Source organism: Spiroplasma endosymbiont of Seladonia tumulorum (assembly GCF_964020235.1).
In the GTDB taxonomy this organism is placed as follows: domain Bacteria; phylum Bacillota_I; class Bacilli_A; order Mycoplasmatales; family Mycoplasmataceae; genus Spiroplasma.
Window position 1 is genome coordinate 1,787,815 of the sequence record NZ_OZ026545.1, and the last position, 57,671, is coordinate 1,845,485.

Here is a 57,671-nt window from a genome sequence, read left to right on the forward strand (position 1 = left end):
TGTATTTCATTTTATAACATCTTGTATATATTCTTCATGTGAATTATATATTTTATTATGGATTGTAGCTTTCTTAAGTAATGAATGAAAACTTTCTATAACAATATTATCTACACAGTGGTAATTTTTTCCCATTGAAATTGTAATACCGTTAGATAAACATTTATCGTGATAAATAGTGGATGTATATTGATATCCGTGATCTGAGTGAATTATTATTCCATTCAGATCTTTTTTTATTAATTTTATTTTATTAATTGCATCATTTAAATTATCCAGGCGTCCTGTACGATGAACCGGCAAAAAACAACTCTTGTGAGATTGTTTTTTTTTATTTTTATATTAAAAAACATAAATTTATTTGCATTATTCATCGGATAGTATCTTTAAATTTAGAACTTTTATCATAAAAAAACAGATTAAATTCTGTTTTCCCTACACAAAATAAACAATATTTTTATAAATCCTTTCAATAAAGGTATTATCCGATGAATAATGCGGCACTTAAAATTTAATATTTTGATGCTTAAAGATGAATAACTCATCTATGGCACGAAGCCTTAAAGAAAGTGTGAAAGCGATTGGATTTACTACTCCTATTTATTTCTTTAATTCTCGGCAAGATTAATCACTTGCGAAATGTCAGAGCGCGTGTTTTTTGCTTGTTTTCATAAAAAGAGTGCTGTTAAACCGAAAAAACAATATCGGACACTAAAAAAACAAGAGGGTTGGAACTCCAAAAGGTTATTTTCTTTATATAAAGTTGTCTAGGGATGGATGAAGCGTAATTAATAACTGGGTAAACTGTTTCTTTGTTTATTTCCGTATGGGGGTAAACTCTATCAAAATATCTTATCCCGCCCCCGCTCACCTTCAAAGTGAAGCGGGGGCGAAGTAATTAAATACTAAAATAAATTATTTACTAAATATCAAAATATTAACCAATAAAGGAATATTATGTTTTTTTACAGAAAGGAAAATATTTGATGAAAAAATGAAATAAAAAAATTAAAAATAAATTACAAGAATTAATGATACGAGCTTATCTAGTAACGGTAAATGATATTAATGATGAAATTTGAGCAACAAATAAAAATAATTAAGGAGTATAGATAAATGACAGAATATAAAAGTTTGTATATTAATAAAACTTGAAATGAAATAACAACGTCATTTGATTGAGTTAATTGTCAGCCTGTTAATTGTCGTATTTCACATCATAAAAAGCATTATGATTTGCAATGTTTAGAATGAGCCAAAATGTACTTAATTTTATTTAAAGACAAGTGAGATGTTATTGTTTCATATATGCAATATTATAAAATTAACGATATTTTAGATTTAGCATCCGATGGATGAAAAATATTACAAATTGACAAAAAAAATAAAACAAATAAATTAAAATATATTATTGTAATTGACCCTGCTGGAATTGGACAAACTGGTATGATTATTTATAATGTTTTGCAAAAGAAAATAATTAATAATATTACTTTTAATTCTAAAAATGAAGAAGAAGCAATAAATAATATGTATTTAATATTAAATGAGTTTAAAAATAAAATTTGTTCTTATTTAAATAAAGTTATTGTAATAATTGAAGATTATCAACTTAATAAAGGTTTAAAAATAAAAAATCCATTAGCTACTCCTAAATTTATTGGTGGTTTAAAAGTTTTATGTAAATATCTATTTAATTTAAATTATGTTTTACAATCGCCAGTTGTTAAGAAAAATTATATTTATAAAGGAAATATTAAAATGACAGAGCACGAACACGATGCTTGAAAACATTTACAATATTTTATAACAGAAGGAGTTGATAAAAATGGCACAAACAAAAAGTAATTTACTTAAAAAATCAATAACTAATAAATCTAAAATAAAAAAGTTAATAAATTAGAATTAACTGTTAGATTACATGAAAACCCAATTAAAACTAAAATTAAGGCACTGGTTGCTGCTGGTGTTGAAGTTGATGCTTGTTCTGCGAAATGTCAGTGAGAAGGATTAAATTACTCAACATTATCAATTTATAATCCGTCAGTTGTATCTGCTTTTTTGAAATTAAAAAAAGATGATGAGATAAAAATTAAAGGCTCAGTATTTAATCAGTTAAATATAAAAACTAAACGCTATTTTTTATCTTTTCGAGTCGATAGTTTCGAAATTATACAAAAAGCGATTAGAAAAAGAACAAATACAAGTATTAAAAAATAGGAGGAAAAACAATGGCATTAAAAAATGTAAAATTTGTTCTTATTGATAAAAATAATGAACCTATTAAAAATGAAGATGATAGTTTAGATATTAAAACTGCTGAAATTATTTTAGAAAATACTGTTGAAGTTGAAGAATTAAATGCAAGTAATTTAGAAAATAGTAATCAACAAATCAACGAACTACAAACAAAAAATACTGAATTAACTTCACAAATTGAAGAACAAACAATTCAATTAAAACAAATTGAAGTAATTGATTTTATTAATTCTTTAACTGATAATGAAGATTTTAAAAATGTTTTATTAAAATCTTATGATATTACTGATGATATTGAAATCATTAAAGTACAATTGCAGAGTGTTTATGATGAATTAATTAAGGTACAAACAGTTAATACTGGTGGCGTACCAAAATCAGAAAATAAAGAAAACAATATTTTAGATACAGACAATGTATTTAATAAATAAGAAAGAAGGTATAAAATTATGGCACAAAATCCACAAAGAATATTCGGCGATATTGTTAATCAAGCAACACAAAAAGATTGTGAATCATTTGACCAATGATATTTACAAACTTATCAACAAAAATTTAGCTGAGAGGCATTATTTGCGTGAAAAGAAGCAAATAAGTTTGGTTTAACATATAAAAGAAAGAAAAATATTAAATATAATGAAGGTATAGGAAAAGATAAAAAAGTATTTAATACTGATGACAGTCTTTTAAACTATACTGAAGTAAAGTTTGAAGATGGAACAGTTGAATTAGATACAATTTTAACTTTTGCTCGTAAATTAGACCCTGTAGAAAATGATTTTAATCCTAATCTTTGGGCGGCTGATATTGAGCAAGCAATGGATACTGAAGTTGCTTATAAACGCAATAAAATTTTAGAAATTATTAATAAAGGAACTGTTACAACTATTCAAGGACAAAAATCAGATGATACAAATGCTTTACAAATCCACGATGAAATTATGGATAAAATATATGAAAATGGCTTTACCCCATCAGAAACAGTTGTCTTGGATTCGGCAGATTTTATTCGTGGAATTCGTAATAAATTACAGTTACAACTTGGCGCAAATGACCAAATAAATAGCGTAATTGAAACAAGTGGAGCAATGAAAACTGTTGAAGGAACAACATATTATATGGTTCCTAAAAAATTACCAATTATTAATAAAGATGGTTCAGAAGGAACAATTGAATTATTACCAAACGGAGTTAATGCAATTGCCTTTAAATTTAGTAAAAAATATGATCCTCTTATTTTACGCAAAAAAGACCATACTCCGCTAAGGGTTGGTGCTGCTGCGTTAGGTACTGGAATGGGTAATACTTTAATTATGGAAAGAGTTTTATATTTAGGTGGAGCAGTAGTTGAACCTAAAGGAATTATTAAACATATTGTTACAAAAATTGATATTAGTAAAATTAATAAATTAGATAAACCAACTATTCATGTTGTAAATCCAACACAAACAACAGCAGAACAGTTAAAACCACAATTTAAAGATGTTGTTTTAAAAGCAGTTAAAGCCGTAAATAGTTCTTTAACTGAAAGTGATTTTGATTACTTTATTGAAAGTAAAGGTGAAGATTGACCAATTAATATTACAAATGATAAAACTGTTTCTGTTCAAATTGAAGGTAAAAACAACGCTACTGGTCAAACATCTCCGATTGATGTTAAAATTAAAAATTCTTAATAGTACTAAAAAATAGTACTTTTTCGTTTGATAGATATGCCAATTAGAACATCTAAAACAGCTCTTATTTATGCTGTTAAAAAAATCCAACTAGATTGTCAATCCAACAACAAGAAAAAAATTTTGGTTTACAGTTATTAGAATTTTTAGGAATTCAAGTTTTAGCTCTTGGTTTATCAGTTTTAACTGGTGGTATTGCTTCGGCTGTTGGTCTTGGTACGGGATTATCTAATTTTGCCGCAGCATTTATTTCGTTTGGAGTAGAAACAGCAACCGATTTTGCCGTAAATCAAATATATGATAAATTAACATCAGAAGTAACAGCAAAAAGTACCGCCTTAAATTTGTTTCCAGCAATTGGCGGTGTTGGTAAATTAACGCGTGCTGCTCGAACAACTAGAATTTTAAAATTAGCAAAAGAAACTAAATTACTTGAAAAATTAGGTGTAATAACTGCTAATAATTTAGAAGATGTTGTAAAACAAGTTACAGGCAAAAAGATTTTATCTGATAAATTAATATTTGATTTTTAAAAGCAGGCTAATAATGAAACTTTATTATATACATTTGGTAAATTGGCCCGAAATGATTTTTATAAAGGTTTTAAAGTTTCTAATTTAGAAACAATTAATAATTTATTAAAAATTGAGAAAAATATTCAAAAAATAAGCCCTACATTAGTTCAAAAAATACCGCGCGTAAATGAAAAAAAATGCTAATAAATTGTTATATGAATATGGATTAAATATTGATAAAATAAGCAAAATTAATACTAATGAGTGATATAACATTATGACTAATCTTCATAAAAAAGGTGTTGGTAAAAATCTACTATTAAATGCTAATTTAATGCGGAGCAGTAAAATATATAATAATAAATTATTAAATATTTTTCACCAAACACCAATTAAATTAAATAAAATTTTAAATCATTTAAACCCAAATTTTTATATTCAAAAAGTAACTAAAAAATTATTAGCTCCAATTGAAAAACAAATAATTACAATTAAACAAAAAGTAATTAATAAAATTACTGATAAAACTAAAAAATATTCTCTAAATTTGAAACTAAAGCTATTAAAAAAGGCCAATTATTACCCTTTGCTTATGGTTCTGATGTTTTTTTAGCAGTAAAAATTGTTCCATTATCAGTTGCGGGAGAAGTTGCTTTAACAATATATTATAAAAATCCTAAATATGTCCCTATTGTCGTTATGACAACTTTAATCAAAGCAGAACAGTTTGTTTTGGCTCCTGAACCGTTTAAATTCTATATGAACAGTGAGTGGTTTATTGGTTGGGGATTTAAAAAAACAAGTTTGTTTAATTTAGTTTCTTTTGCCCCACTTGTTTATCAGCAAGTAGTAAAAGATAGTTTTAAAATATATCGGATAATTGCTAAGATATTAAAAATGCAAGAACAATTTAAAAATAACTTTAATAAAGATAAATTGTTAAATACGCTAGAAGATAGTGTGGTTACTAGTTTGTTAGGTAATGGACTAGTATTTCAAGCATATAAACAACTCAGAACAAAACAAGATTTAAACAAAACAATTAAAACAAAAACATTACTAAATAGTAAAAAATTTATATTAAAGAAAATATATTTTAAAAAAAGTAAATGATAAGGAGATGATTAAATGTTAAATGAATTATGACAAAATGTTACTTTGGAAAATTATAATAATTTTATTCCAATGACAGGTAAAATTACACAAGTTCCAGTTCGTTATAATAAGTTCTTTAAAGGTGATGTAGAATTATGATTTAAAACATTTGCTTTAAGAGCCAAAAATATGATTAATTCTTACTTAAACTATTCATTTTCAAAACTAAAGTTTGAAACATTTAAAGATCCATTATTAAAGAAAATTTGTATTAATATGGTGTTTATTACGATTGAGCATTGAACATTTAACCGCATTCCAATTGAATTTTTTACTTCGGCAAATATGAGTGTTGGTGATATTAATTATTCATCGCAAAATGACCCTATGATTACTTAACAAGGTCTATTGCCTACCTATGCAAAATCATTGGCTAATTTAACAACTTTAAAGAAAATGTTTCGTACTTTTCAAGAAGAAGGTATTGATTTAACAATGATTGATTTAGAAGCATATTATACTCAATTAGAAGTTGATGCTTTATTAGATAAACTTGTTATAGAAAAAATTAAAGATGAAAAACTTGCAAAAATAAAAGAAGAAATTTTAGATGAATTAAAAAAATCAATTGTTATACCAAAAGTTCCAGATTGAGAAATTGTTGATACTAGTGATTTTAAAGTTGGACAAAAAGGATATACTATTCCTAATTTTGATAAAGAAAATTATATTTATAGAATTTGAGCCTCAGGAAAAAATATCAAAGGAGATTTAAAAAGTCAAGGGATGTTGCAAACAAGGCATAGTTTTAGACAAACAATAGGTGTTATATATGATCAAATAGGTGTTAATAGTGCATGTTTAGCATTATCTATTAATCCTGATGGATTGATTAATATTGGAGTTAATGGTCCAGCAACATTTAGACCTTTGGGATTTGTGTTTATTGAAAGAAAAAAGGTAAATTAGAAAGGAGATGTTATTATGTCAAAAGTAAATATTAAAGATGTAATTATGTTTTTGAAAATCTTTGGAGTTTCATCATTGTTTTTTATCGCAGGAATTATTATTTGTTTTATAGGAGAAAAAACATTAGGTATTTCTTGACCGGCATATGTTATTGTTTCAGCAATGCTTATCGGAGCTGGAATTATAGTTTTGATTATTGAAACAATTAGATTTATCAAAACACATAACAAAAAACAAAAAGAAGATAGTATTGAAGATGTTATTAAAAAAGAAGAAACAAAATAAAGGGGAAGTTATAAATGGGATTGTTACCAGCAAAAAAGAAAATAAAAAAAGATTATGATATTGATAGTTATTATCTTAATTTAGCATCAACTATTACTAATCGTAAAAATGTTACTGTTCAAAAACATAATGAGATTTTAAAAAAAAGAATTTGTGAAGATAATGCTAATTTTTTAAATCCACGAGATTTAGAAATTAGCATTTATAATCCACTTACTAATCAACAATTAGATACTAAATTAATTAATAACTTTTTAAAGATGCAAGACTTTACTAATAAAAATTGATATAACGAATATAAAATTAATAAGAATGGTAGGGGTACATACTTTATTTTTGTTAATAATTCAAAACTTAATTTTATTACTATTGATTTTTACAATGACCAATATGATGAATTAGGTAATTTAGTATCTTGTACTTTTGATTATGATTCTTATATTAAAAATGACCAGAGTATTTTTATTACTGAAAAATTAGAGATTGATGCTGTAACTAAACAAGTTAAAGTTATTAGAAAGTTAAAAACACGATTATATAGTACTATTACCGACTTATATATTGATGATGCTAAATGAAATAACTATACAACTTTACAAAGAGAAGAAATATTACCACTTAATTTTATTCCAATTCAAATTATTCCTAATAACCCTAATTTTGAGCCTTCTGCTCGTTATGGTAAACAATTTGCTAGTATTTTAGATATTATTGCTGAAAAGATAATGTTAGATCCATTATTAAATAGTGGTAAATTTACTATTAATACTAACGGCGTGACTGGTGTAGTTGACCAAGAAATTAGTAAAATGCTAGCTTCATTTATTGAAAATGACTTGTTATTAGTTGAAGGAGACCCTGATAGTAATTTTCAACCAGTAGATTATATTGCGGGTAATTTTAAAGGTGAACAATTAACCAAAATATATGATTGATTATTAACTAATTACTATAAAATAAATCGCCATCATGTTCCCGCAATCGCCAAGGGAGCCCAACAAACACAAGCAGAAGTTGCGGGAGTAAATATTCAAACAAACGCATCATATGAACAAATGATATATATTAGAGAAATTAAATTAACTGAATTCATTATTAAGTTAATTAAATATGATAATGCGATTTTAAACAGTAGAACATTCAATATTAAAAATATTGATGAGTTAATTGTTGATGTTCGCTTACCAGTAAATGCTACTTTAAACAGACAATTAAAAAACAACGAAACTATTATCAATATGCCTAATGAAGAAGGAGAACAAGAATAATGTTAAAACCATCTGAAAAAATGTTAGCACAATTAGCGGAAAATGATGAACCAATTGACTATTCAATCGATAGTATTCCGTTAGATTTTGCTGCTCAATCGCAGTACAGCAACCCTGACTTAGAACAATTATTTACTGAAGACCGTGCAAGAACCTTATATATTTATAAAATTAATAATATTGTTAAGACAAAGCAAAAACCAATCTTAAATTACTCTCAAAATAGCGTTAAAATAGGTTTTATTGACAAAGATGAATATATTAAAATAACTGGTTATGAAATTAGTGATTTTAACTTTAAATTACAAATTCAACAAAATACCACAGTCCAAGATAATAGCACAAGTTATGTTATGATTGATGAAAAAGATATTTTAATTAATGATATTTCAAAACAAGACAAAGAATTTTTAGAATCCTATGACTTAAAAATAGTATCTATTAATGAGCCAATTAGTGAAGATAACAAAAATGAATGTTATATCATTGAAGAATACAAAGGCCCTTATTCACCCGATGGTGTTAATATTATTAAATCTATGCATTTAGTTAAAATAACTGATTTTAAATGAAAAAACCAAAATAGTATTCATTTAGTATTACAAAAATCATTACCCGAAGACACAGTATTTACTGGGATTGAAATTAAATACCCTAAATCAATGTTATTTGGAAATATTAAGTGTTGAGGCAATGTTAATGGTGTTTATTCTTATCCATCATCAATAGTTGAAAACGCTAGTTTAGTACCTTTACTATCAATGCCAATTGAAACAAACCCTAATGTAAGAATATTTCAGTATTGATTTACTGAAAGTTTTTTACCATGAAGTATAGCCAAAAACTATATTCAAGGAAAAGATATTTTAGATTTGGTAAATAAAAATGGTTTAGAAAAAGTTTTATTAAATTATTTAACATATCGTTATAATTATGACCGTAAATTTCAAGGAGCAAAATACGATGAAAAAGGTAATCCTACCAATAAAGTGGCTGAACTGCGCCAAAAATTTGAAGGACAAAAACCAGAAGATGTAATTGATGGTTTATTTGAAAATTGAAAATTAGATAATTCCACATTTCTTAATGAAAATGTTGTCAAAAGATTTAAACAAATTATTTATATGTTATCAAATTATACATATAGCAAGTATGCAATTAATAAAGGCTATAATGATGATATTAAATTAATTGCTCCTTATTATTTTAAACTAATTTCAAAACCAAATAGATTAGAAGAAGGATATTTTTATTTTTCAGATTGTCAAGTACAAATATATTCATTATATTTTGATTTTATTGGTTCTAATCCACCAATTACAGTAAATTATTGAAAAGAAATTAAAGCACAAGAAAAACCATTTAATCAAGTGGATAATAAATGATATTTTGCTATATGGAAACCTAATAATTCTATTTATTGAAAAATATCAAAATTTAAACACGATACAAATAAAGGAAAAAAAATGAGGATTGAGATCCATTAAAACCATATTATATTGATCTCTTTTTATGGGTTTTTGAAACAAAAGAACAAGATTTATTAATAGATGATCAATCAGAAGGTAAAATAGAACGAATTTTTTGAAATGAAGATAAGGGACGAAATTTTAAAGCAGTTTATCGTTGAAATGGTGGTGGTGAACCTCTTAAACCTTTAATTGATTCAAGTACTGGAAAAATTATTGATTGAAATTTAAAACAACAAATAAATGTTAATAATAACAAAGATAATGAAATTAAAGTAAGTGTTAAAAACAAAGATATTTCAGAAAATCCTATTTATCGATTAGAAGCAAATTTTTTTAATTGATTATCCGTAACAAATGAATTAGAAACAAATAACATTCCTTCTCTTATTCCATCAGAAATTAAATTATCTGATGGTGAATATGGGAAATATTTAACTAATTTAATTGTTTTTAATGACAAAATAGAAAACTATTTAAATTATTTTTCTGAATGATATAAATTACTTTATTCTAAAATAGATTGAATTAGTACAATCGAAGATTTAATTGATTATAGTATTAAAATAACTTTTGATAAAAAACTATTTAATTTAAATCAAATTGAAATATCAGGTATATGAGGTTATGGTAATTATGAAATTACAATTTTTACTGAAAAAGAACAAATTAATATTAATAATTTACAACTATTTAATAAAAATAATGAAAAATTATCATTAATTATATTAGAAATATAAAAAGTCATTTATTAAAATGACTTTTTATTATTCATTAACTTTTACATTACCGGTTTTATCAATAATTAAATTAGGTACATTAGTATCTTCTAAATTTCAACGATAAACTGCTTTAAAATTTCGTCCCTTATCTTCATTTCAAAAAATTCGTTCTATTTTACCTTCTGATTGATCATCTATTAATAAATCTTGTTCTTTTGTTTCAAAAACCCATAAAAAGAGATCAATATAATATGGTTTTAATGGATCTCAATCCTCATTTTTTTTCCTTTATTTGTATCGTGTTTAAATTTTGATATTTTTCAATAAATAGAATTATTAGGTTTCCATATAGCAAAATATCATTTATTATCCACTTGATTAAATGGTTTTTCTTGATATGCTATTCATTCTAAAATACCATTTTTTGTTTTTATATTATTTTTTTCTTTTAGTTTATTTAATTGTTCCTCGATATATTGTGGTGTATTACAGGCAACTAAACTGGCTGTACTTGTTCCTATTAAAGTGATTGTTCCCAAAAGACTTAATTTCTTTTTCATATCGTGTTTATAATTAATTCTTTACTACCACTATATCTGTTTTTTTATTTTTAAATGTTACATTTTTTTCTTCCGAATTTAAGGGAATAGCTTCCCCAATCTCAGTCTGATGCATAATTATTTCTTTTTTACTTTTAATATCATAGTAAAAATTTATACTATTATCATTATTTATTTTTATTTTTGAGGGTAAAATTTCATTTTCAAATAAACTAAGCATAGCATCTTTAATTGAAATATTAACTATTATTTCATTATTATTTTTATCAATTAATTTTGCACTAACCATACCTTCAATTTTTTGATAATAATTTAAAATAAGCTCTATATTATTTTGTAAAGAAGTAACATAAACTGAAATTTTACTATGTGGTGGCACCTTTACTGGTTGAGATGGAACAGTTATTGTTGTAGTGTTTGTGGTTGTTTTAATTTCTGTTTCAGAAGAATTTGAAGTATCTGTTATAGTATAAGTTTTTGACTTCCCTCATGTATAACCACCACCAGCTTCAACTGCAACTTCAAGTTTTGCACCAAAAACAACAGGAACACCAGCATTACTACTAGCTTTTGCTGTAACTTTAGTATTTACATTTGTACTTCAATTATCAGTATTTGATGTTGTTTCTGATTTAGAAAATCCATTCATTTTTTGAAATGTATTTGTTTCTGTTAATTGTTTAGAACAAGAAACTGTATTTTGAATTTGTTCAATACTACTATTATTTATAAATGTTGAGTTAGAATCTTTACAAATATCATTAAGATCTTGTTCTAAATTATATGATTTATTTTTTTTGTGTTTCTTCTAAAACAAGTTCAGATTCTGTTAAATTTTTTAAATTAATATTTAAAATCTGTTTAATTTCAGAATTAGGATTTTGTTTTTTATGATATAAATATAACCCTCTTTTTACTTGATCTCTCATATTAATAATTTTAGATTCAATTAATTGCAATGTATCATATTCATAAACTTTATTATCTTTTGAACCAAAGTATAATTTGTTATTTAAAGCTACTCCAGAAGATAAAATACTTCCATTTGTTGTAATTACAACTTTTTGTTGTTCAGTTTTAGGATTATATTCATAAACATTATGATCAAAAGAACCAAAGTATAATTTATTATTTAAAACTACACCGGAAGAAATAATACTTTTATTTGTTATAATAACAATTTCTGAAATTCCAACAATATTATTTTTTTTATTATCTTGTCTTTTTACTCTATTTAATTTTTCTAAATTATTTTTTTGTGAATAATTAACTTTACTAATTTCTAATTTAGTTTCTTCTTTTTGATAGGGGCTAGCAGCAATTGTTGTTGGTACAGCGGTTCCACCAATAGTTAATAGACTTAATAAACTTAAAAGTTTTTTCATTTTATTATTTCCTTTCTTTTATCTTGAAAATTTTTATCAAGATCTATTGACATTATATATATATATATATATACAAGCACTTTTTAAACATATTTGAGAAAGGAAGTTATTTAAATGATTATTATTGTGATTATATTGTACTAATTTGGGCTCGCGGTGATTTTCATAAGTTTTGCGAAAAATGCCTTAAAGTTTAAAAAAACTTTTGCCGCGCTTTTCAAAATACTTGGGAAAAATTCTAAGCGTTAAGCGAAGAATTTTATAAAGGTTCCCAAATTTGTTTGAAAGAACCTCAAAATCTTTTTTAACTTGTAAGTCATTTTATCACAAAAATTTAAGAAAATCAACCGCTCGCCCAAAACCTAAAAAATCTGCTATTACAGATTTAATAAAAATATAGATAAAAATTAATTGAAATATTCTCTAATTTTATTTCAATAATATTATAATACATTTTATATACCCATTTTAAAGCGATACGGATAAGAACCATAAAACAAAGCATCATATGGATCGTGGTACATTTTACTGTCGGGTGTGTTTGTTTTGGTATCGCTAAATCTTAATTCACTAATACACTTATCTAAAAATGGGAAGTTATATAATATACCATATATTTTGCCTTGAACAAACATTTTTCTTATTCATGTTACACGATTAATTATTCCCGCTTCTTTATTAAGGGATGTCTGATGTTTTTTGGCTTTAAACATCTTAATTTTATAACCTAAATAAGGGTAAATATCTTCTTGTAATTTTTGCATAAAGTCATGAGCATTAATATCATAATGAAATGTAGCATATTCAAAACCATCAAATTTATCAAAACAGTTAATTATTCATTGTCCGTAATGTTCAACTATTTCATTTAAATTCATTGCGTTTTTTGGGGTAACAACATTTTTTTAATTAAATATTTATCATATTCATTATTTTCATTAATTTTATAACCACTAAATAAAAATACTGTATGGTCTTCACTACCATTAGCATAATCAACACCAATTGAATAACTATCAAATTGATATTGTTTTGTATTTGTATTATAAAAATCTTGTAAATTATACTCTTTAATATATTTACGATAATTTCGTAAAACATAAATACTGGGGTCATTATCGTTATATTCAAAACCGTAATATTCAAGTTCAAATAAATCGGGTCGTTCTTCTTTATTTGCTAAAACAATTTTTTTGGTAATATCAGGTATTTTATTTCAAACAGCCCCCATAGTTAAACGCAAATTAAAAATACCCAAACCATTAAATGCTTGTTTGTTTTCTGAATATACCTGATTGTGTTCTTTTAAAATATTTTTAATTCTTTCATTTAAAGGTAAATATGGCGTTACAAATTTTTCATAAAAGATATGGTATTTATCAAAAGGATTAAAGGTAAATTGATTAGAATATGTTTTATAAAAATATGTTGTAACTGTTATATATTGTTTTGCTATGTTGTCTCATTCTTGAAATGTCCAAGATAATTCTTTTACTGGAATAGGATTATCTAAATTATATTGTTCATTATCATTTTCATCCGTGTATTTTTCGTAAGACACTTTTAAACTTTTAGAACGAAACATTGAAACTCTTAAATTATTATATCTTTTATCTAGTTCTTTATCAGTTAAGATTTCTTTTTCTTCAGCATGTATCATTTCGTCAGTTCATGCTGATATAATACCACTACCTTTACCAACTTTCCCCATAATTTTATTACCATTAGCATAACCAGCAAAAGCAATGCGAACACCACTAGGAAAAACAATTTCGCCACCTTCTTTAACATTTTTAGGTCAAACAATACCATTTTCATTGTCATACCCTATATCAATCTCATATTTATCATATAGATAGTTGCAGACATTAATTGTATCGCCAAATGTAGTATCTTCGTGGGTATTGGCATATCTTCGTAAAATGTTAGATGAAGCATCGGTAAAATTACAAGCAAAAAATAATTTTTCTGCTAGGTGATTTCATGTCTTATTAGTACCACGCCCCGCTGAGACAAACTTAAAAAAACATGGCGAAGTAAAATATCGGGCATAACTATCACCAACAAAATCTTTAAATACTTCTCAATCAAAACCAAAATTATAGTCACTAAAATTTAAATTATATTTTTTATTTAAATGTTCATAACTAGTAATTCGTTTTTTATTATTAATTTTACTAAATTCTTGCATATTTATTGACCTCTTTATTTTATATATAATACATTATAAGAAAAAATGAAAGGAATTTGTATAAAAATGAGAAAATTTAAACATTTAACATTTGATGAGCGAGATTTATTTAAAGATTTATTATTATCTGATACTTGTAAAAAGAAAAATGGCACAATTAATTTATCTGAAATATCACGACAAACGGGTCGTGGAGTTAATACTGTTAAAAGAGAAATTAAGCGATTTAAAAATATACAATATTATAATCCATATCAAGCACAAAAAGATTATAAACAAAAACGTAAAAAATGCATTAAAAAACTACCTAAATTTACAAAAGAGCAGTTAGATTTTATTAAAATAAGATTTAATAAATACCACGATACACCCGAACAATTAATTTATCGTTATTTCTTGGAATTTGGTGTTAAATTTCCTGTTTGTGTTAAAACATTGTATAAATGAATTCGCTTAGGTGAATTTGGATTAAAAAAAGAAAATTTACCCCATCGTGGTAAAAAATACAAAACAAAAGGAAAAACTGATAATCGTGGTAAATTAACTAACTTTAAATCAATTTGAGATATTGAAAATAAAGTTTCTAATGTTGGATGATTTGAAATGGATACTGTTGTAGGAAAAGACCATCAATCTAGTAATTTAGTTTTAGTAGAACAATCAAGTAAAAATTATTTTGTAATGAAATTAAAAAATAATACTGCTAATGAAGTTTTAGAAAAATTTAAAGATATTGTTAAAAATAATAATTTAATTGGGAAAATTAAAGGAATAATAACTGATAGAGGAAAAGAATTTAGTAAATGAAGAGAAATAAAAATATTTGCTGAAACACAAGTTTATTTTTGTGACCCCGGTAAACCACAACAAAAACCATTAATTGAGCATATGAACGGTGAATTTAGATATTGACTTTCTAAGGGAATTGATTTTAATAATATTAGTCAAAAAATGATAGATTGAGTAGTTAATGTTATAAATGATAAACTCCGACCATGTTTAAATTGATTAAGTGCAAAGACAATGTTTTTACAAAATTTTAAATAAATTTATTAGTTAAAATTTAATAAATTATTTTTAGTGCGCTTAAATATGAATAAAATAAGATAAAATTACAAAAATTTAATTTTTTCTGAAAAAGTTGTTGCAATTTATTAAAAATATTTTATTATTAACTTAACAAGATATAAATTTGCCGTTTATATATACACAGCGCCTTTTTAAACCCTTATGAAGTTGATAATCTTCAATTATTACAATAACTTTATTTAAATAAGAACAAATTTTATTTTTAAACTCATTTAATATTAAATACATATTATTTATTGCTTCTTCTTCATTTTTGGAATTAAAAGTAATATTATTAATTATTTTCTTTTGCAAAACATTATAAATAATAATACCAGTTTGTCCAATTCCAGCAGGGTCAATTGCAATAATATATTTTAATTTATTTGTTTTATTTTTTTTGTCAATTTGTAATATTTTTCATCCATCGGATGCTAAATCTAAAATATCGTTAATTTTATAATATTGCATATATGAAACAATAACATCTCACTTGTCTTTAAATAAATTTAAGTACATTTTGACTCATTCTAAACATTGCAAATCATAATGCTTTTTATGATGTGAAATACGACAATTAATAGGTTGACAATTAACTCAATCAAATGATGTTGTTATTTCATTTCAAGTTTTATTAATATATTTACTTTTATATTCTGTCATTTATCTATACTTCTTAATTCTTTTTATTTGTTGCTCAAATTTCATCATTAATATCATTTACTGTTACCAGATAAGCTTGTATCATTAATTCTTGTAATTTATTTTTAATTTTTTTATTTCATTTTTTCATCAAATATTTTCCTTTCTGTAAAAAAACATAATATTCCTTTATTGGTTAATATTTTGATATTTAGTAAATAATTTATTTTAATATTTAATTACTTCGCCGCCCGCTTCACTTTGGGGAGTGAGCGGGGGCGGATAGGATATTTTGATAGAGTTTACCCCCATACGGAAATAAACAAAAAACAGTTTACCCAGTTATTAATTACGCTTCATCCATCCCTACACAACTTTATATAAAGAAAATAACCTTTTGGCTTTTGGAGTTCCAACCCTCTTGTTTTTTTAGTGTCTGATATTGTTTTTTTCGGTTTAACAACACTCTTTTTATGAAAACAAGCCAAAAAACACATGCTCTGACATTTCGCAAGTGATTAATCTTGCCGAGAATTAAAGAAATAAATAGGAGTAGTAAATCCAATCGCTTTCACACTTTCTTTAAGGCTTCGTACCATAGATGAGTTATCCATCTTTAAGCATCAAAAAATATTAAGTTTTAAAGATTGAATTTTGGATTAATCGTTAGATAGTATCTTTTTTTTATCTCATTATCTTTTTTAATTCTTTGTTTATTAAATATATTTTTTAGTAATTATATTTAACAATTAACTAACAACTAAATAAAACAATTATTCAAAATTTTTTAAGAAAAGAAAGGATAAATTTTTCTGAAAAAACATATTTTATTAAGTGTAAAAGATACTATCTAACGATTAATCCAATAAATATAAGTATTTTTTGCAAAATAAAAAGCACTTTATTCTTTTTCAATAAAGTGCTACATTTGCATTTACAATTTACAATCCCAAAAAACTAATCAAAAATTACAAGTTTTATTATGAATGAGTATTTATCAATTTCGTTTTTTAGATCGTATCCCTAATTATGCAATTGTTAATGAAGCTGTTAATATTAGTAAAAATCTAAATCCAAAGTATGCTGGTTTTATTAATGCTACGTTAAAAAAGATTTTTGCCAGTAAAGATGAGATTTTTGAAATTAAGATTGCTGATGAAACAAAAAAATTAAGTATTAAATATAGTTTTCCATCATCATTATATTTAATTCTTCGTAATGAATATAGTGAAGATATTGCTCAGCAAGTAATGGTTGATAGTTTAACAATTCCAAAACTTTCATTTCGCGTTAATACCCTAAAAATTAGTCGAGATGAATTATTAGTTCAATATTCAAATTATAATTTAACAAAAAGTTTAGTATCTTCTGTGGGTGTCATTGCCGATAAACCAGTTGTTAATTCAGAAATGTTTAAAAAAGGTTTAATTTTTATTCAAGATGAAATGAGTATGCGCATTGCAGAAGTATTAAATCCGCAAGAAACTGATCGCGTGTTAGATATGTGCAGTGCACCGGATGGCAAAACAACACATTTAAGTCAAATCATGAACAACAAAGGGATTATTGATGCATATGATATTAGTGAAAAGAAGATTAATTTAATTAAAATGAATGCTAGTCGATTAGGAATTACGAATATTTATCCACATTTATTAGATGCTAGAAAAATTAATCCTGAAATTCAATATGATAAAATTCTTTGTGATGCCCCCTGCAGTGGTTTAGGGGTAATTAAACGAAAACCAGAAATTAAATATCATACTTTGACTAATCAAGAATTAGCAAATTTAGTTGAGATTCAAGAACAATTATTAGAGAAAGCTTATCAATTGTTAAAGCCAGGTGGAATTTTGGTTTATTCTACTTGTACTTTTGATGGATATGAAAATACTGTTCAAATCCGCAATTTTTTAGCAAAACATCCGGATTTAAAAATTATTGCAACAGAACAAATTTTTGGTTATGAAAATAATACTGATGGATTTTATTATTGTAAAATTAGAAAAAAAGATAAGTAATTATAAAAACTATGTAAAATATATATAAATAAAAGAAGAAAGGAACCACAATTATGAATACGAATGTTAAATTAATTGAAAATCTGTTAGAAGAGTACTTAAAGGCAAATAATTTAACAACATCAGTGATGGTTGAAAAACCACGTCAAGAAGGATTTGGTCATTTATCAACCAATTTGGCTTTGTTACTAGAAAAAAAATTAAAAAAGGCACCAAATAAAATTGCTGAAGAAGTTATTGCTTTTATTGAAAAAAATAATAAATCATATTTTAAAAAGATTGAAATTGCTGGTGCGGGATTTATTAATTTTACCTTAGCTGATGATCAGATACATCAAGTTATTAATGAGGTTTTAAAACGAGAAGAAAAATATGGATATTCAGCTCCAAAGAATTTTACTTATAATTTAGAAATTGTTTCAGCTAATCCAACGGGATTTTTACATATTGGTCATGCTCGGAATGGTGCCATTGGTGATAGTGTTGCTCGGATTTTGCGAGCAGCTGGTTATCATGTTCAAACTGAATATTATGTTAATGATGCTGGTAATCAAATAAATACTTTAGCAGTGACGGTTTTTGTTAGTTATTTAAATTTATTGAGTAAAAAAACCGAATTACCTCCTGATGCATATCGTGGTGATATGTATGATGATGTTGCACAATATTTTGTTGACAATTATCAAGATAAATTTATTAATTTAACTTTTGATAAGGATTATAAAATTAGTGATCCAAAGGTACATGAAATGTTTCGAACAAAATCAGTTGATTTATTTTTAGATATTATTAAAAAGCAATTAAAATTATTTCGAGTTGACATTGAATATTATTCTTTTGAAGCTGCAATGTACGAGGGAGGAAAAATTGATGCAACATTAGCCCAATATGCCAAATTGGGAAAAACTTATGAACAAGATGGTGCATTATGATTAAAAACAACTGACTTTGGTGATGATAAAGATCGTGTTTTAGTTAAATCAAATGGTGATTTAACTTATATTACTCCTGATTTAGCATCACATAATGAACGTTTAATGCGAAGCAAAGCAGATAAATTGGTTAATTTTTGAGGTGGTGATCATCACGGTTATATTGTGCGAATGTTAGCGGGGTTACAGTTATTAGGGTATAAAAAAGACATTTTAGATATTGATATGATTCAAATGGTACGGTTAATTAAAGAGGGTGTTGAATATAAAATGAGTAAACGAAAAGGAACAGCAGTTTGATTAATTGACTTAATTAAAGAAATTGGAGTTGACCCAATTCGTTATATGTTAGCTTCAAAAAGTGCTCAAAGTCATATGGACTTAGATATTGGTATTTTAAAAGAGCATTCTTCAAAAAACCCTGTTTATTATGCACAATATGCAACAGCGCGTTGTAATAGCGTGCTAAAACAAGCCAAAATGAGCAAAATTAATATTACGGATGTTAAAACCTTTGAATTATTAACGTCACAAAAAGAATTAGACCTTTTAAATGAGATTGATTTATTTAATCGTTGCATTGAAGGAGCAGCAAAATTACGTCAACCACATCTTGTCTGTGATTATGTGCAAAATATTGCGCGGCAATTCCATTCATATTATAATGAATCAAAAGTTATTAATTTAGATAACTTAGAATTAACAAAACAGCGTTTAGTATTTATTAAAGTAATTTATCAAGTTTTATCAAATGCCTTTAATTTATTAGGGGTTAATGTTATTGAACAGATGTAATTATTTAAGTTATGTTATAATCTATAAGACAGAAAGAGGGTGCAGGTGTGTTACAAAATAATTGAGATGTTTTTTTATTTAATCCATTAATGTTATTATTGTTATTTGTTCTTTACATATTAATTTTAATAAAAAACATTAAAATTAAACATACTAGTCAGAAGGCATTCTTTATTCAAACGTTTTTATATTGATTTGCATTATCATCAATTATTGGTGATAATTTTGAGTTTCGTGATTTATTCTTTGCCGCATCAATTAATAATATGGAAGGAATTGCCATTATTGCAGCAACTTCCCTTTCTCTTTATGCTTTTTTAGCGATGATTCCTTATGTATTTTTACATAAGGTTTTTTCTCGTATTGATTGACATTTTTTTCAATATACAATGCTTGGAATATCAATGCTTGGAATTTTTATTTTAATTGTTTATCCTTCCGCACCAACATTAATTATCGCGGCAATTTTTCTTGGTTTTGGAATTATTACAAAGGCTAGTTATTTTTTATCATATAATGAAGCATATGGCCGTAAGTTTTTTCCATTTAAAACAATTAGTTTAGTAGCGCCATTAATGACATTTGCACTTATTTTTGGCAGTGAGTTTAATAATATTGTTATTACAGTAGGAAGTAATTTAACTAATCAGTTGCAAATAGGAATTATTGGAATTGGTGCAATAATTGCTATTGCGGGTGCAACCATTTTATATGCTTTATTTTCACATAAAGAATTTAAATCAACATCATTTACGATTGAACAGCAAAAAATGTTTGAACCATTTAAATGAGGAAAAGTATTAATTATCTTTTTTATGATAATTTTAATTATTATTTTAAAAGAAGTGTCTCAATCAAATATTTATCTTTGATTGTTAGGCCAACGCACATGAGAAAAATACCATGATGTTTGAAAAGTCAACCAATTTGTTCGTTTAAATGAACAATTATTCCTAATTCCACAATTTTTTGGTGCTTATTTAGCTTGTCATTTACTGTATAATAAAATTGGTGTTAAATATTGCTTTGGGCTAGGGTTATTACTATGATTTATTTTCTTTAGTATTACTGCATTTAATCATTCGCCAGAAGCTTACTTAGCATTGCAAGTTATTAATGGATTAGCTTTTGCTATGTGTTTTAATATTTTGTTTGCAATGACGTGTGAATGAAAATATCGTTCACCAACAAATAAACCGATTGTATCACAATTTCAATTATTATGATTTGGGTTAGAATTCATTATTAAATTTGTTGATGATGTGATGCGTGATAAAAAGGTTGGTATATTTAAAGAATATGTTTATGGTCAACAATATATTCCCCCTGATAGTTTTGCGATTCAAATTGATAATATTACAACAATTATTTCAACAATTTGTGCCACAATTGTTTTACTTTTATTGTTAATATTTTATTATACTTCAGACCTAATTTTAGCTGAATATCGTAATCATTTACGTTTATTAGTTCCGAAAGTTAATCTATTATTACGCGAAAGTTTTATTAGTCGTGTTAAATCAAATATTAATTCTGAAACAAATAACAAGAAAAAAACTTAAATAAAATAATTGTTGTTTTAATAAAAGAATATTTTTAGAGTGCACTCCAAAAAGTAAGTAAAATAAAAAAAGATTTTGCTAAATTTTTATAGGGGGTGCATTTTTATATGGCAAAAAAAGGACAAAAATATAACAAATATACATCAGAATTTAGAACAAAAATCATTGAGGAAATTAAACAAAAAAGTTGTTGAATAGTAGCAAAACAATATAATATAAATGCAAATACAGTAGAATCTTGATGAGCAAATCATAAAAAAGGAAAATTAAACAATCCTAAAGGACCTAAAATTTCTTTTGCCAAAAGAAATTTAGAATATGGCGTCCTGTACGATGAACCGGCAAAAAACAACTCTTGTGAGATTGTTTTTTTTATTTTTATATTAAAAAACATAAATTTATTTGCATTATTCATCGGATAGTATCTTTAAATTTAGAACTTTTATCATAAAAAAACAGATTAAATTCTGTTTTCCCTACACAAAATAAACAATATTTTTATAAATCCTTTCAATAAAGGTATTATCCGATGAATAATGCGGCACTTAAAATTTAATATTTTGATGCTTAAAGATGAATAACTCATCTATGGCACGAAGCCTTAAAGAAAGTGTGAAAGCGATTGGATTTACTACTCCTATTTATTTCTTTAATTCTCAGCAAGATTAATCACTTGCGAAATGTCAGAGCGCGTGTTTTTTGCTTGTTTTCATAAAAAGAGTGCTGTTAAACCGAAAAAACAATATCGGACACTAAAAAAAACAAGAGGGTTGGAACTCCAAAAGGTTATTTTCTTTATATAAAGTTGTCTAGGGATGGATGAAGCGTAATTAATAACTGGGTAAACTGTTTCTTTGTTTATTTCCGTATGGGGGTAAACTCTATCAAAATATCTTATCCCGCCCCCGCTCACCTTCAAAGTGAAGCGGGGGCAAAGTAATTAAATACTAAAATAAATTATTTACTAAATATCAAAATATTAACCAATAAAGGAATATTATGTTTTTTACAGAAAAGAAAATATTTGATGAAAAAATGAAATAAAAAAATTAAAAATAAATTACAAGAATTAATGATACGAGCTTATCTAGTAACGGTAAATGATATTAATGATGAAATTTGAGCAACAAATAAAAATAATTAAGGAGTATAGATAAATGACAGAATATAAAAGTTTGTATATTAATAAAACTTGAAATGAAATAACAACGTCATTTGATTGAGTTAATTGTCAGCCTGTTAATTGTCGTATTTCACATCATAAAAAGCATTATGATTTGCAATGTTTAGAATGAGCCAAAATGTACTTAAATTTATTTAAAGACAAGTGAGATGTTATTGTTTCATATATGCAATATTATAAAATTAACGATATTTTAGATTTAGCATCCGATGGATGAAAAATATTACAAATTGACAAAAAAAATAAAACAAATAAATTAAAATATATTATTGCAATTGACCCTGCTGGAATTGGACAAACTGGTATGATTATTTATAATGTTTTGCAAAAGAAAATAATTAATAATATTACTTTTAATTCTAAAAATGAAGAAGAAGCAATAAATAATATGTATTTAATATTAAATGAGTTTAAAAATAAAATTTGTTCTTATTTAAATAAAGTTATTGTAATAATTGAAGATTATCAACTTAATAAAGGTTTAAAAATAAAAAATCCATTAGCTACTCCTAAATTTATTGGTGGTTTAAAAGTTTTATGTAAATATCTATTTAATTTAAATTATGTTTTACAATCGCCAGTTGTTAAGAAAAATTATATTTATAAAGGAAATATTAAAATGACAGAGCACGAACACGATGCTTGAAAACATTTACAATATTTTATAACAGAAGGAGTTGATAAAAATGGCACAAACAAAAAGTAATTTACTTAAAAAATCAATAACTAATAAATCTAAAATAAAAAAGTTAATAAATTAGAATTAACTGTTAGATTACATGAAAACCCAATTAAAACTAAAATTAAGGCACTGGTTGCTGCTGGTGTTGAAGTTGATGCTTGTTCGGCTAAATGTCAGTGAGAAGGATTAAATTACTCAACATTTTCAATATATAACCCATCTATTTTAACTAAGTTTTTGAAATTAAAAAAAGATGATGAGATAAAAATTAAAGGCTCAGTATTTAATCAGTTAAATATAAAAACTAAACGCTATTTTTTATCTTTTCGAGTCGATAGTTTCGAAATTATACAAAAAGCGATTAGAAAAAGAACAAATACAAATATTAAAAAATAGGAGGAAAAACAATGGCATTAAAAAATGTAAAATTTGTTCTTATTGATAAAAATAATGAACCTATTAAAAATGAAGATGGTAGTTTAGATATTAAAACTGCTGAAATTATTTTAGAAAATACTGTTGAAGTTGAAGAATTTAATGCAAGTAATTTAGAAAATAGTAATCAACAAATCAACGAACTACAAACAAAAAATACTGAATTAACTTCACAAATTGAAGAACAAACAATTCAATTAAAACAAATTGAAGTAATTGATTTTATTAATTCTTTAACTGATAATGAAGATTTTAAAAATGTTTTATTAAAATCTTATGATATTACTGATGATATTGAAATCATTAAAGTACAATTGCAGAGTGTTTATGATGAATTAATTAAGGTACAAACAGTTAATACTGGTGGCGTACCAAAATCAGAAAATAAAGAAAACAATATTTTAGATACAGACAATGTATTTAATAAATAAGAAAGAAGGTATAAAATTATGGCACAAAATCCACAAAGAATATTCGGCGATATTGTTAATCAAGCAACACAAAAAGATTGTGAATCATTTGACCAATGATATTTACAAACTTATCAACAAAAATTTAGCTGAGAGGCATTATTTGCGTGAAAAGAAGCAAATAAGTTTGGTTTAACATATAAAAGAAAGAAAAATATTAAATATAATGAAGGTATAGGAAAAGATAAAAAAGTATTTAATACTGATGACAGTCTTTTAAACTATACTGAAGTAAAGTTTGAAGATGGAACAATTGAATTAGATACAATTTTAACTTTTGCTCGTAAATTAGACCCCGTAGAAAGTGATTTTAATCCCAATCTTTGGGCGGCTGATATTGAGCAAGCAATGGATACTGAAGTTGCTTATAAACGCAATAAAATTTTAGAAATTATTAATAAAGGAGTAGTTACAACCATTCAAGGACAAAAATCAGATGATACAAATGCTTTACAAATCCACGATGAAATTATGGATAAAATATATGAAAATGGCTTTACCCCATCAGAAACAGTTGTCTTGGGTTCGGCTGATTTTATTCGTGGAATTCGTAATAAATTACAGTTACAACTTGGCGCAAATGACCAAATAAATAGCGTAATTGAAACAAGTGGAGCAATGAAAACTGTTGAAGGAACAACATATTATATGGTTCCTAAAAAATTACCAATTATTAATAAAGATAATTCAGAAGGAACAATTGAATTATTACCAAACAGAGTTAATGCAATTGCCTTTAAATTTAGTAAAAAATATGATCCTCTTATTTTACGCAAAAAAGACCATACTCCGCTAAGGGTTGGTGCTGCTGCGTTAGGTACTGGAATGGGTAATACTTTAATTATGGAAAGAGTTTTATATTTAGGTGGAGCAGTAGTTGAACCTAAAGGAATTATTAAACATATTGTTACAAAAATTGATATTAGTAAAATTAATAAATTAGATAAACCAACTATTCATGTTGTAAATCCAACACAAACAACAGCAGAACAGTTAAAACCACAATTTAAAGATGTTGTTTTAAAAGCAGTTAAAGCCGTAAATAGTTCTTTAACTGAAAGTGATTTTGATTACTTTATTGAAAGTAAAGGTGAAGATTGACCAATTAATATTACAAATGATAAAACTGTTTCTGTTCAAATTGAAGGTAAAAACAACGCTACTGGTCAAACAAATCCGATTGATGTTAAAATTAAAAATTCTTAATAGTACTAAAAAATAGTACTTTTTCGTTTGATAGATATGCCAATTAGAACATCTAAAACAGCTCTTATTTATGCTGTTAAAAAAAAATCCAACTAGATTGTCAATCCAACAACAAGAAAAAAATTTTGGTTTACAGTTATTAGAATTTTTAGGAATTCAAGTTTTAGCTCTTGGTTTATCAGTTTTAACTGGTGGTATTGCTTCGGCTGTTGGTCTTGGTACGGGATTATCTAATTTTGCCGCAGCATTTATCTCGTTTGGAGTAGAAACAGCAACCGATTTTGCCGTAAATCAAATATATGATAAATTAACATCAGAAGTAACAGCAAAAAGTACCGCCTTAAATTTGTTACCAGCAATTGGCGGTGTTGGTAAATTAACGCGTGCTGCTCGAACAACTAGAATTTTAAAATTAGCAAAAGAAACTAAATTACTTGAAAAATTAGGTGTAATAACTGCTAATAATTTAGAAGATGTTGTAAAACAAGTTACAGGCAAAAAGATTTTATCTGATAAATTAATATTTGATTTTTAAAAGCAGGCTAATAATGAAACTTTATTATATACATTTGGTAAATTGGCCCGAAATGATTTTTATAAAGGTTTTAAAGTTTCTAATTTAGAAACAATTAATAATTTATTAAAAATTGAGAAAAATATTCAAAAAATAAGCCCTACATTAGTTCAAAAAATACCGCGCGTAAATGAAAAAAATGCTAATAAATTGTTATATGAATATGGATTAAATATTGATAAAATAAGCAAAATTAATACTAATGAGTGATATAACATTATGACTAATCTTCATAAAAAAGGTGTTGGTAAAAATCTACTATTAAATGCTAATTTAATGCGGAGCAGTAAAATATATAATAATAAATTATTAAATATTTTTCACCAAACACCAATTAAATTAAATAAAATTTTAAATCATTTAAACCCAAATTTTTATATTCAAAAAGTAACTAAAAAATTATTAGCTCCAATTGAAAAACAAATAATTACAATTAAACAAAAAGTAATTAATAAAATTACTGATAAAACTAAAAAAATATTCTCTAAATTTGAAACTAAAGCTATTAAAAAGGCCAATTATTACCCTTTGCTTATGGTTCTGATGTTTTTTTAGCAGTAAAAATTGTTCCATTATCAGTTGCGGGAGAAGTTGCTTTAACAATATATTATAAAAATCCTAAATATGTCCCTATTGTCGTTATGACAACTTTAATCAAAGCAGAACAGTTTGTTTTGGCTCCTGAACCGTTTAAATTCTATATGAACAGTGAGTGGTTTATTGGTTGGGGATTTAAAAAAACAAGTTTGTTTAATTTAGTTTCTTTTGCCCCACTTGTTTATCAGCAAGTAGTAAAAGATAGTTTTAAAATATATCGGATAATTGCTAAGATATTAAAAATGCAAGAACAATTTAAAAATAACTTTAATAAAGATAAATTGTTAAATACGCTAGAAGATAGTGTGGTTACTAGTTTGTTAGGTAATGGACTAGTATTTCAAGCATATAAACAACTCAGAACAAAACAAGATTTAAACAAAACAATTAAAACAAAAACATTACTAAATAGTAAAAAATTTATATTAAAGAAAATATATTTTAAAAAAAGTAAATGATAAGGAGATGATTAAATGTTAAATGAATTATGACAAAATGTTACTTTGGAAAATTATAATAATTTTATTCCAATGACAGGTAAAATTACACAAGTTCCAGTTCGTTATAATAAGTTCTTTAAAGGTGATGTAGAATTATGATTTAAAACATTTGCTTTAAGAGCCCAAAATATGATTAATTCTTACTTAAACTATCCATTTTCAAAACTAAAGTTTGAAACATTTAAAGATCCATTATTAAAGAAAATTTGTATTAATATGGTGTTTATTACGATTGAGCATTGAACATTTAACCGCATTCCAATTGAATTTTTTACTTCGGCAAATATGAGTGTTGGTGATATTAATTATTCATCGCAAAATGACCCTATGATTACTTAACAAGGTCTATTGCCTACCTATGCAAAATCATTGGCTAATTTAACAACTTTAAAGAAAATGTTTCGTACTTTTCAAGAAGAAGGTATTGATTTAACAATGATTGATTTAGAAGCATATTATACTCAATTAGAAGTTGATGCTTTATTAGATAAACTTGTTATAGAAAAAATTAAAGATGAAAAACTTGCAAAAATAAAAGAAGAAATTTTAGATGAATTAAAAAAATCAATTGTTATACCAAAAGTTCCAGATTGAGAAATTGTTGATACTAGTGATTTTAAAGTTGGACAAAAAGGATATACTATTCCTAATTTTGATAAAGAAAATTATATTTATAGAATTTGAGCCTCAGGAAAAAATATCAAAGGAGATTTAAAAAGTCAAGGGATGTTGCAAACAAGGCATAGTTTTAGACAAACAATAGGTGTTATATATGATCAAATAGGTGTTAATAGTGCATGTTTAGCATTATCTATTAATCCTGATGGATTGATTAATATTGGAGTTAATGGTCCAGCAACATTTAGACCTTTGGGATTTGTGTTTATTGAAAGAAAAAAGGTAAATTAGAAAGGAGATGTTATTATGTCAAAAGTAAATATTAAAGATGTAATTATGTTTTTGAAAATCTTTGGAGTTTCATCATTGTTTTTTATCGCAGGAATTATTATTTGTTTTATAGGAGAAAAAACATTAGGTATTTCTTGACCGGCATATGTTATTGTTTCAGCAATGCTTATCGGAGCTGGAATTATAGTTTTGATTATTGAAACAATTAGATTTATCAAAACACATAACAAAAAACAAAAAGAAGATAGTATTGAAGATGTTATTAAAAAAGAAGAAACAAAATAAAGGGGAAGTTATAAATGGGATTGTTACCAGCAAAAAAGAAAATAAAAAAAGATTATGATATTGATAGTTATTATCTTAATTTAGCATCAACTATTACTAATCGTAAAAATGTTACTGTTCAAAAACATAATGAGATTTTAAAAAAAAGAATTTGTGAAGATAATGCTAATTTTTTAAATCCACGAGATTTAGAAATTAGCATTTATAATCCACTTACTAATCAACAATTAGATACTAAATTAATTAATAACTTTTTAAAGATGCAAGACTTTACTAATAAAAATTGATATAACGAATATAAAATTAATAAGAATGGTAGGGGTGCATACTTTATTTTTGTTAATAATTCAAAACTTAATTTTATTACTATTGATTTTTACAATGACCAATATGATGAATTAGGTAATTTAGTATCTTGTACTTTTGATTATGACTCTTATATTAAAAATGACCAGAGTATTTTTATTACTGAAAAATTAGAGATTGATGCTGTAACTAAACAAGTTAAAGTTATTAGAAAGTTAAAAACACGATTATATAGTACTATTACCGACTTATATATTGATGATGCTAAATGAAATAACTATACAACTTTACAAAGAGAAGAAATATTACCACTTAATTTTATTCCAATTCAAATTATTCCTAATAACCCTAATTTTGAGCCTTCTGCTCGTTATGGTAAACAATTTGCTAGTATTTTAGATATTATTGCTGAAAAGATAATGTTAGATCCATTATTAAATAGTGGTAAATTTACTATTAATACTAACGGCGTGACTGGTGTAGTTGACCAAGAAATTAGTAAAATGCTAGCTTCATTTATTGAAAATGACTTGTTATTAGTTGAAGGAGACCCTGATAGTAATTTTCAACCAGTAGATTATATTGCGGGTAATTTTAAAGGTGAACAATTAACCAAAATATATGATTGATTATTAACTAATTACTATAAAATAAATCGCCATCATGTTCCCGCAATCGCCAAGGGAGCCCAACAAACACAAGCAGAAGTTGCGGGAGTAAATATTCAAACAAACGCATCATATGAACAAATGATATATATTAGAGAAATTAAATTAACTGAATTCATTATTAAGTTAATTAAATATGATAATGCGATTTTAAACAGTAGAACATTCAATATTAAAAATATTGATGAGTTAATTGTTGATGTTCGCTTACCAGTAAATGCTACTTTAAACAGACAATTAAAAAACAACGAAACTATTATCAATATGCCTAATGAAGAAGGAGAACAAGAATAATGTTAAAACCATCTGAAAAAATGTTAGCACAATTAGCGGAAAATGATGAACCAATTGACTATTCAATCGATAGTATTCCGTTAGATTTTGCTGCTCAATCGCAGTACAGCAACCCTGACTTAGAACAATTATTTACTGAAGACCGTGCAAGAACCTTATATATTTATAAAATTAATAATATTGTTAAGACAAAGCAAAAACCAATCTTAAATTACTCTCAAAATAGCGTTAAAATAGGTTTTATTGACAAAGATGAATATATTAAAATAACTGGTTATGAAATTAGTGATTTTAACTTTAAATTACAAATTCAACAAAATACCACAGTCCAAGATAATAGCACAAGTTATGTTATGATTGATGAAAAAGATATTTTAATTAATGATATTTCAAAACAAGACAAAGAATTTTTAGAATCCTATGACTTAAAAATAGTATCTATTAATGAGCCAATTAGTGAAGATAACAAAAATGAATGTTATATCATTGAAGAATACAAAGGCCCTTATTCACCCGATGGTGTTAATATTATTAAATCTATGCATTTAGTTAAAATAACTGATTTTAAATGAAAAAACCAAAATAGTATTCATTTAGTATTACAAAAATCATTACCCGAAGACACAGTATTTACTGGGATTGAAATTAAATACCCTAAATCAATGTTATTTGGAAATATTAAGTGTTGAGACAATGTTAATGGTGTTTATTCTTATCCATCATCAATAGTTGAAAACGCTAGTTTAGTACCTTTACTATCAATGCCAATTGAAACAAACCCTAATGTAAGAATATTTCAGTATTGATTTACTGAAAGTTTTTTACCATGAAGTATAGCCAAAAACTATATTCAAGGAAAAGATATTTTAGATTTGGTAAATAAAAATGGTTTAGAAAAAGTTTTATTAAATTATTTAACATATCGTTATAATTATGACCGTAAATTTCAAGGAGCAAAATACGATGAAAAAGGTAATCCTACCAATAAAGCGGCTGAACTGCGCCAAAAATTTGAAGGACAAAAACCAGAAGATGTAATTGATGGTTTATTTAAAAACTGAAAATTAGATAATTCCACATTTCTTAATGAAAATGTTGTCAAAAGATTTAAACAAATTATTTATATGTTATCAAATTATACATATAGCAAGTATGCAATTAATAAAGGCTATAATGATGATATTAAATTAATTGCTCCTTATTATTTTAAACTAATTTCAAAACCAAATAGATTAGAAGAAGGATATTTTTATTTTTCAGATTGTCAAGTACAAATATATTCATTATATTTTGATTTTATTGGTTCTAATCCACCAATTACAGTAAATTATTGAAAAGAAATTAAAGCACAAGAAAAACCATTTAATCAAGTGGATAATAAATGATATTTTGCTATATGGAAACCTAATAATTCTATTTATTGAAAAATATCAAAATTTAAACACGATACAAATAAAGGAAAAAAAAGAGGATTGAGATCCATTAAAACCATATTATATTGATCTCTTTTTATGGGTTTTTGAAACAAAAGAACAAGATTTATTAATAGATGATCAATCAGAAGGTAAAATAGAACGAATTTTTTGAAATGAAGATAAGGGACGAAATTTTAAAGCAGTTTATCGTTGAAATGGTGGTGGTGAACCTCTTAAACCTTTAATTGATTCAAGTACTGGAAAAATTATTGATTGAAATTTAAAACAACAAATAAATGTTAATAATAACAAAGATAATGAAATTAAAGTAAGTGTTAAAAACAAAGATATTTCAGAAAATCCTATTTATCGATTAGAAGCAAATTTTTTAATTGATTATCCGTAACAAATGAATTAGAAACAAATAACATTCCTTCTCTTATTCCATCAGAAATTAAATTATCTGATGGTGAATATGGGAAATATTTAACTAATTTAATTGTTTCTAATGACAAAATAGAAAACTATTTAAATTATTTTTCTGAATGATATAAATTACTTTATTCTAAAATAGATTGAATTAGTACAATCGAAGATTTAATTGATTATAGTATTAAAATAACTTTTGATAAAAAACTATTTAATTTAAATCAAATTGAAATATCAGGTATATGAGGTTATGGTAATTATGAAATTACAATTTTTACTGAAAAAGAACAAATTAATATTAATAATTTACAACTATTTAATAAAAATAATGAAAAATTATCATTAATTATATTAGAAATATAAAAAGTCATTTATTAAAATGACTTTTTATTATTCATTAACTTTTACATTACCGGTTTTATCAATAATTAAATTAGGTACATTAGTATCTTCTAAATTTCAACGATAAACTGCTTTAAAATTTCGTCCCTTATCTTCATTTCAAAAAATTCGTTTTATTTTACCTTCTGATTGATCATCTATTAATAAATCTTGTTCTTTTGTTTCAAAAACCCATAAAAAGAGATCAATATAATATGGTTTTAATGGATCTCAATCCTCTTTTTTTTTCCTTTATTTGTATCGTGTTTAAATTTTGATATTTTTCAATAAATAGAATTATTAGGTTTCCATATAGCAAAATATCATTTATTATCCACTTGATTAAATGGTTTTTCTTGTGCTTTAATTTCTTTTCAATAATTTACTGTAATTGGTGGATTAGAACCAATAAAATCAAAATATAATGAATATATTTGTACTTGACAATCTGAAAAATAAAAATATCCTTCTTCTAATCTATTTGGTTTTGAAATTAGTTTAAAATAATAAGGAGCAATTAATTTAATATCATCATTATAGCCTTTATTAATTGCATACTTGCTATATGTATAATTTGATAACATATAAATAATTTGTTTAAATCTTTTGACAACATTTTCATTAAGAAATGTGGAATTATCTAATTTTCAATTTTCAAATAAACCATCAATTACATCTTCTGGTTTTTGTCCTTCAAATTTTTGGCGCAGTTCAGCCGCTTTATTGGTAGGATTACCTTTTTCATCGTATTTTGCTCCTTGAAATTTACGGTCATAATTATAACGATATGTTAAATAATTTAATAAAACTTTTTCTAAACCATTTTTATTTACCAAATCTAAAATATCTTTTCCTTGAATATAGTTTTTGGCTATACTTCATGGTAAAAAACTTTCAGTAAATCAATACTGAAATATTCTTACATTAGGGTTTGTTTCAATTGGCATTGATAGTAAAGGTACTAAACTAGCGTTTTCAACTATTGATGATGAATAAGAATAAACACCATTAACATTGTCTCAACACTTAATATTTCCAAATAACATTGATTTAGGGTATTTAATTTCAATCCCAGTAAATACTGTGTCTTCGGGTAATGATTTTTGTAATACTAAATGAATACTATTTTGGTTTTTTCATTTAAAATCAGTTATTTTAACTAAATGCATAGATTTAATAATATTAACACCATCGGGTGAATAAGGGCCTTTGTATTCTTCAATGATATAACATTCATTTTTGTTATCTTCACTAATTGGCTCATTAATAGATACTATTTTTAAGTCATAGGATTCTAAAAATTCTTTGTCTTGTTTTGAAATATCATTAATTAAAATATCTTTTTCATCAATCATAACATAACTTGTGCTATTATCTTGGACTGTGGTATTTTGTTGAATTTGTAATTTAAAGTTAAAATCACTAATTTCATAACCAGTTATTTTAATATATTCATCTTTGTCAATAAAACCTATTTTAACGCTATTTTGAGAGTAATTTAAGATTGGTTTTTGCTTTGTCTTAACAATATTATTAATTTTATAAATATATAAGGTTCTTGCACGGTCTTCAGTAAATAATTGTTCTAAGTCAGGGTTGCTGTACTGCGATTGAGCAGCAAAATCTAACGGAATACTATCGATTGAATAGTCAATTGGTTCATCATTTTCCGCTAATTGTGCTAACATTTTTTCAGATGGTTTTAACATTATTCTTGTTCTCCTTCTTCATTAGGCATATTGATAATAGTTTCGTTGTTTTTTAATTGTCTGTTTAAAGTAGCATTTACTGGTAAGCGAACATCAACAATTAACTCATCAATATTTTTAATATTGAATGTTCTACTGTTTAAAATCGCATTATCATATTTAATTAACTTAATAATGAATTCAGTTAATTTAATTTCTCTAATATATATCATTTGTTCATATGATGCGTTTGTTTGAATATTTACTCCCGCAACTTCTGCTTGTGTTTGTTGGGCTCCCTTGGCGATTGCGGGAACATGATGGCGATTTATTTTATAGTAATTAGTTAATAATCAATCATATATTTTGGTTAATTGTTCACCTTTAAAATTACCCGCAATATAATCTACTGGTTGAAAATTACTATCAGGGTCTCCTTCAACTAATAACAAGTCATTTTCAATAAATGAAGCTAGCATTTTACTAATTTCTTGGTCAACTACACCAGTCACGCCGTTAGTATTAATAGTAAATTTACCACTATTTAATAATGGATCTAACATTATCTTTTCAGCAATAATATCTAAAATACTAGCAAATTGTTTACCATAACGAGCAGAAGGCTCAAAATTAGGGTTATTAGGAATAATTTGAATTGGAATAAAATTAAGTGGTAATATTTCTTCTCTTTGTAAAGTTGTATAGTTATTTCATTTAGCATCATCAATATATAAGTCGGTAATAGTACTATATAATCGTGTTTTTAACTTTCTAATAACTTTAACTTGTTTAGTTACAGCATCAATCTCTAATTTTTCAGTAATAAAAATACTCTGGTCATTTTTAATATAAGAGTCATAATCAAAAGTACAAGATACTAAATTACCTAATTCATCATATTGGTCATTGTAAAAATCAATAGTAATAAAATTAAGTTTTGAATTATTAACAAAAATAAAGTATGCACCCCTACCATTCTTATTAATTTTATATTCGTTATATCAATTTTTATTAGTAAAGTCTTGCATCTTTAAAAAGTTATTAATTAATTTAGTATCTAATTGTTGATTAGTAAGTGGATTATAAATGCTAATTTCTAAATCTCGTGGATTTAAAAAATTAGCATTATCTTCACAAATTCTTTTTTTTAAAATCTCATTATGTTTTTGAACAGTAACATTTTTACGATTAGTAATAGTTGATGCTAAATTAAGATAATAACTATCAATATCATAATCTTTTTTTATTTTCTTTTTTGCTGGTAACAATCCCATTTATAACTTCCCCTTTATTTTGTTTCTTCTTTTTTAATAACATCTTCAATACTATCTTCTTTTTGTTTTTTGTTATGTGTTTTGATAAATCTAATTGTTTCAATAATCAAAACTATAATTCCAGCTCCGATAAGCATTGCTGAAACAATAACATATGCCGGTCAAGAAATACCTAATGTTTTTTCTCCTATAAAACAAATAATAATTCCTGCGATAAAAAACAATGATGAAACTCCAAAGATTTTCAAAAACATAATTACATCTTTAATATTTACTTTTGGCATAATAACATCTCCTTTCTAATTTACCTTTTTTCTTTCAATAAACACAAATCCCAAAGGTCTAAATGTTGCTGGACCATTAACTCCAATATTAATCAATCCATCAGGATTAATAGATAATGCTAAACATGCACTATTAACACCTATTTGATCATATATAACACCTATTGTTTGTCTAAAACTATGCCTTGTTTGCAACATCCCTTGACTTTTTAAATCTCCTTTGATATTTTTTCCTGAGGCTCAAATTCTATAAATATAATTTTCTTTATCAAAATTAGGAATAGTATATCCTTTTTGTCCAACTTTAAAATCACTAGTATCAACAATTTCTCAATCTGGAACTTTTGGTATAACAATTGATTTTTTTAATTCATCTAAAATTTCTTCTTTTATTTTTGCAAGTTTTTCATCTTTAATTTTTTCTATAACAAGTTTATCTAATAAAGCATCAACTTCTAATTGAGTATAATATGCTTCTAAATCAATCATTGTTAAATCAATACCTTCTTCTTGAAAAGTACGAAACATTTTCTTTAAAGTTGTTAAATTAGCCAATGATTTTGCATAGGTAGGCAATAGACCTTGTCAAGTAATCATAGGGTCATTTTGCGATGAATAATTAATATCACCAACACTCATATTTGCCGAAGTAAAAAATTCAATTGGAATGCGGTTAAATGTTCAATGCTCAATCGTAATAAACACCATATTAATACAAATTTTCTTTAATAATGGATCTTTAAATGTTTCAAACTTTAGTTTTGAAAATGGATAGTTTAAGTAAGAATTAATCATATTTTGGGCTCTTAAAGCAAATGTTTTAAATCATAATTCTACATCACCTTTAAAGAACTTATTATAACGAACTGGAACTTGTGTAATTTTACCTGTCATTGGAATAAAATTATTATAATTTTCCAAAGTAACATTTTGTCATAATTCATTTAACATTTAATCATCTCCTTATCATTTACTTTTTTTAAAATATATTTTCTTTAATATAAATTTTTTACTATTTAGTAATGTTTTTGTTTTAATTGTTTTGTTTAAATCTTGTTTTGTTCTGAGTTGTTTATATGCTTGAAATACTAGTCCATTACCTAACAAACTAGTAACCACACTATCTTCTAGCGTATTTAACAATTTATCTTTATTAAAGTTATTTTTAAATTGTTCTTGCATTTTTAATATCTTAGCAATTATCCGATATATTTTAAAACTATCTTTTATTACTTGCTGATAAACAAGTGGGGCAAAAGAAACTAAATTAAACAAACTGTTCTGCTTTGATTAAAGTTGTCATAACGACAATAGGGACATATTTAGGATTTTTATAATATATTGTTAAAGCAACTTCGCCCGCAACTGATAATGGAACAATTTTTACTGCTAAAAAAACATCAGAACCATAAGCAAAGGGTAATAATTGGCCTTTTTAATAGCTTTAGTTTCAAATTTAGAGAATATTTTTTTAGTTTTATCAGTAATTTTATTAATTACTTTTTGTTTAATTGTAATTATTTGTTTTTCAATTGGAGCTAATAATTTTTTAGTTACTTTTTGAATATAAAAATTTGGGTTTAAATGATTTAAAATTTTATTTAATTTAATTGGTGTTTGGTGAAAAATATTTAATAATTTATTATTATATATTTTACTGCTCCGCATTAAATTAGCATTTAATAGTAGATTTTTACCAACACCTTTTTTATGAAGATTAGTCATAATGTTATATCACTCATTAGTATTAATTTTGCTTATTTTATCAATATTTAATCCATATTCATATAACAATTTATTAGCATTTTTTTTCATTTACGCGCGGTATTTTTTGAACTAATGTAGGGCTTATTTTTTGAATATTTTTCTCAATTTTTAATAAATTATTAATTGTTTCTAAATTAGAAACTTTAAAACCTTTATAAAAATCATTTCGGGCCAATTTACCAAATGTATATAATAAAGTTTCATTATTAGCCTGCTTTTAAAAATCAAATATTAATTTATCAGATAAAATCTTTTTGCCTGTAACTTGTTTTACAACATCTTCTAAATTATTAGCAGTTATTACACCTAATTTTTCAAGTAATTTAGTTTCTTTTGCTAATTTTAAAATTCTAGTTGTTCGAGCAGCACGCGTTAATTTACCAACACCGCCAATTGCTGGTAACAAATTTAAGGCGGTACTTTTTGCTGTTACTTCTGATGTTAATTTATCATATATTTGATTTACGGCAAAATCGGTTGCTGTTTCTACTCCAAACGAGATAAATGCTGCGGCAAAATTAGATAATCCCGTACCAAGACCAACAGCCGAAGCAATACCACCAGTTAAAACTGATAAACCAAGAGCTAAAACTTGAATTCCTAAAAATTCTAATAACTGTAAACCAAAATTTTTTTCTTGTTGTTGGATTGACAATCTAGTTGGATTTTTTTAACAGCATAAATAAGAGCTGTTTTAGATGTTCTAATTGGCATATCTATCAAACGAAAAAGTACTATTTTTTAGTACTATTAAGAATTTTTAATTTTAACATCAATCGGAAATGTTTGACCAGTAGCGTTGTTTTTACCTTCAATTTGAACAGAAACAGTTTTATCATTTGTAATATTAATTGGTCAATCTTCACCTTTACTTTCAATAAAGTAATCAAAATCACTTTCAGTTAAAGAACTATTTACGGCTTTAACTGCTTTTAAAACAACATCTTTAAATTGTGGTTTTAACTGTTCTGCTGTTGTTTGTGTTGGATTTACAACATGAATAGTTGGTTTATCTAATTTATTAATTTTACTAATATCAATTTTTGTAACAATATGTTTAATAATTCCTTTAGGTTCAACTACTGCTCCACCTAAATATAAAACTCTTTCCATAATTAAAGTATTACCCATTCCAGTACCTAACGCAGCAGCACCAACCCTTAGCGGAGTATGGTCTTTTTTGCGTAAAATAAGAGGATCATATTTTTTACTAAATTTAAAGGCAATTGCATTAACTCCGTTTGGTAATAATTCAATTGTTCCTTCTGAACCATCTTTATTAATAATTGGTAATTTTTTAGGAACCATATAATATGTTGTTCCTTCAACAGTTTTCATTGCTCCACTTGTTTCAATTACGCTATTTATTTGGTCATTTGCGCCAAATTGTAACTGTAATTTATTACGAATTCCACGAATAAAATCAGCCGAACCCAAGACAACTGTTTCTGATGGGGTAAAGCCATTTTCATATATTTTATCCATAATTTCATCGTGGATTTGTAAAGCATTTGTATCATCTGATTTTTGTCCTTGAATAGTTGTAACAGTTCCTTTATTAATAATTTTTAAAATTTTATTGCGTCTATAAGCAACTTCAGTATCCATTGCTTGCTCAATATCAGCCGCCCAAAGATTGGGATTAAAATCACTTTCTACGGGGTCTAATTTACGAGCAAAAGTTAAAATTGTATCTAATTCAACTGTTCCATCTTCAAACTTTACTTCAGTATAGTTTAAAAGACTGTCATCAGTATTAAATACTTTTTTATCTTTTCCTATACCTTCATTATATTTAATATTAGAGTGCACCCAAAAAAGTAAGTAAAATAAAAAAAGATTTTGCTAAATTTTTATAGGGGGTGCATTTTTATATGGCAAAAAAAGGACAAAAATATAACAAATATACATCAGAATTTAGAACAAAAATCATTGAGGAAATTAAACAAAAAAGTTGTTGAATAGTAGCAAAACAATATAATATAAATGCAAATACAGTAGAATCTTGATGAGCAAATCATAAAAAAGGAAAATTAAACAATCCTAAAGGACCTAAAATTTCTTTTGGCAAAAGAAATTTAGAATATTATAAAACAAGGTATGAATTATTAAAAAAGCTCCATGACTTTTACAATTAAGCAAACTAAGAATTGTCTCTTTTATTAAACAAAATTTTTGTGAATATTCAATAAAATTATTACTAGAAGTAACAGGGTTAAAACGTAGTTATTGAGATAAATATAAAAATTATGACAGTAGCAAAAAAGATAAAAAAGCAATAAATGATATTGTAAAAGTCTATGAAGAAAATTTAAAACAATTTGGTTATCGAAGAATTACTAAATATTTAAAGGAAGATTATGGTATAAAATATAATTCAAAAAAAGTTTTAAGAATTATGCGTGATAATCAAATACAATCTGAATATGTAAGAAAAATGAGAAGAAAAATGAAATATAAACAGAATAAAGAAAAAAGCTTATTGCAATATCCTGATTTAATTAATCGTAAATTCAATGATATAAAAACAAGGTTTTCAGTACTATATACTGATGTAACATATTTAATTTGAAAAGGAGAAAGATATTATCAATCAACAATTATTGATGGATATACTAAAGAAATAGTTGATGTAAAGTGATCTAAATATAATGACAATAAATTAGTAATGGATAATTTAAATGATGCAATTAATAAAATAAAATTAATAAAAAAAGATCTGAATGGAATAATAATTCACTCAGATCACGGATATCAATATACATCCACTATTTATCACGATAAATGTTTATCTAACGGTATTACAATTTCAATGGGAAAAAATTACCACTGTGCAGATAATATTGTTATAGAAAGTTTTCATTCATTACTTAAGAAAGCTACAATCCATAATAAAATATATAATTCACATAAAGAATATATACAAGATGTTATAAAATGAAATACATGATATTCAAATCGTAAAGAAAAAGATATAATTAAAAAATAGTAAATACTTTTTTATTAGTACTTACTAAAATGGGTGCACTCTATATTTTTCTTTCTTTTATATGTTAAACCAAACTTATTTGCTTCTTTTCACGCAAATAATGCCTCTCAGCTAAATTTTTGTTGATAAGTTTGTAAATATCATTGGTCAAATGATTCACAATCTTTTTGTGTTGCTTGATTAACAATATCGCCGAATATTCTTTGTGGATTTTGTGCCATAATTTTATACCTTCTTTCTTATTTATTAAATACATTGTCTGTATCTAAAATATTGTTTTCTTTATTTTCTGATTTTGGTACGCCACCAGTATTAACTGTTTGTACCTTAATTAATTCATCATAAACACTCTGCAATTGTACTTTAATGATTTCAATATCATCAGTAATATCATAAGATTTTAATAAAACATTTTTAAAATCTTCATTATCAGTTAAAGAATTAATAAAATCAATTACTTCAATTTGTTTTAATTGAATTGTTTGTTCTTCAATTTGTGAAGTTAATTCAGTATTTTTTGTTTGTAGTTCGTTGATTTGTTGATTACTATTTTCTAAATTACTTGCATTAAATTCTTCAACTTCAACAGTATTTTCTAAAATAATTTCAGCAGTTTTAATATCTAAACTACCATCTTCATTTTTAATAGGTTCATTATTTTTATCAATAAGAACAAATTTTACATTTTTTAATGCCATTGTTTTTCCTCCTATTTTTTAATATTTGTATTTGTTCTTTTTCTAATCGCTTTTTGTATAATTTCGAAACTATCGACTCGAAAAGATAAAAAATAGCGTTTAGTTTTTATATTTAACTGATTAAATACTGAGCCTTTAATTTTTATCTCATCATCTTTTTTTAATTTCAAAAAAGCAGATACAACTGACGGATTATAAATTGATAATGTTGAGTAATTTAATCCTTCTCACTGACATTTCGCAGAACAAGCATCAACTTCAACACCACCAGCAACCAGTGCCTTAATTTTAGTTTTAATTGGGTTTTCATGTAATCTAACAGTTAATTCTAATTTATTAACTTTTTTATTTTAGATTTATTAGTTATTGATTTTTTAAGTAAATTACTTTTTGTTTGTGCCATTTTTTTCAACTCCTTCTGTTATAAAATATTGTAAATGTTTTCAAGCATCGTGTTCGTGCTCTGTCATTTTAATATTTCCTTTATAAATATAATTTTTCTTAACAACTGGCGATTGTAAAACATAATTTAAATTAAATAGATATTTACATAAAACTTTTAAACCACCAATAAATTTAGGAGTAGCTAATGGATTTTTTATTTTTAAACCTTTATTAAGTTGATAATCTTCAATTATTACAATAACTTTATTTAAATAAGAACAAATTTTATTTTTAAACTCATTTAATATTAAATACATATTATTTATTGCTTCTTCTTCATTTTTAGAATTAAAAGTAATATTATTAATTATTTTCTTTTGCAAAACATTATAAATAATCATACCAGTTTGTCCAATTCCAGCAGGGTCAATTGCAATAATATATTTTAATTTATTTGTTTTATTTTTTTGTCAATTTGTAATATTTTTTATCCATCGGATGCTAAATCTAAAATATCGTTAATTTTGTAATGTTGCATATAAGAAGCAATTACATCTCAATTGTTTTCAAATAAAATTAAGTACATTTTGGCTCATTCTAAACATTGCAAATCATAATGCTTTTTATGATGTGAAATACGACAATTAACAGGCTGACAATTAACTCAATCAAATGACGTTGTTATTTCATTTCAAGTTTTATTAATATACAAACTTTTATATTCTGTCATTTATCTATACTCCTTAATTATTTTTATTTGTTGCTCAAATTTCATCATTAATATCATTTACCGTTACTAGATAAGCTCGTATCATTAATTCTTGTAATTTATTTTTAATTTTTTTATTTCATTTTTTCATCAAATATTTTCCTTTCTGTAAAAAAACATAATATTCCTTTATTGGTTAATATTTTTATATTTAGTAAATAATTTATTTTAGTATTTAATTACTTCGCCCCCGCTTCACTTTGAAGGTGAGCGGGGGCGGGATAAGATATTTTGATAGAGTTTACCCCCATACGGAAATAAACAAAGAAACAGTTTACCCAGTTATTAATTACGCTTCATCCATTCCTACACAACTTTATATAAAGAAAATAACCTTTTGGAGTTCCAACCCTCTTGTTTTTTTAGTGTCCGATATTGTTTTTTTCGGTTTAACAACACTCTTTTTATGAAAACAAGTCAAAAAACACATGCTCTGACATTTCGCAAATGATTAATCTTGCCGAGAATTAAAGAAATAAATAGGAGTAGTAAATCCAATCGCTTTCACACTTTCTTTAAGACTTCGTGCCATAGATGAGTTATCCATCTTTAAGCATCAAAAAATATTAAGTTTTAAAGATTGAATTTTAGATTAATCGTTAGATAGTATCTTTATTTTTTTATCTCATTATCTTTTTTAATTCTTTGTTTATTAAATATATTTTTTAGTAATTATATTTAACAATTAACTAACAACTAAATAAAACAATTATTCAAAATTTTTTAAGAAAAAAAAGGATGGATTTTTCTGAAAAAACATATTTTATTAAGTGTAAAAGATACTATCTAACGATTAATCCAATAAATATAAGTATTTTTTACAAAATAAAAAGCACTTTATTCTTTTTCAATAAAGTGCTACATTTGCATTTACAATTTACAGATCATTAAAATTAACTTATCAAACACAAAATGAAGTAAAAACTAAATTATTAGAGACATTAGAAAAGGGTTTAGGATAAAAATAATATATTTTTTGCATAAATTTTAAAAAGTATAGTATAATACTCATAGATAGTGTGGTGTTTATATGGAGGGCTTCTTGACAACAAGCATAACAATCTTAGATTTAGACATTCCAGTAATCGGGTTAATTGGTTTTCTACTAGGATTTGCAGCGCTATTATTATTTGTTTATTTTATTATTACTTTTTCTTTATTTCGAAGTAAAAAAAGCAGTAGTAATTGAACGAATATTGTAAAATTAAAACAAGAAACTAGTTTTAAGGAAAACATTGAGTATTTTGAACAAGAAATTATGCTAGCTAAAAAAATGGGTGATAAAAACTAGCAGTTTCTTTTTTATTAATACAATGTTATTCACATTTAGGGCAGGTGAAACAAAGCATGGGTTTTTTTAATACGGTTAAATCGTTTATGGTGAAAGATAAACAACATGAGCAACCACCAATGCAATCAGCAAATCGTTTTGGTGATAATTTTAATCCTGAATTAAGAAACCAAAATAATGTTGATTTTAGTCAAAATCAACCCTATCCAAATGGAATGCCTCAAAATCATCTTTTGTCAAATCAATACTTTCGTCCAAATGAAGCATATAAACAAAACCAATTAAATAATATGGAAATGTTATATCAAAATAATAATACAATTCGTCCAGCACGAATGAACTTAAGTAACCAATATAATTATTATGCTAATAATCATGACCGCCAGTATCTTGAAGAAGACCGTGAGGTAATGAATGTAAATGCTTCACAAATGCCACCTGGTTATGTTGAGCCATATTATAATCATGATGCGGCGCAAAATTATTCGCGTCCAGTTCATCAACAAATTTTGCCACGCCGAATTCAGCAGCATGTAGCAAGTTCTAATTATGATCAATATTGGTCAGGACAACAAAATCAAGGGCGATATGACAATGCTGAATTTATGGGATATCAGAACCACCGTGATGGTTATGTTAACGATGATAATATGTATGCAAATCAATATCGTCCTCCTTATCAATCACGTGTTGCATCACCGTATCATCAATCACAAGTTAATGAACAATTTAATCGTTCAGAATTAGCTTATGATAGCAAAGGTGCCTATCGTGGTGCAAATTCAGCACAATATTTTGATGATAATCAAATGATGACAATTTCAATGCCAGCGCCACCATCGTATTATCAAAATGGTCATTTTACTCCATCAGCGCAATTTGACCCACCAGCTTTAACAAACAGTAGGGAAAATAATCGTTATGCTTATCAACCACAGTTATCAGAAAAACAACGTCGTCGTCGTTTTAATAAGGAATATGCTAACCGTTTAATTCCTTTAGAAATTGCTCGTGAGATTCGTTCGGAAAAAGTTCGTACCTTAATTATGATTATTATTGGTTTTCTTGGCACAATGATGACAAGTTTATTTATTGCCTTATATTTTATTTCTCATCAACAAGAATTAAAAGCAATTATGGGAATTAAAGCGAAATACATTCCTCATCCATTTTTGACAATTACTTTTTTGTTAATTTCTCTAGGATTATTGTTTGCCGGTATTTTTGATTTATCACGAGTTCGAATTGAAACAAATAGTTATCTTTCCAATTTAACACGGGGTAATCATACTATTCCGCATTTCTTAATTGATAATTATAAAAAAATGACTGTTCGTAGTATTGTTTTAAATTGATTAGCATTTCCGACTTATTTCTTTGATGGAATTATTTTAGGAATTTTATATGGTTTTCAACAACATTCAGGTGAAGAGTTTCGGTTTGGTTTTTGAAGTTGAGGCATTGTTGATGATTTAACAGCAGCCATTACAATTACAATTATTATTTTAATCGTAACATTAGGCGTTCATATTGCGAATATTGTTTTAACAAAAAAAAGAAAAGCAAATATTATTGGTTATTATGGATATGAAATTGTTCTTCCAGAAGAATTAGCAGCTTTAAAGAAAAAAACAAATCGTATTTGTTTAGTAATTTTTATTATTTTCTTAATTATTTTAACACTAGTAATTTCAATTCCATGATTAATTGCTCGTCGTCGTAAACGAAACGGTGATGCATTACTTGGTCGTTGGTTTAACCGAAATTAAATATTGTTTTAAAAATAATTGATAATGTTTTTCTTAACCAAAAGATAAATAATAATTGTTATTGTTTATTATTAAATTATAATGTTAGGAGAAACATTTTTTATATGAAAATAGCATTACATTTTAATAATATGATTTCTTAATCTTTTTTATTTGCAAGATAAATTTTATCTTGCAAATAATTTGTTAAGGGCATGAATGTGCTTTTTTTATTAATGTAAAGTAAAGATGCAAATAAGACAACTTGCCCTTATTAAGTCAATATTATATCTTTTATTAAAAATTGCAACTATTTTTTCAAAAAAATATTTTTTTTGAATTATGTAGTTATTTCAGCACCACGAAAAATGATTTTTGTTAAAAATCTAAAATTAATAATTAAACTATTAAATATTTTGCAAAAATACCTCTTTGGAGGATAATCAACCTAAACTTGGTCGTGGTTTCTCATTAATAATTTTCATAACTTTATTAATTTCTTTTTGAGTAATATTATTAAAATCCATTCCCTTAATGATATATTTTCTAATATCTCTATTCATTCTTTCAACTTTGGGTTTTTGTTTAGGTAAACCTGGGTCACAAAAATAAACATTAGTACCAGTAATTTTTTCAATTCCTTTTCAATCTGAAAATTCTTTTCCTCTATCAGTTATTATTTTTTTTATATTTTCTTTATAAAGTTTATTTTTAAAAATACTTTTAATGGCTTTATTAACCTCTTCTGAATTATGGTGGTCTAATTTAAAACAAATCGTATATAAACTTTTTTCTTCTGTAAAAGTCAAACAAGCAGATTGATGGTCTTTACCTACTATACAGTCCATTTGAAATCAACCAAAAGTCCCTTTTTCATGTTCTGCTTCTTCAATAAATCTAATATTTGTTAATTGTCCACGATCATCTTTTCTCTTTTTTGTTTTAAACTTTTTACCTTTAAATGGCAGTTTTTTCTTAATTTCAGTATTTTCATCATCAAAAACTCCATATTCAATATATTTGTAAAGTGTCACATGTGAAAATGGAAACTTTTCATTATACTTTTTTTCATATTCAAAAATAATTAACATTGGTGAATAGCGTCTTTTACTTAAAATTTTTCTTATATGATTTACAACTTTTTTCTAATTGTAGTATATTTTATAGATTTTTTTCTTTTATTTTTATAATCATCATTCGCTTTTTTAGGATCGTATTTTTCTTTAAGTCTTTTAGCCTCTAATCTAATTGTATTACGACTTTTATTCATTATTTTTCCTATTTTAGAATAATTAGGTGTGCCATCTTTCTTTTTAAATTTTTCGTATATTAAATATTCTTTTAAGTCATTTCTTTCTGCTAAATTAAAATGTTTAAATTTTTTCTTTTATTTTTTCATAAGACAACCTAGCCCTTTCAATTAAAATATTTATACACTAAAAATTAAAATTTTGTTGACAATACTTTAAATGATGGTAGGGTGGTGATGTAATTTAATACAAGTAGGATTTACTAGCCCTTAATCGCTTGTTTAAAAATTACTAAAAAATAGAGACTTGAAATAGAGTGCACCCATTTTAGTAAGTACTAATAAAAAAGTATTTACTATTTTTTTAATTATATCTTTTTCTTTACGATTTGAATATCATGTATTTCATTTTATAACATCTTGTATATATTTTTCATGTAAATTATATATTTTATTATGGATTGTAGCTTTCTTAAGTAATGAATGAAAACTTTCTATAACAATATTATCTGCACAGTGGTAATTTTTTCCCATTGAAATTGTAATACCGTTAGATAAACATTTATCGTGATAAATAGTGGATGTATATTGATATCCGTGATCTGAGTGAATTATTATTCCATTCAGATCTTTTTTTATTAATTTTATTTTATTAATTGCATCATTTAAATTATCCATTACTAATTTATTGTCATTATATTTAGATCACTTTACATCAACTATTTCTTTAGTATATCCATCAATAATTGTTGATTGATAATATCTTTCTCCTTTTCAAATTAAATATGTTACATCAGTATATAGTACTGAAAACCTTGTTTTTATATCATTGAATTTACGATTAATTAAATCAGGATATTGCAATAAGCTTTTTTCTTTATTCTGTTTATATTTCATTTTTCTTCTCATTTTTCTTACATATTCAGGTTGTATTTGATTATCACGCATAATTCTTAAAACTTTTTTTGAATTATATTTTATACCATAATCTTCCTTTAAATATTTAGTAATTCTTCGATAACCAAATTGTTTTAAATTTTCTTCATAGACTTTTACAATATCATTTATTGCTTTTTTATCTTTTTTGCTACTGTCATAATTTTTATATTTATCTCAATAACTACGTTTTAACCCTGTTACTTCTAGTAATAATTTTATTGAATATTCACAAAAATTTTGTTTAATAAAAAAGACAATTCTTAGTTTGTTTAATTGTAAAAGTCATGGAGCTTTTTTAATAATTCATACCTTGTTTTATAATATTCTAAATTTCTTTTGCCAAAAGAAATTTTAGGTCCTTTAGGATTGTTTAATTTTCCTTTTTTATGATTTGCTCATCAAGATTCTACTGTATTTGCATTTATATTATATTGTTTTGCTACTATTCAACAACTTTTTTGTTTAATTTCCTCAATGATTTTTGTTCTAAATTCTGATGTATATTTGTTATATTTTTGTCCTTTTTTTGCCATATAAAAATGCACCCCCTATAAAAATTTAGCAAAATCTTTTTTTATTTTACTTACTTTTTGGGGTGCACTCTATTTCAAGTCTCTAATTTTAGTAATTTTTAAACAAGTTAGAAAGAGCTGGAAAATTCACATCTTGTTTACAACTACGACACCATCTTAACATCAACTTAAAATAAGTCAACATTTTTTAAATTTAATGCTATAAATAAAATGAGAGGAGTTAAGAGCATGGAAAATTATCACCATCTAGAATATGATGAGAAAAAAAAGAATAGTTGATTTATTAAAATCTGATACTTGTAAAAAGAAAAATGGAAAAATTAGTATTAGAAAAATTGCTCGGGAAATGGGAAGAAGTCCAAACACCATTTCAAGAGAGCTTAAAAGATTTAAAAATATAGAAGATTATAATGCCCGTGAGGCACATGATGATTACTATAAAAAACGAAAAAAATCTATTAAAAAACTACCTACATTTACAGAAGAACAACAAGAATTTTTAAATTTACGATTTAATATTCTTTATGATTCACCAGTAGAAATTATTCAACGATTTTTAATAAAATTTGGTATCAAATTTCCTGCCTGTCTTAAAACATTTTATAAATGAATTTATTTAGGTCTTTTGGGTTTTTAAAAGAAAAATTTAATAAATGGTGGCAGAAGAAATAGAACAAAGAAAAGACCTGATAATCGTGGTAAATTAGATGAAAGATTTAGATTAATATGAGATATTGAAAATAAAGAATCTGATGTTGGGTTTTTTGAAATGGATACGGTAGTTGGAAAAGACCATCAATCTAGTTGTTTAGTTTTGGCAGAGAAATCAAGTAAAAAATACTTTGCTATGAAATTAGAAGAACATACTGCTAATGAAGTTTTAGAAAAACTTGAAGAATTAGTTAGAATTAATGGTTTAGTTGGAAAAATTAAAGGAATAATAACAGATAGAGGAAAAGAATTTAGTAAGTTTGAAGAAATGGAAAAAATTGCTGGTGCTAATGTTTATTTTTGTGACCCTGCTTCACCTAATCAAAAACCATTAATTGAAAGACTAAACCGTAATTTTAGAAAATGATATGGTAAAGGAACAGATTTTAATCCTGTTACACAACAAGAAATAGATTTAGTAGTTGATATTATAAATGAAAAATTAAGGCCTGTTTTGAATTGAAGAACAGCAAAAGAGGTATTTTTAGAGAATTTTAGATAAGTTTATTTGAATAATTTAATAAATTATTTTTTAGCGTGGTTAAAAAAGACATAAATTAAAGAAAATTTATTAAATTATTCAAAAATTTAAAAAATAGTTGTATTTTAAAAAAATAATGTTATTATCAAATTAATAAGAGCTGGAATGTCCTACTTGAATTTACATAATACGTTTAAAAAATTAATCATTCCAGGAGCAAGACAATAGACAAAATAACATTGTGGAAAATAATGACTCATTTTTTGTGGTCCAAAATTTTGAATTGTTTGAATAACTTCAAAATTTTTATTGCAAAAATAACATCAAGTTGATAAAAAATTCCAAAACTATTAAAACCACGTACTTTACGTAATAAATATCCATCTTTCATTGTGATATCATTTGGTTGAATTAAACTCGTGAATTTTTCCCGAAAAATTTTAATCACATGAATATTAATGTCTTGTGGAATACTATTAACAGTTAATGCTTTACGATTTTTTAATAAATAATATTTTTTATTTCGTTTATGTTTTGTCCGATGAAATTTATAAACTACTTTTGAGAAAAATCCCATGCATAACACCTTTTTCCTTTTTTCTTAACAATTATATAAAATTATATTATAATTACCAAGAGAAAAGAGGTGTTATTTATGAAATTTGCATTGTTTTTAGCAACAGGTTTTGAAGAAGGCGAAGCAATTATTACAACTGATGTGTTACGACGAGGAGGCATTAAGCTAGAATTAATTAGTATTACTAAAGCATTAAAAGTTGTTTCATCCCATGATGTTACGATTAAGGCTGATAAATTAATTGAAGATATTAAATATGAAGATTATGATGGTTTCATTTTACCAGGTGGTCGCATTGGTGTTGATAATCTTGCAAAAAATGAGATGTTAAAAGATTGGTTATTAAAAGCCAATAATGATCAAAAAACAATTGCTGCAGTTTGTGCAGCACCCCAAATTTTAGGACATTTAGGAATTTTAGACAATAAAGAAGCCACTAGTTATCCGGGATGTATCGAAGGGATGGAAAAGGCAATTTATAATGATGAAATGGCTGCTATTACTGATGGTCATATTATTACTGGGACTTCAGTTGGTTCAACAATGAATTTTGCTTTAGCAATTGCTGATCGAGTTTTAGGAGCAGAAAAAGTAATGAAACTTCAAAATGAATTAGTAATTCGTGATTAATTTAGTTATATTAAATGTTTGCATAATAAATTGTAAAAGAGTAGAATTAATATACCTCAAATGAGCACATTAATTTTGTGCAAATTTTTTAGCAACTCTTAAAAGTCATTCTGATAAATTTTCTTAATCCTTTGTTCAGATAAAAAAGAGTTTAAAATTTTAGTTGAGGTAGATATGTTACTTTGTTATATTTAAATAACAATACGGTTTTTTTAACTATAATTCAAATAAATATTAGTTTATATTTTGTTTTATTTAAAACTGAACTACAATAAGGAGGAAAGAAAATGAAAAAGTTACTAGCCTTTTTAGGAGCTATTTCATTAGTAGGGTCAAATGCTGCTTTAATGACAGCATGTACTAGTAAAAAAGAAGATGCAAATCTTGAAAATCTTAAGCGCGAATTGTCACAATATGTTGAAACATCATTTTTTGCTTCATCATCAAATGCAACAAGTGAGGAGTTCGCAACAATGTTAAGTAGTCGTCTTAATTTAGGCAGTTATAAATTAGCTGTTAAAAATGATGCAACATTTGTGCAACCAAAGATTATTGATAATAATCATTCAGATGAAAAAATAGCACAAGATAATATGTCAACTATTTTACAACAACAAGACTCTAAAAAAGGTTTAGATGTTGTTAATGGAACTGCTAGTGTTAGTATTTTAAAAAAAGATAAAGAAGAATTCAATGTTAAAATTCAATGAGTTACAAATGAGTTAATTCTTTTAAAAAATACTGTCAATAAAATTGACAATATGAGTAGTAAATTACAAAATATTAATTTACCATTGCCGTCATTAGCAAAAGGAGTAAATATAACTTTTGCTGATTTATATACTTTTATTGGCTTATTGCCTTTACCAGAGAAAGAAATTATGGAGATTGATTTAACTAAAATTAATGAACCAGATTTTCTTGAAAAATTTGACACACTATTAAATATTATTGCTGAAAATCTTAAGACTTTACAATTTGATATTAGTGGTTATCTTAATAAAGATATTTCTTTTAATCAAACTCTTGTTGGAAAAGGAACAGTTAAAGACCTTTTACATAATATGGCACCTGATTTAATTGCTTTATTACAATGATTTGTTAAAAAAGGAAAAGAAAAAATTGAATCAACACATAATACAGTTCTGCCATTAATCCAATATTTATTCTCACCAGTTAATACCAATTAAAAAGGAAATATTAAAATTGTTTTTGGTGAAACAGAGTATTTTTATCAAAATACTAATAAAAATTTAGACAGTTTAATATTTCATACTTTAACTGGTTATCGAAATGATTACAAAGAAACGGATAGTAAATATAGATTATCATTAGATGTACTATTTTTTGGTGGTGAAATTAACCAAAGTAAAGTAAAAAGTTTACTTAGTTTAAAACCAACTTTATTAATTGGAAGTATTTTAGATATTTTTGCTGCAAAAGGTGACAAAGGAATTGATGCTGTTAAGACAAATCTTGTTCAGCCAAAGACATGACAAGGGATTAGTGCAATTGCCACTAGTTTTCTTCCTAAAATTGAGTTTTTCTTAGGTCCACAATTAATGAATTATGCTGGTTCTAATATTTTACGTGATTTTGGAGTAAGTAATACTGAGTTAAAAAGTAATGATGTTACAATGAGTGCCGGAACAATTAAATTACAATTTAAAACTCCTGGGCAAGATGGTAAGTGAGAAAATTTTAGGGCAATTATTGATGAAAATAATACTCCTAACTTAACACAAATTTTAAATGCTGTTGACTTTAAATTAAGTTTTACAAATGTTAAATTTAAAGTTACAACAAAAACTAATGACAAAATTGCTTATGAAACTAGTGGCCAATCTCGTTTTGATTTGTGATTATCAGATAATTATGAATAATATATATAATGTGAAAAAGTTTTCAATTTTTAATTGAAAACTTTTTTAATTCTTTTTTTGTTTATAATTAATTTAGAATAATGTACAAAAAATAAAAGGAGTTAGATTATTAATAAAAAAAATATTATTGATATTAACTAGTTTAGGAACTATAATATCACCTAGTTTTAATTTAATTGCTTGTAATCCGCCACAACAATATGAAAAAAATATTTTACAAACATTTCAAATTAATACTAACCAAACAGGACCTGACATTCTTAATAATCTTCATACTTTTATGCAAACACGATATAATCTAAAGGAAGACCCAACAGCAGTTAAAATTGCTAAATATGAAATTTGATATAATAATAAAAATATTAATAACGACAAGACAACAACTGTTACTCGTGATAAAATTATTAATATTATTATTAAACTAGCACCTCCTAATAAAACAATTCAATTCGACCAACAAAATTTAGTTCAAGAAGGTTTTATTTTAGGTGGTACTTATAAAGTTAATATTAAAGTAACTGATGTCAATAAGCAGGATATTAAAACAGTAATTGTTAATGATTTAAAATTAGCAGCACATGAAGAGGAAACATATGCAGCTTTAAACAAAGAGATAGAAATTTTAGAAGCAGTTCGAGATGCTATTAATCAATGCTTGTCAATTATTGCTTCAAATAATGACTTTGTTTTAACAAATGACCAAGTTCCACAAAATAAACAAGTTCCTAATACGATTATTACTTTTACAGTCACTGCGACAACAAGTAGTAGTTTAATTCAAGGTTCATTTACTTTTAGTAGTATTTTATTAGCACGCAAAGATATTTCTAGTGTGGAAATTAACAAAATGTTAATTGTGCCAAATCTAAAGTTAACATATCAAGCGTTTAACCAAAATCCAGAAATATTAGATGCTATTATTGGTACCATTAATAATAAATTACAAATTACAATTACAACAAATGATTTTATTGTTACAAATGATCAAGAGGGTGAAAAAAAACAAGAGCCAAGTCAAAAAGTAAGTTTTATTGTTAAAGCAGCAGAAAGTAGTAATTTAATTAAGGGAAGAGTTACTTTTACTGTTGAGCTGCAAAAATTAAATATAAGTTCAGTTACGATAGCAAAAATTACTTTGATTGCCAATCCGGATGCTGATTATCAGGAATTAAATCGAGATGCTAATTTAATCAAGGAAGTAAGAAAAGCAATTGATACAACATTTTCAATTAATGTAACAGTTGCTGATTTTAAAATTACTAATGATCATGATAAAAGTTTTGATCACCAAACGCCAGGAGAAATGATTGAATTTACGGTAATGGCTAATGAAAATAGTCAATTAATTACTAACAGGTTTACTTTTAAAATAACTTTACTATCAAAAGAGATTTCATACTAAAAATTATTGCAATAGAAGAGGAAACTAAAATGATTGAAAAGTTAAGAAATAATGATTGAAAAATAGTAAGTCGAAAAATTATTAATGATCAATTGCAAGAATATTACCATAATAATATTTCCTTTCAACCATCAAAGAAACGATTCCAATTAATTATTCGTTGAATGATGTTTTTAGGACCCTTTTTAGTATTATGGGAATTTTTATTATTATTTTATTTGTCGTAAAAAATATTAAAATAACTTTAATATGAATTCCTATTTTAATGTTTTTAATTGGCCTTGCGCTGATTATCACAGTTTGCTATTATATTGTTAAATGGACACGATTATTAAAATTATCAGATCAGATTATGGATAAAATTGATTTAGTGACAATTTATAATTTAGCATTAGGAGAATATTTTACTTCTGAATTAACATTATTAGGAATTACTAAAATATTTAAACCATTACCAACGCGTTTAATTAATTTTAATAATAACACTAAAATTGATTTTGTGTTTAATTTAACTCATGCTAGTGGAAATATTTCCTTTGGAACAATTACACATAAAGTTTCAACTAAAATTAACAATAAGGTTGATAAAGAAGAATTTTATCGTATCCCAATTTTCACAATTCAACCGTATCATAAATTAACAGGACAATTTATAATGCAACCACGCGGGATAACAACTAAATTTTTTAATCCATTAAATTATATTAATTTACAAGATAATTTATTTGAAGAAAAATTTTTAGTTGGTGGTACATCTGAACGAGCAATTAAAACAATTTTAACGCCACAAGTTCGAAAGAATTTATTTATTTTAGCAGGAAAAGTGCCAACCATTCCAGCAGCTGATGTTGCTGATGGGGTTTTAACATTCTTATTTCATTTTTATTTAGTTAAAAGTTGAAATGATAAAACAATGGCATTAACAACAGTAGAATTTTCCGGAAAATTTGATAATATTATTCAAGATATTCTTGCAAAAATTGAAATTGATATTATTTGATTAAAAGAATGTTTTACATGGTTAAATCAATTTGACATTATGATTGTCTAGTAAATAATTTTATAATTACTTATTTTATTTAATAATTACCAGAAGAGAGATGATAATAAATGGGAAAAAAGTTTTTTACAAATCAAAATCAGCAAAAATTATTAGTTGAATTAAATAATGAAATGTGTACTGCTGATGAAGTATGCTTTGTTTTTCCTTTTATTTCAAAGGCAATTATTAATAAAATTGAAGCATCAATTAAACATTGCTGAATGCAAAAAATTTCAATTCGAATTATTACAACAACTTTTGATGATTTAGCAGAATACAATAATTTATTAGAATTGACCCGTTTAGTAACAACTTATGATAATATCCAAGTCAAAGTTGAAGATAATTTAGAAAAACGAAGTGAACGAATTCATATTAAAGCTTCCCTTTTTAAACGATTCCATGGTATTTCAACCGTAATTCTTGGTTCTTCAAATTTAACTTATAAAGGAATGGTTACTGGGCGAGAATGAAATATTAAGTTAACAATAAAAAATAATCCTAATTTAGTTACGGAAATAATTGATGAATTTGAGCATTTATGAAATGAAGTTTTAGTTGATTTTAATGATGAAATCGCACGTAATCATTTATTAGAACGTATTAGTCAAAATCAATCAATGCGAATTGCAACAATGTTTAATCATACTGCAACTGAAATTTTAACCATTCGAAAATACTTATATGATTTTCAAAAAGCAATTATGGCAAAATTACAGTATCGTCGTCTTTGTGGTAAACAAGCACATTTAGTAATTATGGCAACGGGAACGGGGAAAACTGTTGTTGCTGCGTTTGATTATTTACACCAATTACAAGAAAATAATCATCAACCCTTGAAATTGTTGTTTTTGGCTCATCAGAAAGAAATTTTAGACCAAGCCTTACAAACTTTTCGCAATGTTTTGATGGATCAAACTTTTGGAGAAGTAATGTATGAGGGCAAAGTAATACAGAATCAAACGCATATCTTTGCAACTATTCAAACCATGGCAAGTCGGTTACCACAGTTTGCGACAAATCATTTTGATGTGGTTATTTTTGATGAAGCACACCATATTGCTGCTACAACCTTTGACCAAGTTTTTAATTATTTTCAACCACAACAAGTACTTGGATTAACAGCAACACCAGAACGAGAAGATGGTAAGTCCATTAAAAAATATTTTCTTAATGAATATGCCGAAGAATTACGACTATGAGATGCAGTTAATCAACGTTTATTATGTCCATTTGATTATTATTGTATTGATGATAATACGGCTGATTTAACTGGTGTTGATTTAAATGCTGATAATGAACTTTTTAAAAAGTTAAATACGAATGCTCGAAATGAGTTATTATTAAAAATGATTGATAAATATATTGGCTTATATGCAAAACCAATTGCCTTAATTTTTTGTGTTACAACTGAACATGCTAAATTGGTAGCAACATTTTTACGAACAAACCATTTACGAGCAGATTACTTAACATCTGAAAATCGTGACCACCGCGCGCGGATTTTACATGAATTTAAAACAGGGCGAATTAATTATTTATGTGTTGTTAATATGTTTAATGAAGGAATTGATGTACCAGAAATTAATACTATTATTTTATTACGACCAACAAATTCAAAAACAGTTTATTTACAACAGCTTGGGCGAGGGCTTCGTAAAACAGAATTAAAAAGTCGCTTAGAAGTTTATGATTTAATTAGTAATATTGATAGCAAATATGATATTACTGTTGGGATTAAAAACTTATATGATCCGAAATTAACATCAATAATGGGACTGTTAGCTAATGAAGGACTGCCTTATAATTGTACAATTACCTTAGAACAACGCTCACAAAAAATTATTTTAAATAACTTACGAAAATGATATGATAATCGAGCTCGAATTAAAACCCATATTCGTGAATATTATCAAAAATATCAAGAGGCAGGATTAAAACATTTACTATCTGATTATGATTTATCCTTATACCAATTTTATAATTATGTTAATGATTTTTATGTTAAAATTGGCCGAAATATTACGCATTATCATCAAAATGACAATAATACTAATCGTAATAAAAATATTTTAAAACAATTTTTATTTTTAGATAGTTATCCAATTATTAATTATTTTATTTTACGTTTAAGTCAAACTATTACTGCTGATGCAATTAACCTTGAATATGATAATTTATTAATAACATCATTATTATATGAAGTAACAAGTATGAATGTTTTTACGCAATTATTTCCAAATTATTTAACGATTCCTGATTTAGTAACTTATTTTATTGACCAGCATCAAGTGATTGTGGCTGAATTATTGTTACTTTTACAATATAAATTAGAACATGAAACATTAAAAATGTATTCTAGTGCAGCAACACCATTATTACCCGGGACAACTTATACTGTAAAACAAGTCTTATCCGTAATTGGCCGAACTAATTTTTTATTATCACGAGGTGAATTACGAATTATTGCTTTTCAAGCAGGATATCTAACATTTGATCAAACAAAACAAGTTATTTTGGCGGATGAAGATGGTACTGGTTATGGAAAATTAACCAAATATTTACCTGATCAAAAGATATTTTATTGGTCAATTCCAGAAGTGATGACAATGGCTAATAAATTAGTGCGAGATATGCAAAATAGTGCAATAACCAAATACTTATTTTTACAAAATAAAATTAATTTAAAATGACCAAATTTAGGATTAAAATTATATTTTTTTGTTGGCTTTGGCAAGTATGACACAATGTTAACAGACAATTATTTTACTGCAAAATTTTTTGTTCAACTTGAAGAAGAATAAATGATATTAAAATGTATTTATAATTGCAAGTAAAAAAGATTAATCCATTTCACCAGTTAAGCAAAAATGTATTATAATTAAAGAATAGTATTATTTTATTAAAGAAGCCTATAGTAAAATGGAAAGTTTTAATCTTGAATACATTCGGAGTTTAGCGAGATTAGCAATATTTAATAATGCCGAACAGTTATACCAAACAAAAAAAACATTATTAAAAATTGATGAACAGAAAAGTTCAAGCGATGAAAAAGAATTAATGCTTTATTGCCAAGTAGCGTCAAAACATAGTGGGGATTATTATGATGTTAATGTTGTTTTTACTTTAAGCAATAATTTAACTTTTTTAACACGGCAAAATTGTAGTTGTATTGACTATAATTTTCAACATCAAATTTGTCAGCATATTATTGCGGTTTTACTTTTTTGTATTTTATGAATCAAACAATAATTTAGTTACTTGACGGTTATTTTTTACAGCGACTGATCAACTATTAACAACATTTATTAATAAAAATAAACAAAATTATAGTTTAAAAGAACGAATTATTACTTGTCAATGTAATTTAATTATTGATTCTACTTTGCAACAACCACCAGCAGTACAACTAAAGTTAGGATATGAAGGTGAGCAGTTGTTTGATATTAAAAATATTTATCATTTTTTGAGTTTTTTAACCAAACCTGCCCTTGATCCAGATTATTTAAAAGGTTATGAAATTTCACAAAAATTTACTTTTTATCCTAATAAAAGTACTTTTGCACCATTTGCTGAAAAAGTAA

General features: G+C 25.4%; 68 protein-coding genes and 2 pseudogenes (1 of these 70 running past the window's edge). 43 read left to right on the forward strand and 27 right to left on the reverse strand.

Annotation, left to right across the window (positions count from 1 at the left end; genetic code table 4):
• Positions 1-303: the 5' portion of an integrase core domain-containing protein gene (locus AACL22_RS11360; RefSeq protein WP_338992277.1), read on the reverse strand. The gene continues 72 nt to the left of window position 1, outside the view; 303 of the gene's 375 nt are visible here — the first part of the coding sequence; it begins with the start codon at positions 301-303; its stop codon lies beyond the left edge, outside the window.
• A gap of 813 nt (positions 304-1,116) precedes the next feature.
• Between AACL22_RS11360 and AACL22_RS11365 the strand changes: the two genes are divergently transcribed.
• The 13 genes from AACL22_RS11365 to AACL22_RS11425 all read left to right on the forward strand — a co-directional run bounded on the left by AACL22_RS11365 (position 1,117) and on the right by AACL22_RS11425 (position 9,554).
• Positions 1,117-1,848: a hypothetical protein gene (locus AACL22_RS11365; RefSeq protein WP_338991876.1), complete on the forward strand. Its 732-nt coding sequence runs from the start codon at positions 1,117-1,119 to the stop codon at positions 1,846-1,848.
• Positions 1,849-2,061: 213 nt separating this feature from the next.
• The gene (locus AACL22_RS11370) at positions 2,062-2,220 is read left to right on the forward strand and encodes a hypothetical protein (RefSeq protein ID WP_338990165.1); all 159 of its coding nucleotides are present in this window, start codon (positions 2,062-2,064) and stop codon (positions 2,218-2,220) included.
• A gap of 11 nt (positions 2,221-2,231) precedes the next feature.
• Complete coding sequence (locus AACL22_RS11375) at positions 2,232-2,690, forward strand: hypothetical protein (protein WP_338991878.1); 459 nt, start codon at positions 2,232-2,234, stop codon at positions 2,688-2,690.
• 18 nt (positions 2,691-2,708) lie between these two features.
• On the forward strand, positions 2,709-3,935 hold the full coding sequence (locus tag AACL22_RS11380) for a hypothetical protein (protein WP_338990163.1): 1,227 nt from the start codon (positions 2,709-2,711) through the stop codon (positions 3,933-3,935).
• Between the two features lie 95 nt (positions 3,936-4,030).
• Positions 4,031-4,468, forward strand: a complete 438-nt coding sequence (locus tag AACL22_RS11385; RefSeq protein ID WP_338990161.1) for a hypothetical protein — start codon at positions 4,031-4,033, stop codon at positions 4,466-4,468.
• Positions 4,469-4,510: 42 nt separating this feature from the next.
• Entirely contained in the window at positions 4,511-4,654 is a 144-nt protein-coding gene (locus AACL22_RS11390; RefSeq protein ID WP_338989351.1) for a hypothetical protein, read from the forward strand.
• Positions 4,638-5,063 carry a hypothetical protein gene (locus AACL22_RS11395; protein WP_338991880.1) on the forward strand — a complete coding sequence of 142 codons (426 nt, stop codon included), beginning with the start codon at positions 4,638-4,640 and terminating at the stop codon, positions 5,061-5,063. The genes AACL22_RS11390 and AACL22_RS11395 overlap by 17 nt, the downstream gene beginning before the upstream one ends.
• 86 nt (positions 5,064-5,149) lie before the next feature.
• Entirely contained in the window at positions 5,150-5,566 is a 417-nt protein-coding gene (locus tag AACL22_RS11400) for a hypothetical protein (protein ID WP_338990158.1), read from the forward strand.
• 12 nt (positions 5,567-5,578) lie between these two features.
• Positions 5,579-5,944 (forward strand): hypothetical protein, encoded by a 366-nt coding sequence (locus AACL22_RS11405; protein WP_338990156.1) that lies wholly within the window; start codon positions 5,579-5,581, stop codon positions 5,942-5,944.
• 9 nt (positions 5,945-5,953) lie between these two features.
• Entirely contained in the window at positions 5,954-6,514 is a 561-nt protein-coding gene (locus AACL22_RS11410; RefSeq protein WP_338988787.1) for a hypothetical protein, read from the forward strand.
• 15 nt (positions 6,515-6,529) lie between these two features.
• On the forward strand, positions 6,530-6,799 hold the full coding sequence (locus AACL22_RS11415) for a hypothetical protein (RefSeq protein WP_338988785.1): 270 nt from the start codon (positions 6,530-6,532) through the stop codon (positions 6,797-6,799).
• 14 nt (positions 6,800-6,813) lie between these two features.
• Complete coding sequence (locus AACL22_RS11420) at positions 6,814-8,067, forward strand: hypothetical protein (RefSeq protein WP_338989934.1); 1,254 nt, start codon at positions 6,814-6,816, stop codon at positions 8,065-8,067.
• The gene (locus AACL22_RS11425; RefSeq protein WP_338991887.1) at positions 8,067-9,554 is read left to right on the forward strand and encodes a hypothetical protein; all 1,488 of its coding nucleotides are present in this window, start codon (positions 8,067-8,069) and stop codon (positions 9,552-9,554) included. Before AACL22_RS11420 ends, AACL22_RS11425 begins: the two co-directional genes overlap by 1 nt.
• 295 nt (positions 9,555-9,849) lie before the next feature.
• On the opposite strand, the gene AACL22_RS11430 is transcribed toward AACL22_RS11425, so the two are convergent.
• The 6 genes from AACL22_RS11430 to AACL22_RS11455 form a co-directional block, all read right to left on the reverse strand.
• A complete protein-coding gene (locus tag AACL22_RS11430; RefSeq protein ID WP_338991890.1) occupies positions 9,850-9,999 on the reverse strand; it encodes a hypothetical protein in 150 nt (49 codons plus the stop codon).
• A gap of 516 nt (positions 10,000-10,515) precedes the next feature.
• Complete coding sequence (locus AACL22_RS11435; RefSeq protein WP_338990153.1) at positions 10,516-10,818, reverse strand: lipoprotein; 303 nt, start codon at positions 10,816-10,818, stop codon at positions 10,516-10,518.
• A 13-nt stretch (positions 10,819-10,831) separates the two neighbouring features.
• A complete protein-coding gene (locus AACL22_RS11440) occupies positions 10,832-11,467 on the reverse strand; it encodes a hypothetical protein (protein WP_338989166.1) in 636 nt (211 codons plus the stop codon).
• A gap of 139 nt (positions 11,468-11,606) precedes the next feature.
• Positions 11,607-12,203, reverse strand: a complete 597-nt coding sequence (locus AACL22_RS11445) for a hypothetical protein (protein ID WP_338991892.1) — start codon at positions 12,201-12,203, stop codon at positions 11,607-11,609.
• A gap of 455 nt (positions 12,204-12,658) precedes the next feature.
• Positions 12,659-13,081, reverse strand: a complete 423-nt coding sequence (locus AACL22_RS11450) for a hypothetical protein (protein ID WP_338990150.1) — start codon at positions 13,079-13,081, stop codon at positions 12,659-12,661.
• Positions 13,072-14,394, reverse strand: coding sequence for a hypothetical protein (locus tag AACL22_RS11455; protein WP_338990149.1), 1,323 nt, complete (start codon positions 14,392-14,394; stop codon positions 13,072-13,074). The genes AACL22_RS11450 and AACL22_RS11455 overlap by 10 nt, the downstream gene beginning before the upstream one ends.
• A 66-nt stretch (positions 14,395-14,460) precedes the next feature.
• On the opposite strand from AACL22_RS11455, the gene AACL22_RS11460 reads away from it, so the two are divergent.
• On the forward strand, positions 14,461-15,441 hold the full coding sequence (locus tag AACL22_RS11460) for an IS30 family transposase (protein WP_338993090.1): 981 nt from the start codon (positions 14,461-14,463) through the stop codon (positions 15,439-15,441).
• A 129-nt stretch (positions 15,442-15,570) separates the two neighbouring features.
• On the opposite strand, the gene AACL22_RS11465 is transcribed toward AACL22_RS11460, so the two are convergent.
• Positions 15,571-16,125: a hypothetical protein gene (locus AACL22_RS11465; RefSeq protein WP_338992281.1), complete on the reverse strand. Its 555-nt coding sequence runs from the start codon at positions 16,123-16,125 to the stop codon at positions 15,571-15,573.
• A gap of 947 nt (positions 16,126-17,072) precedes the next feature.
• On the opposite strand from AACL22_RS11465, the gene rsmB reads away from it, so the two are divergent.
• From rsmB to AACL22_RS11545, 16 genes are all read left to right on the forward strand, one after another.
• On the forward strand, positions 17,073-18,125 hold the full coding sequence (gene rsmB, locus AACL22_RS11470) for a 16S rRNA (cytosine(967)-C(5))-methyltransferase RsmB (protein WP_338993092.1): 1,053 nt from the start codon (positions 17,073-17,075) through the stop codon (positions 18,123-18,125).
• A 53-nt stretch (positions 18,126-18,178) separates the two neighbouring features.
• Positions 18,179-19,852 carry an arginine--tRNA ligase gene (argS, locus tag AACL22_RS11475; protein WP_338992283.1) on the forward strand — a complete coding sequence of 558 codons (1,674 nt, stop codon included), beginning with the start codon at positions 18,179-18,181 and terminating at the stop codon, positions 19,850-19,852.
• A gap of 47 nt (positions 19,853-19,899) precedes the next feature.
• On the forward strand, positions 19,900-21,414 hold the full coding sequence (locus tag AACL22_RS11480; protein ID WP_338992284.1) for a hypothetical protein: 1,515 nt from the start codon (positions 19,900-19,902) through the stop codon (positions 21,412-21,414).
• A 107-nt stretch (positions 21,415-21,521) separates the two neighbouring features.
• Positions 21,522-21,836 (forward strand): transposase, encoded by a 315-nt coding sequence (locus AACL22_RS11485; protein WP_338992286.1) that lies wholly within the window; start codon positions 21,522-21,524, stop codon positions 21,834-21,836.
• Positions 21,837-22,571: 735 nt separating this feature from the next.
• A complete protein-coding gene (locus AACL22_RS11490) occupies positions 22,572-23,303 on the forward strand; it encodes a hypothetical protein (RefSeq protein ID WP_338992288.1) in 732 nt (243 codons plus the stop codon).
• Positions 23,304-23,516: 213 nt separating this feature from the next.
• Positions 23,517-23,675 (forward strand): hypothetical protein, encoded by a 159-nt coding sequence (locus AACL22_RS11495; protein WP_338989005.1) that lies wholly within the window; start codon positions 23,517-23,519, stop codon positions 23,673-23,675.
• Positions 23,676-23,686: 11 nt separating this feature from the next.
• A complete protein-coding gene (locus tag AACL22_RS11500; protein WP_338988799.1) occupies positions 23,687-24,145 on the forward strand; it encodes a hypothetical protein in 459 nt (152 codons plus the stop codon).
• Between the two features lie 18 nt (positions 24,146-24,163).
• The gene (locus tag AACL22_RS11505) at positions 24,164-25,390 is read left to right on the forward strand and encodes a hypothetical protein (RefSeq protein ID WP_338992291.1); all 1,227 of its coding nucleotides are present in this window, start codon (positions 24,164-24,166) and stop codon (positions 25,388-25,390) included.
• A 70-nt stretch (positions 25,391-25,460) separates the two neighbouring features.
• Positions 25,461-25,925, forward strand: coding sequence for a hypothetical protein (locus AACL22_RS11510; protein WP_338992294.1), 465 nt, complete (start codon positions 25,461-25,463; stop codon positions 25,923-25,925).
• 42 nt (positions 25,926-25,967) lie between these two features.
• The gene (locus tag AACL22_RS11515; RefSeq protein WP_338992297.1) at positions 25,968-26,519 is read left to right on the forward strand and encodes a hypothetical protein; all 552 of its coding nucleotides are present in this window, start codon (positions 25,968-25,970) and stop codon (positions 26,517-26,519) included.
• A gap of 86 nt (positions 26,520-26,605) precedes the next feature.
• Positions 26,606-27,022, forward strand: coding sequence for a hypothetical protein (locus tag AACL22_RS11520; RefSeq protein WP_338990158.1), 417 nt, complete (start codon positions 26,606-26,608; stop codon positions 27,020-27,022).
• A 12-nt stretch (positions 27,023-27,034) separates the two neighbouring features.
• A complete protein-coding gene (locus AACL22_RS11525) occupies positions 27,035-27,400 on the forward strand; it encodes a hypothetical protein (protein ID WP_338989011.1) in 366 nt (121 codons plus the stop codon).
• A gap of 9 nt (positions 27,401-27,409) precedes the next feature.
• The gene (locus AACL22_RS11530) at positions 27,410-27,970 is read left to right on the forward strand and encodes a hypothetical protein (protein WP_338988787.1); all 561 of its coding nucleotides are present in this window, start codon (positions 27,410-27,412) and stop codon (positions 27,968-27,970) included.
• A 15-nt stretch (positions 27,971-27,985) separates the two neighbouring features.
• A complete protein-coding gene (locus AACL22_RS11535; protein ID WP_338988785.1) occupies positions 27,986-28,255 on the forward strand; it encodes a hypothetical protein in 270 nt (89 codons plus the stop codon).
• A gap of 14 nt (positions 28,256-28,269) precedes the next feature.
• Positions 28,270-29,523 (forward strand): hypothetical protein, encoded by a 1,254-nt coding sequence (locus tag AACL22_RS11540; protein ID WP_338992300.1) that lies wholly within the window; start codon positions 28,270-28,272, stop codon positions 29,521-29,523.
• Positions 29,523-31,091 (forward strand): hypothetical protein, encoded by a 1,569-nt coding sequence (locus AACL22_RS11545; RefSeq protein WP_338992303.1) that lies wholly within the window; start codon positions 29,523-29,525, stop codon positions 31,089-31,091. Before AACL22_RS11540 ends, AACL22_RS11545 begins: the two co-directional genes overlap by 1 nt.
• Positions 31,092-31,969: 878 nt before the next feature.
• Here the strand turns inward: AACL22_RS11545 and AACL22_RS11550 are convergent.
• The 9 genes from AACL22_RS11550 to AACL22_RS11590 all read right to left on the reverse strand — a co-directional run bounded on the left by AACL22_RS11550 (position 31,970) and on the right by AACL22_RS11590 (position 38,573).
• Positions 31,970-33,457 (reverse strand): hypothetical protein, encoded by a 1,488-nt coding sequence (locus AACL22_RS11550; RefSeq protein WP_338992306.1) that lies wholly within the window; start codon positions 33,455-33,457, stop codon positions 31,970-31,972.
• Positions 33,457-34,710 (reverse strand): hypothetical protein, encoded by a 1,254-nt coding sequence (locus AACL22_RS11555; protein ID WP_338992300.1) that lies wholly within the window; start codon positions 34,708-34,710, stop codon positions 33,457-33,459. The genes AACL22_RS11550 and AACL22_RS11555 overlap by 1 nt, the downstream gene beginning before the upstream one ends.
• Before the next feature lie 14 nt (positions 34,711-34,724).
• Positions 34,725-34,994: a hypothetical protein gene (locus AACL22_RS11560; RefSeq protein WP_338990836.1), complete on the reverse strand. Its 270-nt coding sequence runs from the start codon at positions 34,992-34,994 to the stop codon at positions 34,725-34,727.
• A 15-nt stretch (positions 34,995-35,009) separates the two neighbouring features.
• Positions 35,010-35,945, reverse strand: a complete 936-nt coding sequence (locus AACL22_RS11565) for a hypothetical protein (protein ID WP_338992307.1) — start codon at positions 35,943-35,945, stop codon at positions 35,010-35,012.
• 12 nt (positions 35,946-35,957) lie between these two features.
• The gene (locus AACL22_RS11570; RefSeq protein ID WP_338992310.1) at positions 35,958-36,269 is read right to left on the reverse strand and encodes a hypothetical protein; all 312 of its coding nucleotides are present in this window, start codon (positions 36,267-36,269) and stop codon (positions 35,958-35,960) included.
• 114 nt (positions 36,270-36,383) lie between these two features.
• The gene (locus AACL22_RS11575; RefSeq protein ID WP_338992313.1) at positions 36,384-36,809 is read right to left on the reverse strand and encodes a hypothetical protein; all 426 of its coding nucleotides are present in this window, start codon (positions 36,807-36,809) and stop codon (positions 36,384-36,386) included.
• Positions 36,793-36,936, reverse strand: coding sequence for a hypothetical protein (locus AACL22_RS11580; RefSeq protein ID WP_338989351.1), 144 nt, complete (start codon positions 36,934-36,936; stop codon positions 36,793-36,795). The genes AACL22_RS11575 and AACL22_RS11580 overlap by 17 nt, the downstream gene beginning before the upstream one ends.
• A gap of 42 nt (positions 36,937-36,978) precedes the next feature.
• Positions 36,979-37,416: a hypothetical protein gene (locus tag AACL22_RS11585; RefSeq protein WP_338989874.1), complete on the reverse strand. Its 438-nt coding sequence runs from the start codon at positions 37,414-37,416 to the stop codon at positions 36,979-36,981.
• Positions 37,417-37,511: 95 nt separating this feature from the next.
• Positions 37,512-38,573, reverse strand: coding sequence for a hypothetical protein (locus tag AACL22_RS11590; protein ID WP_338992316.1), 1,062 nt, complete (start codon positions 38,571-38,573; stop codon positions 37,512-37,514).
• 62 nt (positions 38,574-38,635) lie between these two features.
• Between AACL22_RS11590 and AACL22_RS11595 the strand changes: the two genes are divergently transcribed.
• Entirely contained in the window at positions 38,636-38,899 is a 264-nt protein-coding gene (locus AACL22_RS11595; RefSeq protein WP_338988671.1) for a hypothetical protein, read from the forward strand.
• 140 nt (positions 38,900-39,039) lie between these two features.
• Entirely contained in the window at positions 39,040-39,750 is a 711-nt protein-coding gene (locus AACL22_RS11600; RefSeq protein WP_338993094.1) for an IS3 family transposase, read from the forward strand.
• Positions 39,751-39,764: 14 nt separating this feature from the next.
• On the opposite strand, the gene AACL22_RS11605 is transcribed toward AACL22_RS11600, so the two are convergent.
• The 5 genes from AACL22_RS11605 to AACL22_RS11625 all read right to left on the reverse strand — a co-directional run bounded on the left by AACL22_RS11605 (position 39,765) and on the right by AACL22_RS11625 (position 41,562).
• Complete coding sequence (locus AACL22_RS11605) at positions 39,765-39,971, reverse strand: hypothetical protein (RefSeq protein WP_338992319.1); 207 nt, start codon at positions 39,969-39,971, stop codon at positions 39,765-39,767.
• 18 nt (positions 39,972-39,989) lie between these two features.
• Positions 39,990-40,448 (reverse strand): hypothetical protein, encoded by a 459-nt coding sequence (locus AACL22_RS11610; protein ID WP_338988799.1) that lies wholly within the window; start codon positions 40,446-40,448, stop codon positions 39,990-39,992.
• An 11-nt stretch (positions 40,449-40,459) separates the two neighbouring features.
• Positions 40,460-40,618 carry a hypothetical protein gene (locus AACL22_RS11615; RefSeq protein WP_338989005.1) on the reverse strand — a complete coding sequence of 53 codons (159 nt, stop codon included), beginning with the start codon at positions 40,616-40,618 and terminating at the stop codon, positions 40,460-40,462.
• Positions 40,619-40,831: 213 nt separating this feature from the next.
• Complete coding sequence (locus tag AACL22_RS11620) at positions 40,832-41,233, reverse strand: hypothetical protein (RefSeq protein ID WP_338992321.1); 402 nt, start codon at positions 41,231-41,233, stop codon at positions 40,832-40,834.
• Positions 41,234-41,319: 86 nt separating this feature from the next.
• Complete coding sequence (locus AACL22_RS11625) at positions 41,320-41,562, reverse strand: hypothetical protein (RefSeq protein WP_338992322.1); 243 nt, start codon at positions 41,560-41,562, stop codon at positions 41,320-41,322.
• 1,081 nt (positions 41,563-42,643) lie between these two features.
• Between AACL22_RS11625 and AACL22_RS11630 the strand changes: the two genes are divergently transcribed.
• Positions 42,644-42,892: a hypothetical protein gene (locus AACL22_RS11630; RefSeq protein ID WP_083436107.1), complete on the forward strand. Its 249-nt coding sequence runs from the start codon at positions 42,644-42,646 to the stop codon at positions 42,890-42,892.
• A gap of 56 nt (positions 42,893-42,948) precedes the next feature.
• Complete coding sequence (locus AACL22_RS11635; protein WP_338992328.1) at positions 42,949-44,661, forward strand: MSC_0882 family membrane protein; 1,713 nt, start codon at positions 42,949-42,951, stop codon at positions 44,659-44,661.
• Positions 44,662-45,047: 386 nt separating this feature from the next.
• On the opposite strand, the pseudogene AACL22_RS11640 reads toward AACL22_RS11635, so the two are convergent.
• The 3 genes and pseudogenes from AACL22_RS11640 to AACL22_RS11655 form a co-directional block, all read right to left on the reverse strand.
• Positions 45,048-46,003 (reverse strand): annotated as a pseudogene (locus AACL22_RS11640) (IS30 family transposase).
• A gap of 168 nt (positions 46,004-46,171) precedes the next feature.
• Positions 46,172-47,131, reverse strand: a complete 960-nt coding sequence (locus tag AACL22_RS11650) for an IS3 family transposase (RefSeq protein WP_338993096.1) — start codon at positions 47,129-47,131, stop codon at positions 46,172-46,174.
• The gene (locus AACL22_RS11655; protein ID WP_338988671.1) at positions 47,098-47,361 is read right to left on the reverse strand and encodes a hypothetical protein; all 264 of its coding nucleotides are present in this window, start codon (positions 47,359-47,361) and stop codon (positions 47,098-47,100) included. The genes AACL22_RS11650 and AACL22_RS11655 overlap by 34 nt, the downstream gene beginning before the upstream one ends.
• A gap of 253 nt (positions 47,362-47,614) precedes the next feature.
• On the opposite strand from AACL22_RS11655, the pseudogene AACL22_RS11660 reads away from it, so the two are divergent.
• A pseudogene (locus AACL22_RS11660) lies at positions 47,615-48,574 on the forward strand (IS30 family transposase).
• A 172-nt stretch (positions 48,575-48,746) separates the two neighbouring features.
• On the opposite strand, the gene AACL22_RS11665 reads toward AACL22_RS11660, so the two are convergent.
• Positions 48,747-49,130 carry a hypothetical protein gene (locus AACL22_RS11665; RefSeq protein WP_338992333.1) on the reverse strand — a complete coding sequence of 128 codons (384 nt, stop codon included), beginning with the start codon at positions 49,128-49,130 and terminating at the stop codon, positions 48,747-48,749.
• Positions 49,131-49,208: 78 nt separating this feature from the next.
• Between AACL22_RS11665 and AACL22_RS11670 the strand changes: the two genes are divergently transcribed.
• A complete protein-coding gene (locus tag AACL22_RS11670; protein WP_338992335.1) occupies positions 49,209-49,760 on the forward strand; it encodes a DJ-1 family glyoxalase III in 552 nt (183 codons plus the stop codon).
• A 287-nt stretch (positions 49,761-50,047) separates the two neighbouring features.
• Positions 50,048-50,950 (forward strand): lipoprotein, encoded by a 903-nt coding sequence (locus AACL22_RS11675; RefSeq protein ID WP_338992338.1) that lies wholly within the window; start codon positions 50,048-50,050, stop codon positions 50,948-50,950.
• Positions 50,951-51,057: 107 nt separating this feature from the next.
• Here the strand turns inward: AACL22_RS11675 and AACL22_RS11680 are convergent, their stop codons facing one another.
• On the reverse strand, positions 51,058-51,279 hold the full coding sequence (locus AACL22_RS11680) for a hypothetical protein (protein ID WP_338992339.1): 222 nt from the start codon (positions 51,277-51,279) through the stop codon (positions 51,058-51,060).
• 43 nt (positions 51,280-51,322) lie between these two features.
• Between AACL22_RS11680 and AACL22_RS11685 the strand changes: the two genes are divergently transcribed.
• From AACL22_RS11685 to AACL22_RS11710, 6 genes are all read left to right on the forward strand, one after another.
• Positions 51,323-51,643, forward strand: coding sequence for a hypothetical protein (locus AACL22_RS11685; protein ID WP_338992340.1), 321 nt, complete (start codon positions 51,323-51,325; stop codon positions 51,641-51,643).
• A gap of 127 nt (positions 51,644-51,770) precedes the next feature.
• Positions 51,771-53,045, forward strand: coding sequence for a spiralin repeat-containing protein (locus tag AACL22_RS11690; protein WP_338992341.1), 1,275 nt, complete (start codon positions 51,771-51,773; stop codon positions 53,043-53,045).
• A 29-nt stretch (positions 53,046-53,074) separates the two neighbouring features.
• Positions 53,075-53,272 (forward strand): hypothetical protein, encoded by a 198-nt coding sequence (locus AACL22_RS11695; protein ID WP_338992343.1) that lies wholly within the window; start codon positions 53,075-53,077, stop codon positions 53,270-53,272.
• Positions 53,239-54,096 (forward strand): hypothetical protein, encoded by an 858-nt coding sequence (locus AACL22_RS11700; RefSeq protein WP_338992345.1) that lies wholly within the window; start codon positions 53,239-53,241, stop codon positions 54,094-54,096. The genes AACL22_RS11695 and AACL22_RS11700 overlap by 34 nt, the downstream gene beginning before the upstream one ends.
• A 59-nt stretch (positions 54,097-54,155) precedes the next feature.
• Entirely contained in the window at positions 54,156-56,891 is a 2,736-nt protein-coding gene (locus AACL22_RS11705) for a DEAD/DEAH box helicase family protein (protein WP_338992346.1), read from the forward strand.
• 118 nt (positions 56,892-57,009) lie between these two features.
• Positions 57,010-57,339 (forward strand): SWIM zinc finger family protein, encoded by a 330-nt coding sequence (locus tag AACL22_RS11710; RefSeq protein WP_338992347.1) that lies wholly within the window; start codon positions 57,010-57,012, stop codon positions 57,337-57,339.
• Positions 57,340-57,671 lie beyond the last annotated feature (332 nt).